Below are 57,671 nucleotides of genomic sequence, written 5' to 3'. Positions count from 1 at the left end.
GCTTTCGACGTCAAAGAAAAATTGGGTAATGGCGCGGTTCGCCCCGGCATCCACTTTACGTTTCAGGTTGAGCAGATCCGCCTGCGCGCTTTTCGCTTCCGGATGCACTTCCGGGTAAGCGGCGACGGAGATATCAAAGTCGGCCACCTCTTTCAGCAGGCTCACCAGGTCGGCAGCATACATATCGGGCTTACCGCTGCCTGCCGGCAAATCGCCGCGCAGCGCAACGATGTGGCGGATTCCGTTGTTCCAGTAGTCCTGTGCAATAGTACGCAGTTCATCGCGGGTCGCATCAATACAGGTCAGGTGCGGTGCGGCTTCCAGACCGGTGCGATCTTTAATCCCTTTGATGATGCTGTGCGTGCGATCGCGTTCGCCAGAGTTGGCGCCGTAGGTTACCGAAACAAACTTCGGCTTCAGGCTGCTCAGGCGATCAATGGAATTCCACAGGGTTTGCTCCATTTCACTGGTGCGCGGCGGGAAAAACTCGAACGAAACGTTAATCTGACCCTGGACTTCCGCCAGGCTCTGATTCAGGGCTTCCCGCTGGTTGGCGTGAAAAAAGCTCATACCTTACCTCATCAATCGCTTGTCATTATATGTTGTGTTGTGAACATCTATCCGTTTAGACGTCCAGATGTAAAAATGACGGAAAAGCACGATGACGTCAACTGAAAAATCATCGTTGATGGTGAGGAAAAGTCAGGGAAGATGAAAAAAATTCACGTTAGTGGGCTATACCAGCGGACAGCATCATGCTTTTCAGCCATTGTAAGCGGGCAGCGTTCTCCGGCAACATCGCCAGCCCCGCCTGAATGCTGAGTTCACCCTCGCTCAGTGGTCGAAAAACCACGCCCTGACGCTGAATAGCGGCAAAGGAAGCAGGGAATAAGCTCAGACCATCGCCATGGGCTATTCGCGCCAGCAGAACGTCATGCTCCAGCGGCTCTTCAAGACAGGCAGGAGCGTAACCCACACGCTGAAAGCGTGCCCGCGTAGCGTCAAAGAAGGCCGGATTTCGTTCCCGGCTAAACCAGAACAGCGGCCGGTGATTAAGTGCTTTCAGGGAGAGGGTGTCACTGCCAGCCTCTGACCAAATGGCAGGTAGCGCTGCGATGAGCGGCTCACGCCAGTCGAGCGGCGTGATGGTCAGTCCGGCGGTCTCCAGCGGCAACGCCACCACGGCAGCATCCAGTTTTCCGCGTCGCACCTGACGTATGAGATCGGGCGAGCCCTGGCGCACAAGACGCAGGGTATCAACCCGGGTATTCAGTTGCGTTTCCAGCGCGGCGAAAACGCCCTGCTCAAATGCCGTCGTCAGCCCCAGACGCAACGACTGCACGCCGTCTGGCGCAAGCTGATTCAGGGCCGCATAGGTTTTATCCTGCTGTTCCAGCAGCGGACGCACGATCTCCAGCACGCGCAGCCCCTCATTCGTCAGCGTCAACCCTTTGGTATGACGGACAAACAGCGTCACCCCCAGACGTTCTTCAAGCTGGCGTATATGGCGGCTAAGCGGCGGTTGCGACATAAACAGTCGCAGGGCTGCCCGGCTCATGTTGTTCTCTTCCGCCACCACGGCAAAGTAACGCAGCAGGCGAATATCCAGAGAGTGCAGAAGCGGTGTTGTCATACCGAAAAGGTATCACGGAAACGGTATTATCCAAATCATTCCACCCACCCTATCCTCACGTCATCACTAACAGATGAGGAAGACACTATGCATTCAGAACGCTTTATCACCGGTCAGAACATGCTACAGCAGGTTGATGGCAAAGGCGGCGATGCCGTCGTCGAGAGCCTGAAGGACATCGCTCCCGACTTCGCTCGCTATCTGATTGAGTTTCCTTTTGGCGACATTTATTCCCGCCCCGGACTGGATTTACGCAGTCGGGAAATCGCCACCGTCGCCGCCTTAACCGCACTGGGCAACGCCGCACCGCAGTTGAAGGTTCACATTGCTGCCGCGCTGCATGTCGGGTTAACGCAGGAGGAGATTATTGAGGTCATGATGCAGATGGCAGTGTATGCCGGTTTCCCGGCGGCGCTGAACGGTCTGTTCGCCGCAAAAGAGGTGTTTGCTGGTCGGTAACACGCCGGACAGGATGCTGAAGCATCTTATCCGGCCTGAATTACGCCCGAACCATCGGCCGGATAAGCGCACTGCGCCATCCGGCAAAAAACTACAGCAACTGCGCCAGACGGTTAATATCCGACTGAATCGCCCCGGCAGTGACGTCACGCCCGGCACCGGGCCCGCGGATCACTAACGGGTTATCGCGATACCAGCGGCTTTCGATAGCAAAGACGTTATCGCACGGCAGCAGCGCTGCCAGCGGATGCTCCGGGCGAACCGCTTCTACGCCAACACGCGCTTTGCCATTGGCATCGAAACGCGCCACATAGCGCAGTACCAGCCCCATTTCACGGGCCGCTTCCAGACGCTGCACCATCTGATCGTTCAGCTCATCGCCATTCTCAAAGAAGTGGTCGATTGAGCCTTCTTCACAATGCGCGGGAACCAGCGACTCAACGCGGACCTGATCCGGCTCGATGTCATAGCCTGCTTCGCGTGCCAGAATCACCAGCTTGCGCATCACATCTTTACCCGACAGGTCAACGCGCGGATCCGGCTCCGTCAGTCCCTGTTGCCAGGCCTGATCCACCAGATCGGTAAACGGCACAGAGCCATCAAACTGCAGGAACAGCCAGGACAGCGTGCCGGAGAAGATCCCGCTGATCGACAGGATGGTGTCGCCGCTGTCGATCAGATCGCGCACGGTGTGGTTGATCGGCAACCCCGCACCCACGGTCGCGTTATACAGCCAGTGGCGCCCGGTCTTATCAAACGCGTCGTGGATCTGGCGATACTTATTGCTGGTGCTTGCACCGGCCAGTTTGTTCGCACTAATCACGTGAAAACCGTGGCTGGCAAAGTCGAGATACTGATCGGCGAGCTGTTCGCTGGCGGTCACATCCAGCACCACCAGATCGTCATACGGGTGTGCGCGCATCCACAGGAACAGCGACTCTTCATCCTGTTCAATGGCTTCATCATTGAAGAACGCCAGCGCCCGGCTGGCGTCCAGCCCTTCGTAGTTCAGCAGGCTGCGACGGCTATCCACCACCCCGGCCAGCACAAATTCAAATCCGGTACGCGCCGAGAGCGTGCTCTGCTCGCGGGCAAACAGCTCCAGCCAGCGGGAGCCGATGTTGCCCTTGCCGAAAAGCACCAGGCCGATGCGTTTTTCAGCGCGGAAAATGGACTGATGCAGACCCTGAATCAGGCTCTCCGTTGGGCCGGTACGCAGTACGGCCACCAGGCTGATGCCCTCTTCCGACTGCCAGGTAAATTCTACCGGCTGTCCTTTCAACTGTTGCCAGAAACGATGGCAGTGCAGCGGGTTACGGGTGACGCCTGCGCCCACCATCGCCACCAGCGCCAGCCCCTGACGCAATCGCAGTTCACCCGGCAGACCGGCTTCATCGAGGATTCGCAGGGCACTGTCGGCCACTTCCGAGGTATAGCAGAACTGCAGCAGATGACGATCGGTATGGACGCCAACGGCCAGCGGACGCACCTGTGCCCGCTTGAGGACCTGATCGATATCTTTATGCGCCTGCTTAAAGTCCTGGCTGGCAGGCACCTGAAATTCAATCAGGCAGACGTCATCATGGCTGGTCACGATACGCGCACCGGTCCCGGAAGCTAATACACGCTCAATGCGCGTGGAGCCTTGATCTGGCGTATAACTACAGCGCAACTGAAGATCGATATCGCTGCCAGAAACCGGCTGCAGCGTACGGGCGTGCAGAACCGGTGCCGCCAGACGCGCCAGCTCGCTGGCTTCATCCAGACGCAGCAGCGGCAGCAGGCAGGCATCTTTGACTTTACGCGGGTCTGCGCTGTAAACCCCGGCCACATCACTCCAGATGGTGACGCGAGACACTCCTGCCAGCGCACCGATCTGCGTGGCGGAGTAGTCAGAACCATTACGGCCCAGCAGCACCGTTTCACCCGCATTACTACGACTGATAAAACCGGTCACGACCAGACGTTTCTGCGGATGCTGGATCAGCAGTTGCTGTAATAGCGGGTAAGAAAGCCCTTCATCCACCTGCGGTTGCGCAGCGCGCTCAGCGCGTAAGAATTCACGTGCATCCAGCCAGGCCGACTCCATGCCCTGCTGATTGAGCACAGCCGACATCAGACGCGCTGACCATACTTCACCGTGGCCCACGACTTCCGCATAAACGGCGTCATTCACGCCGCTGTCCAGCAGATTGGCCAGACGTTCCAGATCGTTGATAAACAGGCTGGTTAATGCCTCCGCCACGTCGGCGGGAAGCAAGCCGCTAATCAGTTCACACTGATAGCGTCGCAGGGTCTGTTGTACCTGATGCGCAGAGAGGCGATCGGTCTGACTTAATTTCAGCCAACTGATCAGTTGGTTGGTCGTACTGCCCGCAGCGGAAACCACCATCATGTCGTCAGGCTGTGAGTATTCCGCCATGATGCCCGCGACGCGCAGATAACACTTCACGTCAGCCAGACTACTACCACCAAATTTGTGCAGTTGACGACCCTTCGCCCCTGCCTGCGCAATCACACTCATGTTTACCCCTTGTTTGCAGCCCGGAAGCCATTTTCCAGGTCGGCAATTAAATCTTCGCCATCTTCAATACCCGTGGAGATACGCAGCAGCGTCTCGGAGATCCCGGCGGCCGCACGCGCTTCTGGCGCCATGCCAGCATGCGTCATCGTTGCGGCGTGAGAGATTAAGCTTTCCACTCCCCCTAAAGATTCCGCCAGCGTAAACAACGACAGCCCACTCAGGAAACGACGCAGCGTCTGCTCATCGCCATCCAGTTCAAAACTCAACATTGCGCCAAAGCCTTTCTGCTGCCGCGCGGCAATGTTATGCCCCTGATTTTCTGGCAGCGACGGATGATACAGCTTTTTCACCAGCGGCTGGGTTTGCAGGTAATCGACGATCGCCTGTGCATTACGCTGCGCCACTTCCATGCGCGGCGACAGCGTACGCAGCCCGCGCAGCAGCAGGTAGCTGTCAAACGCGCTGCCGGTCACGCCGATATTATTCGCCCACCAGGCCAGTTCGGTGACGATCTCCGGATCTTTGGCTATCACCACGCCCGCCACGACGTCAGAGTGACCATTCAGATATTTCGTGCATGAATGCAACACCAGATCGGCGCCCAATGCCAGCGGATTTTGCAGCGCCGGGCTTAAAAAAGTGTTATCGACAACGCTGACGGCCCCGGCTTCACGTGCCAGTTGACATATTTTCGCAATATCCACCACGCGTAACAGCGGATTACTCGGACTTTCTACCAGCACCAGTTTAGGTTTTTCTGCCAGCGCGGCCTGCAACGCCTGCTCATCTCCCTGATCGACAAAGCGCACGCGATAGCATCCGCGCTTCGCCAGGCTGTCAAACAGGCGGTAGCTACCGCCGTAGCAGTCATGTGGCGCAACCAGCAGATCTCCGGGCTTCAGGAACACGGTCGTCACCAGATGAATCGCCGACATGCCGGTATTGGTCAGTACCGCACCCGCACCGCCTTCCAGTTCGGCCAGCGCACGCTGAACCACATCGCGCGTCGGGTTACCGCGACGGGAGTAGTCATGGGCGCGCGGCTCATTAAAACCGGTAAAATTATAGGTACTGGAAAGGTGAATCGGCGGAACGACGCAACCGTACTGTTCGTCGTCATTTAACCCGCTACGCACTGCGATGGTGGCCTGTTTACGCGTCATGTTAGGGTGTTCCTGAGCTGAGTCGATGAAAAGTCAGGTCCCAGAGTAAACAGGTTCACAATAGACGTCAATACATCTGGACATCTAAACTTCTTTGCGTATAGATTGAGCAAACTGGAAATAGCCGTTAAAATTATCTGCATTAGCGCACAACTACAGGTGCTTAATCCGTGTCACGGTATCGCCTGTACGGTAAACTATGCGGAATTACGGTGAGTAACCATACGAGAAGTGCGGTCTTACCCCATATTAATGACGAAGAGGATTAAGGTATCTCATGGCTGAATGGAGCGGCGAATATATCAGCCCATACGCTGAGCACGGTAAGAAGAGTGAACAAGTAAAGAAAATTACGGTTTCCATTCCTCTGAAGGTGTTAAAAATCCTCACCGATGAACGCACGCGTCGTCAGGTGAACAACCTGCGTCACGCCACCAACAGCGAGCTGCTGTGTGAAGCGTTTCTGCATGCTTTTACCGGACAACCCCTGCCAAACGATGCAGACCTGCGCAAAGAGCGTAGCGATGAAATCCCGGAAGCGGCGAAAGAAATTATGCGCGAACTGGGCATCGACCCGGAGACGTGGGAATATTGATGCAGAAAAGAGCAGAAGCCACGCTTCTGCTTTTTTTCATGGTGATTATCGGTTTGGCTCTCTCGGATCAGGCTGGCTGATGGTACTGCGCCTTCTGCCGGTTTACATAACCAATCGTATTGTTTCCCCACAGCTGTTCGTACGGCATACCAGCCAGCATCTCCACGGTCTGGCGCGCCTGAGGTGTGATCGCGTCCGGGGTAACCCCTCCGGCCTGACGCATTTTCAGTGTCTCTTCGCGCAGTACTTTGTGCGTTTTCAGGTTTAATCGAAAACGCAGTGAAACCAGGAATCCCATGCAGAGCACCGCCACCGTACCGAAACTCAGAATCAGCATGATGGTATGGCTGACACCCGGCACCTGAGTGGCCTGTCCTGAGACAAAACCGGAATACTGCATCACAATGCCGACCAACATTACGGCACCGGCCTGAGAAGCTTTGCGAGTCAGGGTCATGATGCCCGCAAATATCCCCTCGCGACGCTGTCCGGTGATGACCTCATCCACATCCGCAATATAGGTATAAATGTTCCACGGGATATAATTGATGCCGCCGCGCCCCAGACCGGCCACCGCGGAAATCAGCAGCAACAGCGCCGAATTGTCGCTCATCCCGCTATAGTACAGTGCGGAGTATGACAGCGCGCCCAGACCAAACAGCAGCACCACCACACGATACGACGGCGCCGGGCCAAAACGGATACACAGCGGGATCATCGCCATCACGGCGATAAACTGCAGGATCGCCATCGTCCCCATGAGATTGGACGCCAGCGTTGGGCTTTGCATCAGCACGAACACCACGTAATAGGTAAACACAGCGTTAAAAACGTCCTGCGCAATATAGCCGCCGAGATACATCCCGAGATGCAGACGAAAAATTCGAATGCGAAACGTTGAGCTCAGCTCAATCACCAGGCGATGCAGACTCTGCACCAGAGTCAGCTTTTGCGCCTGCACCGCCAGCTCTTCCGCACTACGTTCACGTTCCCAGGTAAAGATCCAGACGAAAGTCAGCACCACGGCACACATAATGGCGAACACCAGGCTGGCGTAAAAGAAGGAGATGGCATTGTCCTTACCAAAATGGTTCAGCAAAATACCGGGTAAAAAAGCCGCCAGGATCGCTGACAGTTGCGCCATCGCGATACGCGCCCCGGAAAACTTCGTTTTCTGCCTGAAGTCGTCGGTCATTTCCGGAACCAGCGTTTCATAAGGCACCAAAATCATGGTGTAGACCACGTCGAACAACAGATAGGCGGCCAGATAATACCAGTAGCTCATTCCCTCCATCCACATCAGGCTATAGGAGAAAACGCAGGGAATACCCAGTAAAATAAAGAACTTCCGTCGACCAAATCGTTTTCCCAACCACGTATTGCCAAAGCTATCCGTCAGATATCCCATCAGCGGACTGACCACCGCATCCAAAATTCTCGCCATCGCAAAAATAAACGTCGCCTCTATTGGTGTTAATCCGCAAAAGGTGGTGAAAAAATATAATAACCATGCCGCAGTCAGCGCGGTTGTCCCTGCGCCAAGACAATCACCTGAGCCATAGGCGAGGTAATTCACAAGACCTATTTTTCGCTTATTCATCTGGATTCCCTGATTATTAAGCATGAAGTACGCGCGGCAAAAAAAAATACGCTTACCGCACAGGAATATGTCATAGAGAAGAATTTATTAATCAGAAAGTATAACCAATACCAATACGATAACGTGTCTGACGATCGTCGGTTGTCGCTGTATTATAGCCGGAAGAGACGTTACCCACTTCAGCAAAAGGAATCCAGGAACCTATTTTATAGGCAACGCGAAAGTTAAGTTCATAGTCTTCTTTTTTATTATTATATAAATCTTCACTGTCTGCGATTTTATAAATACCGTTCAGTTCAAACATCCAGTCATGAAGGTTATAGCCCAACCAGGCCTCCGGGCGATAAACCATTCGATCATCTCTGCCTTCTGAATTGCGACGAGTATACTCAAAACGATAGCGGAATGCCGTCCACCAGCTATCATTGATATTATATTGCACACGCAAGTACGGCTTATAGATTGCCTGACCTTCATCTGTTTCTATCGCCAGTCCCGGTTGCCAGACAAGGTCTTGCCAGGTGAACTGGTAACTGGCCGTGTACTCGTTACCGTTCGTCTCCATGTTATTAACCGGATGTTTTGGATCCGAATCATCAGAGCGCGAAATCGCTTCTACCGCAACGCCAAATCCACTGGCAAAACGATGGGACATATAAACACGGTCATAGTTACGTCCGTCGTCATAATATTCATGACGATAATCTACGTAGCCAGCATGAGCGGCTCCAGATAATATTGGAATAAGTAATAACGCATATCCACGCTTCATAGCAATCCCTCTCAATAGAATACATCAAAAACAATCTGACCTTATCAACATCACAACGATAAAAATGCAATGATGAAAACAAGGATAATTTTATATTACGAAGTGAAGTTTATTTAAGTGGGAAAGTTAAAACCTTTTAAATTTTGCCAGCAAATAAAAATCATGGCAAAAAAAGGAAGATAAGAGAGACAGACATCACCAACAGAAACAATTTATCGATAAATTAAAAACACTATTTCAATTTGCCGTGGCGTTATTTATTCAAGACATTAATGATATATATGGAACAGATAAATTTCAGAGACAAAAAAAGCGCCAGTCGGCGCTTTTTTTTGACAGCTGAAACTTATTTGCTGCCCGGGATGTTGAAACGCTTGTTGAAGCGGTCAACACGGCCACCGGTTGCAACGTCACGCTGTTTGCCAGTGTAGAACGGGTGGCATTTACCGCACACGTCCAGGTTCAGATCGTGACCAACGGTAGAGCGGATTTTCATGACGTTACCGCAAGAACAGGTAGCAGTAATTTCTTCGTATTTCGGGTGAATATCTTTTTTCATGGGAAACCTCAGTTTAAGGCCGCGTCGCTCTTCCAGCCCTAACGCCAGACACCACGCGATGTTGATAGTATAGTTTGACACAATCAATTTGCATCAAAGGCGGCGAATCATACAGAAATTAGCCCACTCATGCAAACTGATTCGCTCGTCACCCACGACTAATGTGTATACTAACCCGCCAGATTTCAAGTCAGGACGATTTATGCCCGTAGCGCGCGTTGCCTTACCCGTTCCGCTTCCCCGCACCTTTGACTATCTTCTGCCGGAAGGCATGAGCAGCGTCAAGGCAGGATGTCGCGTGCGCGTGCCGTTTGGCAAACAGCAAGAGCGCGTCGGGATCGTGGTTTCGGTCAGCGACAAAAGCGAGCTGCCGCTGAATGAACTGAAAGCGATCGTTGACGTGCTGGATGATGAACCGCTCTTTTCGACCTCTGTCTGGCGTCTGCTGATCTGGGCGGCGGATTATTATCATCATCCCATCGGCGATGTGCTGTTCCACGCTCTGCCCATCCTGTTGCGTCAGGGGAAACCTGCTACCAACGCGCCAATGTGGTACTGGTTTGCCACCGAAGAGGGTCAGGCCATTGATCTCAATAGCCTGAAGCGTTCCCCCAAACAGCAGCAGGCGCTGGCTGCGTTACGGCAGGGGAAAATCTGGCGCGATCAGGTGGCTGCTCTCGAATTCAACGATGGCGCGCTTCAGGCGCTGCGTAAAAAAGGCTTGTGCGAACTGGCGAGCGAAACGCCTGGTTTTAGCGACTGGCGCACAAATTACGCGGTCTGCGGCGAACGTCTGCGCCTGAACACCGAACAGGCCACCGCCGTTGGCGCCATTCACAGTGCGTCAGACAGTTTCTCCGCCTGGCTGCTGGCCGGGGTGACAGGCTCAGGTAAAACCGAAGTTTACCTGAGCGTACTGGAAAACGTCCTCGCGCAGGGTAAACAGGCGCTGGTAATGGTGCCGGAAATTGGCCTGACGCCGCAAACCATCGCCCGCTTTCGCGAACGTTTCAACGCGCCGGTGGAAGTGCTGCACTCCGCTCTCAACGACAGCGAACGCCTCTCTGCCTGGCTGAAGGCGAAAAACGGCGAAGCCGCGATCGTCATTGGCACCCGTTCCTCCTTATTTACACCGTTTAAAAATCTTGGCGTGATCGTGATCGATGAAGAACACGACAGTTCCTATAAACAGCAGGAAGGCTGGCGCTACCATGCCCGCGATCTGGCGGTCTGGCGCGCCCATAGTGAACGCATCCCGATTATCCTCGGTTCGGCAACGCCGGCGCTTGAGACGCTTTGCAATGTCAGGCAGAAAAAATACCGCATGCTGCGCCTGACGCGTCGTGCCGGAAACGCACGCCCCGCCACTCAGCATGTACTCGATTTAAAAGGTCAACAGGTACAGGCAGGCCTGGCACCGGCGTTAATCGCCCGTATGCGCCAGCATTTACAGGCCGATAACCAGGTAATTTTATTCCTCAACCGCCGGGGTTTTGCGCCTGCGTTGCTTTGCCACGACTGCGGCTGGATTGCAGAGTGTCCGCGTTGCGATCACTACTACACCCTGCACCAGGCGCAGCACCACTTGCGCTGCCACCACTGCGACAGTCAGCGCCCGGTGCCGCGTCAGTGCCCCTCCTGCGGCTCCACGCATATGGTGCCGGTCGGGTTAGGCACCGAGCAGCTTGAACAAGCCTTAGCCCCCTTCTTTCCCGGCGTGCCGATTTCCCGCATTGACCGCGACACCACCAGCCGAAAAGGATCGCTTGAGCAACATCTGGCGGAAGTCCATCGCGGCGGCGCAAGGATCCTGATCGGCACCCAGATGCTGGCAAAAGGTCACCACTTCCCTGATGTGACGCTGGTTGCGCTGCTGGATGTGGATGGCGCGTTGTTCTCCGCAGACTTCCGCTCGGCGGAGCGCTTTGCCCAACTTTATACTCAGGTGTCCGGACGCGCAGGACGCGCAGGCAAACAGGGGGAAGTGGTTTTGCAGACTCACCATCCGGAACATCCGCTGCTGCAAACTCTGTTGCATAAAGGCTATGACGCGTTTGCCGAACAGGCGCTGGCCGAACGCCAAACGATGCAACTGCCGCCGTGGACCAGCCACGTCATCGTGCGTGCTGAAGATCATAATAATCAGCAGGCTTCACTGTTTTTGCAGCAGCTGCGTAATCTGATCCAGGCCAGCCCGCTGGCAGATGACAAGCTCTGGGTGTTAGGCCCCGTTCCGGCGCTGGCGCCGAAGCGCGGCGGACGCTATCGCTGGCAGATTTTATTGCAACATCCATCACGAATTCGTTTGCAACATATCGTCAGCGGAACGCTCGCGCTCATCAATACCTTACCGGATTCACGCAAGGTGAAATGGGTGCTGGATGTCGATCCTATTGAGGGATAACCCCCTCACGATGCGAGGCGGATCGTAAAATTTAACACCCATCACACTTTTTATGAAAATTCTGTAACCGTTTCCATTCGCTATCTGATAAAAATGTTTCCGATGTGAATTTAAACAGGGATTGTGCTGCGCCGGATTTCCCAGGCGAGGAGAAAGAGTGAAACCGAATAAGCAGGTTGCTGCCGCTACAATGAAAGATGTTGCCATGAAGGCGAAAGTCTCAACGGCAACCGTGTCTCGCGCGCTAATGAACCCGGATAAAGTCTCTCAGTCCACCCGAAACCGGGTTGAACAGGCAGCTGTAGAGGTCGGGTATTTACCGCAGGCGGCGGGACGCAACGTTAAACGTAATGAATCGCGAACCATCCTGGTGATTGTTCCGGATATTTGCGATCCCTTCTTTAGCGAACTGATCCGTGGGATCGAGGTCACCGCCGCCAGTCATGGCTATCTGGTGCTGATCGGCGATTGTGCGCATCAGAACCAGCAGGAAAAAACCTTCGTCAATTTGATCATCACCAAGCAAATTGATGGCATGCTGCTGCTGGGCTCTCGTCTGCCGTTTGACGCCAGTATTGAAGAGCAGCGCAATCTGCCGCCGATGGTGATGGCGAACGAGTTTGCGCCGGAACTGGAACTGCCCACCGTCCATATCGATAACCTGACCGCCGCATTCAATGCCGTGAACTACCTGCATGAGCTGGGACATCAGCGCATTGGCTGTATTGCCGGGCCGGAAGAAATGCCGCTGTGTCATTACCGCTTGCAGGGCTACGTGCAGGCGCTGCGTCGTTGCGGTATTACCGTTGATCCGCACTATATCGCCCGTGGGGATTTTACCTACGAAGCTGGCGGCAATGCGCTTAAACAACTGTTCGACTTGCCGCAACCACCGACAGCGGTATTCTGTCATAGCGATGTTATGGCGCTTGGTGCCCTCTCATGGGCCAAACGTCAGGGCATCAACGTCCCGGATGACCTGTCGATTATTGGTTTCGACAACATCGCCCTGGCGGAGTTTTGCGATCCGCCGCTGACCACCGTTGCGCAACCGCGTTTCGAAATTGGTCGCGAAGCGATGCTGTTGCTGCTTGACCAAATTCAGGGGCAAAATGTCAACAGCGGCTCGCGTTTAATGGATTGTGAGTTAATCCTTCGGGGTACGACGCGCGCCTTAACGTAAACCTTTCAGACACCGCGTCTGGTCAAAGGCCCGCCGCTTAAGTAACATGGCGGGCTGACGAACGAATCAATACAGCGAAACGATAGTGGCACAACGAGATTATGTACGTCGCGGCCAACCGGCACCTTCGCGGCGCAAAAAGAGCACCTCACGGAAAAAGCAACGCAACACGTCTGCGGTATCGCCCGCAATGGTCGCCATTGCCGCCGCCGTGCTTGTGGCCTTTATCGGTGGTCTGTACTTCATTACGCATCATAAAAAAGAAGAATCCGAAACGTTGCAGGGTCAGAAAGTGACTGGCAACGGGCTGCCGCCAAAGCCGGAAGAGCGCTGGCGCTATATTAAAGAGCTGGAAAGCCGTCAGCCGGGCGTACGTGCGCCCACAGAACCGTCAGCCGGTGGTGAAGTCATGAAGCCGGATCAACTGACTGAAGAACAGCGCCAGTTACTTGCGCAAATGCAGGCCGACATGCGCCAGCAACCGACGCAGCTCAACGAAGTGCCGTGGAACGAGCAGACACCGGCACAACGTCAGCAAACGTTGCAGCGCCAGGCTCAGCAACGTCAGGTTGAGCAACAGCAGCAGTGGAACAGCACGCCGCCGGTTCAACAGCCGCGTACGCAGCCACAGACGCAAACGCGTACTGCGCAAACGGCGCCAGTGCAGCAGCCTTCGAAGCCTGCCACGCAGACGCAGAAACCCGCTGCGACGTCGCAACCGTACCAGGATCTGCTGCAGACCCCGGCACACACCACGGCATCGCAGCCAAAAACACAGCCAGCCGCACCGGTTGAGCGCGTGCCAGAGGCACCGAAGCCGACGACAGAGAAGAAAGACGAACGTCGCTGGATGGTACAATGTGGTTCGTTTAAAGTCGCAGAACAGGCAGAAACCGTGCGTGCACAGTTAGCTTTCGAAGGCTTTGACTCCAAAATCACCACCAATAATGGCTGGAACCGCGTGGTCATCGGGCCGGTGAAAGGCAAAGAGAATGCCGACAGCACCATTAGCCGTCTGAAGATGGCAGGTCACACAAACTGTATTCGACTCGCCTCCGGGGGTTGAAACCCCCAAAATCCCCCCCATCTATACTTGCATTATGCCCCGCACACCATGCGGGGCTTGTATTCTGCATTTGTAACCAAGGGGTCTGCTCGTGACAACAATAGTAAGCGTACGCCGTAACGGCCAGGTGGTTATCGCCGGTGATGGTCAGGCCACACTGGGTAACACCGTCATGAAAGGCAACGTGAAGAAAGTGCGTCGTCTGTACAACGACAAAGTCATTGCTGGCTTTGCGGGCGGTACGGCGGATGCGTTCACGCTGTTCGAACTGTTTGAGCGCAAGCTGGAAATGCATCAGGGACATCTGGTTAAAGCCGCCGTTGAGCTGGCGAAAGACTGGCGTACCGATCGCATGCTGCGCAAACTTGAAGCGCTGTTGGCGGTCGCGGATGAAACCGCCTCCCTCATCATCACCGGTAACGGTGACGTCGTGCAGCCGGAAAACGATCTGATTGCCATCGGCTCCGGCGGTCCCTACGCCCAGGCTGCGGCACGTGCTCTGCTGGAAAACACCGAGCTCGGCGCTCGCGACATTGCTGAAAAAGCGTTGGATATTGCAGGTGATATCTGCATTTACACCAACCATTTCCATACCATTGAAGAATTACCGTCTAAAGCGTAAGGATCTCCCATGTCTGAAATGACCCCACGCGAAATCGTCAGCGAACTGAACAAGCACATCATCGGCCAGGATAACGCCAAGCGTTCCGTGGCGATTGCACTGCGTAACCGCTGGCGCCGCATGCAGCTCGACGAAGAGCTGCGCCATGAAGTTACACCGAAAAACATTCTGATGATCGGCCCAACCGGTGTCGGTAAAACCGAAATCGCCCGTCGTCTGGCAAAGCTTGCCAACGCGCCGTTCATTAAAGTGGAAGCAACAAAATTCACCGAAGTGGGTTATGTCGGTAAAGAAGTCGACTCTATCATCCGCGATCTGACCGATGCCGCCATTAAAATGGTTCGCGTCCAGGCGATCGAAAAGAACCGCTATCGTGCGGAAGAGATGGCAGAAGAGCGCATTCTTGATGTGCTGATCCCACCGGCGAAAAATAACTGGGGCCAGGCGGAGCAACAGTCTGAACCGTCCGCTGCGCGTCAGGCGTTCCGTAAAAAACTGCGTGAAGGCCAGCTCGACGATAAAGAAATCGAGATCGATCTTGCCGCCGCACCGATGGGCGTGGAAATCATGGCGCCTCCGGGAATGGAAGAGATGACCAGCCAACTGCAGTCCATGTTCCAGAACCTGGGTGGACAGAAGCAGAAAGCGCGTAAGCTGAAAATCAAAGACGCGATGAAGCTGCTGATTGAAGAAGAAGCGGCCAAACTGGTGAACCCGGAAGAGCTGAAACAGGAAGCTATCGACGCCGTTGAGCAGCATGGGATCGTGTTTATCGACGAAATCGACAAAATCTGTAAGCGCGGCGAATCCTCGGGTCCGGACGTGTCCCGTGAAGGCGTACAGCGCGACCTGCTGCCGCTGGTTGAAGGCTGCACCGTCTCGACCAAACACGGTATGGTCAAAACCGACCACATTTTGTTTATCGCCTCTGGCGCATTCCAGGTGGCAAAACCGTCCGATCTGATCCCGGAACTGCAGGGTCGTCTGCCGATTCGCGTAGAGCTGCAGGCGCTGACTACCAGCGACTTCGAACGTATTCTGACGGAACCTAACGCTTCTGTTACCGTGCAGTACAAAGCGCTAATGGCGACCGAAGGCGTCAACATTGAGTTTACGGAATCCGGTATCAAGCGTATTGCTGAAGCAGCATGGCAGGTTAACGAGACCACCGAAAACATCGGTGCCCGTCGTCTGCACACCGTTCTGGAGCGTCTGATGGAAGATATTTCCTATGATGCGAGCGATTTGAACGGTCAAAGCATAACAATTGATGCGGATTATGTGAGCAAACATCTGGATGCGCTGGTCGCAGATGAAGATCTGAGCCGTTTTATCCTATAATCGCGTTCACTGCATTTTCATCATTGTTGATGGGGCTGAAAGGCCCCATTTTTATTGGCGCTAAATATGACTGAACAACAACAAATTAGCCGCTCCCAGGCCTGGCTGGAAAGTTTACGACCCAAGACTCTACCGCTCGCCTTCGCGGCGATCATCGTCGGTACTGCCCTGGCATGGTGGCAGGGATATTTTGATCCGCTGGTCGCCTTGCTGGCGCTCATTACGGCAGGGCTTCTGCAAATCCTGTCAAATCTCGCCAACGACTATGGTGATGCCGTTAAAGGCAGTGATAAGCCGGATCGCATTGGGCCGCTGCGTGGGATGCAAAAAGGGGTGATCACCCAACAGGAGATGAAGCGCGCGCTGATCATCACCGTGGTACTCATTTGCGTGTCCGGTCTGTCGCTGGTTGCGGTGGCGTGCCGCACACCAGCGGATTTTGTCGGCTTCCTGGTGCTTGGCGTACTGTCGATCATTGCCGCCATCACCTATACCGTGGGCAATCGTCCTTATGGCTACATCGGTCTGGGCGATATTTCCGTGCTGGTCTTCTTTGGCTGGCTGAGCGTGATGGGGAGTTGGTATCTGCAGGCGCATACCCTGATCCCGGCGTTAATCCTTCCGGCTACCGCCTGCGGTCTGCTGGCCACCGCCGTGCTTAACATCAATAACCTGCGCGATATCAACAGTGACCGGGAAAACGGCAAGAACACGCTGGTTGTCCGCCTCGGCGCCGTAAATGCCCGTCGTTACCACGCTTGCTTGCTGATAGGCACGCTGATCTGCCTGGCGCTGTTTAACCTGCTTTCGCTGCAAAGTCCGTGGGGTTGGTTGTTCCTGCTGGCCGCACCGGTACTGGTAAAACAGGCGCGTTACGTGATGCGCCAGATGGAACCAGCAGCGATGCGCCCAATGCTTGAACGTACGGTAAAAGCCGCGTTGCTGACTAACCTGCTGTTTGTTGTCGGGATTTTCTTAAGTCAGTGGGCAAGATAACTGACAAATATCAATTAACAATTGATGATTTTGCCAACAGTACGCATAGCGCGATATACTAAAAATTCTCGCAGCAACTGAACGTTAAGCCTATGAAATACGATACTTCCGAGCTTTGTGACATCTATCAAGAAGATGTCAACGTCGTGGAACCACTGTTCTCTAACTTTGGAGGACGGTCGTCGTTTGGCGGACAAATCGTCACGGTGAAATGTTTCGAGGACAACGGGTTGCTGTACGATCTGCTCGAACAAAATGGCCGTGGTCGCATTCTGCTGGTCGATGGCGGCGGTTCTGTCCGTCGTGCGCTGGTCGACGCCGAACTGGCGCGTCTGGCTGTACAAAATGAATGGGAAGGCCTGGTCATCTACGGCGCGGTGCGTCAGGTAGACGATCTGGAAGAGCTGGACATCGGCATTCAGGCGATTGCCGCGATTCCGGTAGGTGCAGCAGGCGAAGGGATTGGGGAAAGCGATGTCCGCGTCAATTTCGGCGGCGTGACCTTCTTCTCCGGCGACCATCTGTACGCCGATAACACCGGAATCATCCTCTCCGAAGACCCGCTCGATATCGAGTGATCGAAAAAGGCACCGTAAGGTGCCTTTTTTATTGGTTATCGCGGGCTACTGGATGGCGGCTTGCGCCTTATCCGGCCTACAAGCTACTTGCTCAGGAATCCTCTAAAGATTTCGCGTTAGGGCAAGGCGGCAAGCGAATGAATCCCCAGGAGCGTAGTAAACTACGTGACCGGGGTGAATACGCGCAGCCAACGCCGCCATAACGTGAAAGATGACGAGGATTAGACTTCTTCCATGCGGCCCAGCAATGCCTGCAAACGATCCTGCCAGCCATTCTGCTGTTCTTTCAGAGACTGATTTTCGCGCTCGAGCTCTTCACGGCTGTGCTGTGCAGATTGCACTTCCTGCGCCAGCGAGCTGTTCTTCTCTTTCAGCTCTTCAATTTCCATCTGCAACAAGGTGATGGTATCAATCGCCTGCTGTACTTTTGCTTCCAGTTTCTCAAACACTTCTAAAGACATGGTCATACTCTCCTGAATTGCAAGGCGACGCTTCACGTGAACGCGCACAATATATAGTGCCGATTGTATGAAGCCCCGCTCTCCCTGTCCAGCGGCATCCCGCGCTGATTGCGGTTTGCAACACTTTTCAGTCGACTCTTACAGACATCGTCGGCCTAACCCTTAAGTGTTAACGCTTTGGTTAATGAAATGATTCAGCTCACACTATTTTTGTATAACAAAACGCGCCTCATGGCGCGAAAACGCTCATTTTATTGACGGAGTACACACATTTTAAGTTCGATATTTCTCGTTTGTGCTCGTTAACGATAAATTAACAGTGTGCCTACAGGGCATCGCGGACGTCAGTGACCTCCTCGCATACAATAAACATTAAACTCTTCAGGATCCGATTATGAGTCAAACATCAACCTTAAAAGGCCAGTGCATTGCTGAATTCCTCGGTACCGGGTTGTTGATTTTCTTCGGTGTGGGGTGTGTCGCTGCGCTTAAAGTCGCGGGTGCGTCTTTTGGACAGTGGGAAATCAGCGTCATCTGGGGATTGGGGGTAGCCATGGCTATCTACCTGACCGCAGGGGTGTCTGGCGCACATCTCAACCCGGCAGTCACTATCGCGTTGTGGCTGTTTGCGTGTTTCGACAAGCGCAAAGTTGTTCCTTTTATCCTTTCTCAATTTGCCGGTGCCTTTTGCGCAGCGGCGTTAGTTTACGGGCTTTACTACAATCTTTTCGCCGACTTCGAACAAACGCACCACATTGTACGTGGCAGCATTGAGAGTGTTGATCTGGCCGGCACTTTCTCAACGTATCCCAACCCACATATCAATTTTGTGCAGGCCTTCGCGGTTGAAATGGTGATTACCGCTATCCTGATGGGGCTTATTCTGGCGCTGACTGATGACGGTAACGGTGTACCGCGTGGCCCGCTGGCTCCTTTGTTGATTGGTTTACTGATTGCGGTTATCGGCGCATCCATGGGCCCACTGACCGGGTTTGCGATGAACCCGGCACGTGACATCGGTCCGAAAGCGTTCGCCTGGCTTGCAGGCTGGGGTAATGTCGCCTTCACCGGTGGCAAAGATATTCCTTACTTCCTGGTGCCGCTGTTTGGCCCCATCGTTGGTGCTATTTTGGGCGCTTTCGCCTATCGCAAGCTGATCGGTCGCCATTTGCCGTGCGATATCTGTGCCGTGGAAGAGAAGGAAACCACGACCACTTCACAACAAAAAGCTTCGCTGTAATGTGACTACGGGACAAATAATTATGACTGAGAAAAAATATATCGTTGCGCTCGACCAGGGAACCACCAGCTCCCGCGCCGTCGTGATGGATCATGATGCCAATATCGTAAGCGTCTCACAGCGCGAATTTGAGCAGATCTACCCGAAAGCAGGCTGGGTAGAACACGACCCGATGGAAATCTGGGCAACGCAGAGCTCTACCCTGGTGGAAGTCCTGGCGAAAGCGGACATCAGTTCCGATCAGATTGCAGCTATCGGGATTACTAACCAGCGTGAAACGACCATCGTCTGGGAACGTGAGACCGGTAAACCTATCTATAACGCGATTGTCTGGCAGTGCCGTCGTACCGCGGATATCTGCGAACACCTGAAGCGCGATGGCATGGAAGAGTACATCCGCAATAACACGGGTCTGGTCATTGACCCGTATTTTTCCGGCACCAAAGTGAAGTGGATCCTCGACCACGTCGAAGGCTCTCGTGAGCGCGCACGTCGCGGCGAACTGCTGTTCGGTACCGTTGATACCTGGCTTATCTGGAAAATGACCCAGGGACGCGTACACGTAACGGATTACACCAACGCCTCGCGTACCATGCTGTTCAACATCCACACGCTGGACTGGGACGACAAGATGCTGGATGCGCTGGATATTCCACGCGCCATGCTGCCGGAAGTGCGCCGTTCTTCCGAGGTCTACGGTCAGACCAACATCGGCGGTAAAGGCGGCACGCGTATTCCGATCTCCGGTATCGCCGGTGACCAGCAGGCTGCACTGTTCGGCCAGCTGTGCGTGAAGGAAGGGATGGCGAAAAACACCTACGGCACCGGCTGCTTTATGCTGATGAACACCGGCGAAAAAGCGGTGAAATCCGAAAACGGCCTGTTGACCACCATCGCCTGCGGCCCGACCGGGGAAGTGAACTATGCGCTGGAAGGCGCTGTGTTTATGGCGGGCGCTTCTATTCAGTGGCTGCGTGATGAAATGAAGCTCATCAGCGACGCCTTCGATTCCGAGTATTTCGCGACCAAAGTGAAGGACACTAACGGCGTGTACGTCGTCCCCGCCTTCACCGGCCTGGGCGCGCCGTACTGGGACCCGTATGCGCGTGGCGCGATCTTCGGCTTGACCCGTGGTGTGAACGCCAACCACATCATCCGTGCAACGCTGGAATCTATTGCCTACCAGACCCGCGACGTACTGGAAGCGATGCAGGCAGACTCCGGCATTCGCCTGCACGCCCTGCGCGTGGACGGTGGCGCGGTCGCCAACAACTTCCTGATGCAGTTCCAGTCTGACATTCTTGGCACGCGCGTTGAGCGTCCGGAAGTGCGTGAAGTCACGGCGTTGGGTGCGGCCTACCTGGCCGGTCTGGCAGTCGGTTTCTGGCAGAACCTTGATGAACTGCAGGAAAAAGCGGTCATCGAACGTGAATTCCGCCCTGGCATCGAAACCACCGAGCGTAACTACCGTTACAGCGGCTGGAAGAAAGCGGTCAAACGCGCGCTGGCGTGGGAAGACCACGAAGAGTAATCGCGAATTGCCGGATAACGATGCGAAAGCGTCTTATCCGGCCTACGGATGAGATTACGGTGCGGGGACAACCCCGCACACTCACCCTCTGATATCAATAATTTCCCCCTCTCCCCTGTGCTACACTTCGCGCCATTCCTTTCTGCTACGAGTTTGCTATGAGACGAGAACTTGCCATCGAATTTTCCCGCGTAACCGAAGCGGCGGCGCTGGCTGGCTACAAATGGTTAGGACGCGGTGACAAAAACACCGCCGACGGCGCGGCCGTTAACGCCATGCGCATAATGCTAAACCAGGTCAACATTGACGGGACCATCGTGATCGGGGAAGGCGAGATCGACGAAGCGCCGATGCTCTACATCGGTGAGAAAGTCGGTACCGGTCGCGGCGACGCGGTGGATATTGCCGTCGACCCCATTGAAGGCACACGAATGACGGCGATGGGCCAGGCCAACGCGTTGGCCGTTCTGGCCGTGGGTGACAAGGGTTGCTTCCTGAACGCACCTGACATGTATATGGAAAAGCTGATTGTCGGACCGGGCGCAAAAGGCAGCATCGATCTCAATCTGCCGCTGGAAGAGAACCTGCGCAATGTCGCCAACGCGCTGGGCAAACCGCTGAGCGAACTGACGGTGACGATTCTGGCGAAACCGCGTCATGATGACGTGATCGCAGAGATGGCGAAGCTTGGCGTGCGCGTATTCGCGATTCCTGATGGCGATGTTGCCGCGTCCATTCTGACCTGCATGCCGGACAGCGAAGTGGATGTGCTGTACGGGATTGGCGGTGCACCGGAAGGCGTGGTGTCCGCCGCGGTGATCCGCGCACTGGATGGCGACATGCAGGGCCGTCTGCTGGCACGTCATGATGTCAAAGGCGACAGCGAAGAGAACCGTCGCATTGGCGAACAAGAGCTGGCACGCTGCCAGGCAATGGGCATCGAGGCGGGTAAAGCGCTGCGTCTGGATGAAATGGCGCGCAGCGATAATGTTATTTTCTCCGCAACCGGCATCACCAAAGGCGATCTGCTGGAAGGGATCAGCCGTAAAGGTAATATCGCGACCACCGAAACGCTGCTGATCCGCGGTAAGTCACGCACCATCCGCCGTATTCAGTCGATCCACTATCTCGACCGTAAAGACCCGGACGTGCAGGCGCACATCCTGTAACTGATTTGTTCGTTCGAGCCTTCCAGCCCCTCCGGGCTGGAAATCTTTCCGCCAACGAACGAAGATAAGGGAACGAGACCCGTACAGGAGAAAACCATGGCAGATTGGGTAACAGGCAAAGTCACAAAGGTACAGAACTGGACTGATGCTCTGTTTAGTCTGACCGTTCACGCCCCCGTTCATCCCTTCACCGCAGGTCAATTTACCAAACTCGGTCTTGAGATTGACGGCGAGCGCGTCCAGCGTGCCTACTCGTATGTGAATGCCCCTGACAATCCCGATCTGGAGTTTTACCTGGTCACCGTGCCTGACGGTAAGCTAAGCCCACGTCTGGCGGCACTCAAGCCCGGCGACGAAGTACAGGTAGTGAGCGAAGCCGCCGGTTTCTTTGTGCTTGACGAAGTACCGGACTGTGACACGTTATGGATGCTGGCAACGGGCACCGCCATTGGTCCCTATTTATCGATTCTGCAACTGGGTAACGATCTCGAACGTTTCAAAAATCTGGTACTGGTCCACGCCGCACGATACGCCGCCGATTTAAGCTACCTGCCGCTGATGCAGGCGCTGCAAAAGCGCTACGAAGGCAAACTGCGGATCCAGACGGTGGTGAGCCGGGAGACCGTCGCGGGTTCACTGACCGGCCGCATTCCGGCATTGATTGAAAGTGGCGAACTGGAAAAAGCGGTAGGCTTACCGATGGATAAAGAGACCAGCCATGTGATGCTGTGTGGAAATCCGCAAATGGTTCGCGACACACAGCAGTTGCTGAAAGAGACCCGGCAGATGACGAAACACCTTCGTCGCCGGCCAGGCCATATGACCGCCGAGCATTACTGGTAATACGGTTCAGGGCGCTGATTTAAACGCGACATCCTGCGTGTCTTTACCGTATTTATTTTCGCCCTGGGTGCCAACAAACGCCCCCAGGTCGATAAGAGTCATGATGAGGATAAGCGTCGGCGCAAACCGTCCGACCACCCATTGCCACATCCCCGGCAGAATAGCCCAGTTACCGGCTAACAGCATCCAGGCAAGAATAATCAATAACGCCCACAGCCCCGAACGCCCACGATCGTGCAGACGTTTCACCGTAACCGCTGCCGTCGGCCAGAGCAGACACACCAGGGCAAAGGGAGCAATCTGATCGGGAAGTAATTTTTGACTCTCGAGCGAAAACAGAACCACCATGCTGACAATCCACAGCGCAATCCAGATCCAGAAATCACGGCGTCCAATACGCCCTTTAAATGAGAATAACCACTGCTGTAGGGTCATGTCTGTTCCTTTAAAATGACTATCTTCGACAGTTTACCCTTTTGACAAGCCAGACGGTTATCGTTTTAATCGTGGACAGTCATAACGAAAGGTAAGATTGATGAAGCCAGGATGTTCACTGTTTTTATTATTGTTTTCTGCGATGCTCTCCAGCCCTCCGGCGCTGGCGGCTGAGCCATTGGCGGCCACCACCGCACCGTATTTACTCGCCGGTGCCCCCACGTTTGACCTTTCGATCAGCCAGTTTCGCGAAAACTTTAATACGCAAAATCCGAAGCTTACCTTAAATGAATTCCGCGCCATCGACAGTAGTCGCGACAAAGCCAACCTCACCCGTGCGGCCAGCAAAATAAATGAAAACCTGTACGCCTCGACCGCTCTTGAGCGCGGAACGCTGAAGATTAAGAGCATGCAGATAACCTGGCTGCCGATTCAGGGGCCGGAACAGAAAGCGGCGAAAGCTAAAGCGCAGGAATATATGGCGGCAGTGATCCGCACGGTCGCCCCCTTATTGACCAAAGAGCAGAGCCAGAAAAAGCTGCAAAAGCTGCTTACGTCGGGGAAAAATAAGCGCTATTACGCGGAGACCGAAGGCGCAATTCGCTATGTTGTCGCAGATAACGGCGAAAAGGGGCTGACCTTCGCGGTTGAACCGATTAAGCTGGCGTTATCTGAAAATCTGGACGGGCCCAATTGATGATAAAAAGCAAAGCCTTTCCGGGGAGTGATCTCTATACTGTTTCACAGACCATGCTGCCCTGCGGGGCGGCCATCTTCCTTAATTCGCTGACAAAGCGTGGAGAATAGAAATGCGACATCCTTTAGTGATGGGTAACTGGAAACTGAACGGCAGCCGCCACATGGTAAACGAACTGATTGCTAACCTGCGTAAAGAGCTGGCTGGCGTCGCTGGCTGTGCGGTAGCGATCGCACCGCCAGAAATGTATATCGATCTGGCAAAACATGCTGCGGCCGGTAGCCACATCCTCCTGGGCGCACAGAACGTTGACCTGAACCTGTCCGGCGCATTTACCGGTGAAACAAGTGCTGAAATGCTGAAAGACATCGGCGCACAGTACATCATCATCGGCCACTCTGAGCGTCGTACTTACCACAAAGAGTCTGACGAACTGATCGCGAAAAAATTCGCTGTGCTGAAAGAGCAGGGTCTGACTCCCGTTCTGTGCATCGGTGAAACCGAAGCTGAAAACGAAGCGGGCAAAACAGAAGAAGTGTGCGCACGTCAGATCGACGCCGTTCTGAAAACACAGGGTGCTGCGGCATTCGAAGGTGTAGTTATCGCTTACGAACCGGTTTGGGCAATCGGCACCGGCAAATCCGCAACGCCAGCGCAGGCACAGGCTGTTCACAAATTTATCCGTGATCATATTGCCAAAGCGGACGCGAAAATTGCTGAGCAGGTCATCATCCAGTACGGCGGTTCCGTAAACGCAGCTAACGCGGCAGAACTGTTCACTCAGCCGGATATCGACGGCGCGCTGGTTGGCGGTGCTTCTCTGAAAGCTGACGCTTTCGCCGTGATCGTAAAAGCAGCTGAAGCAGCAAAACAAGCTTAAGTTGTGTAGTCGGGGGGACCTCTCCCCCGACTTATCCCCGTATTACCAGTATCCCAGCCAGTGCCACCAGAAAGCCCCTGTCACCGCCCAGATAGTCAGGTTTACCACACTCATCACTAGCCCCGTCTTCCACCATTCCGCCAGAGTGGCATAGCCAGAGCCAAAAATAATCGGCGCAGTGCCCGTACCGTAGTGGGTGAGCGACATCATCAGCGAAGAAGAGAAACCGAGCATCAGCCCCAGCAGGGCCGGTGGCGCGCCCAGACCTAACCCCGCGATGAAGAAGGCGGAGAACATGGCCGTGATATGCGCCGTGGTGCTGGCGAAAAAGTAATGAGAGTAGACGTAAAGCAGGATCAACAGCAGTGTCGCAATACTCCAGTGGACGCCAAGGTGATTGATTGCCGTCCCCACACTGGTCGCAAGCCAGCCGACCAGTCCCAGTTTGCTGAGGAAATCCGCCATCATCACCAGCGCGGCAAACCAGACAATGGTATCCCAGGCACCGCGGCACTTAAGGATGTCCTCCCAGTGTAATACCCCCGTCAGCAACAGAATCGATAAACCGATCAGCGCCGCACTGGTGGGGTTAACGGTCCAGCCGCTGCCCATGATCATCGCGGGAGCGCCAGCCCACAGGCAGAGCAGCAAAATGAACACCGCCAGCGTGATTTTTTCCGCCAGCGACAGTGGGCCGAGAAGATCCAGCTTTTGCCGGGCGAACTGCGGCGCATTGGGTGTGCGGGTAATGGCGGGTGGATAGAGCCACCAGATGACGATGGGCATCACAATCAGCGAAACGACCGCCGGAAGAAGCGCCGCAATGGCCCACATCCCCCAGGTCATATTCAGTACCCCATCCGTTCCCTGGGACAAAAAGGTGACAATGAGGGGGTTAGGGGCGGTTGCGGTGATGAACATCGCTGAACTGATCGGGTTAATGTTGTAATTCACCAGCGCCAGATAGCGCCCCGTTGAGCCATTTTCGCTATTGCCGGGCTGCGATCCAAGGCTGTCGGCAATGGCGCGCATCACCGGGTGAATAATGCCGCCGCCGCGTGCCGTGTTACTTGGGGTGACGGGGGCAATCAGCGTTTCCGCGAGGGTTAATGCCCACGCGATACCTAAGGTTCGCTTACCAAACAACGCAATAAATCCGTAGCCGATACGCGCCCCAAGTCCTGTTTTCAGCAAGCTTTGCGACAGCATGATCGATAAACCGATCAGCCAAATCAGTTGGTTGGAAAAGCCACTCAGCGCATCGTTAAGCGCTGCCGCAGGCTTACCGGGATTCGTCACACCGGTCATCGCCACCAGCATGATCGCCACAACAGCAATCGCCCCGATGGGCATCGCTTTGCCGATAATGGCCGCAATCGTACCGATAAACAGCGCCAGCAGATGCCATGCCTGTGGCGTCACGTCAGCAGGACAAGGGATGATAAACCAGATGGTCAGTGTGATAACCATCGAGATGATGGCGGGCCAACCGCGAATGGGGGTCAATCTATCCATGGTTCAATCCTTGAGTATCCTGCGCATAAGTATGCGTTTCAGTATTAACTGTCATTCGTGCAGGTAAAACTCACCACCCTCTCACAAAACTAAAATAATCAGGCAATTAACACTACAATTTTCCTAATAGATTAAACCATGCATAGTCCAGTGGCAGCAGGATCAGATAAGTCGTCAGCGCCAGCACCAGACACAGGAGCAGCCCGGCTCTCGCTGGCACCCTGCCTAACGCCATCGCCACCACAATAGGTGATGCCTGATACGGCAGAAGCGGCGTTGAATAGCCCAGCACCTGAATCATAATCACCGACAGCAGCGGGAATTGCGTTGCCTCAGAAAAGCTCTGCGCCAGGGTGGTATACAGCGCCGGAACGCCGTTAGCGGTCATAATGAAGTTAAGCGCAGTGGTGATGCCGGTCAGGGCGAGAAAACTGGTGAACGGTTTCTCCGGATCCAGCGGCATCACGTGCAGCAGCGCTTCACCGACCGCATCGCCAATACCGGTTTGCGTCACTACACTCGCCAGTCCAAGAATACCGGCAACATAAATGCAGGTACGGATGTTAACCCCCGTGGAAAACTCCTCTCCATTGATGAACCCGACACGCGGTAACAGGGTGATGACCGCTGCCGCCAGCCCGGTCCACGCCGGGCCAATGCCATGCCAGCTTTCGCTGACCCACATCACCAGCACGACTGCCAGCATCCAGGCCAGTCTTTTTTCGTCGCGGCTCATTGGCTCCGGTGGTGAGAATTCACGTGGCGCATGGGGTTTTCCGGGAAACAGCCAGCAGATCAGCGCAATCAACAGTCCACCTTTCAGCCAGCCTAATACCGGCGTATGCAGCAGCAGATAAGGCAGATAGTTCAGGTGGATACCGTACGATCCTTCCGCCGCCCCGCTCATCACGAGATTCGGCACGTTAGCAGGCAAAATGGTGGCGGAAAGCTGAAAAGTGCCGAAACCCACAGCAAGCGCCAGGCCATACCACGCACGGGTGCCATCGAGGATCCCGGCACGCTTCGCCATCGCTGCAACAACGGGCATCAGCAGCGCGATACGTCCCATATTGGAGGGCATGACAAACGCCAGCGCATAGCTCAGCAGCACCACGCTTGAGACCATCAGCGGCCAGGATTCCGTCAGCCGTGATGACAACGCTCTTGCCGCCCTGTCCGCCAGTCCGGTTTTGCGGATCGCCACGCCTAGCACAAAGCCGCTGAATACCAGCCAGAACGCCGAGGAGGCAAAGCCGCCAAAGATGACGTCCGGTGGGGCGATTTTTGCCACCATCGCCACCGTGAAGAACAGCAGCGCGGTGATAAATTCCGGCAATAGCGAGGTTGCCCAGAGCAGGATGGTGACAATCACCACCAACGAGGGCAGAAACAGAGGATGTGAAAACCAGAGCGACATGCCTGTCTCCTGTTGTTTTTTTCAACAAGAATACGGGGGCATCCCCCTTCTGTAAACGCGCGTCTCCCCCTAAAAAAGCAGAGGGTCAGTGATAATGGATTTCGCCGAAGTAGTCAGACAGCACATAGTAGCGGCAATACTCAAAGGGATGCGCTTCCCCCGCCATAAACGTCTGGCGCGCCACGGAAAGGAGTGGTTTGTTCTCAGCAATCTGCAGCTTCTCGCATAAATCAGGACTGGGCAGAATGGCATCGACCTTTTCGATCGCTGAGTCGCTTTTCACATTCAACAGGTGATAAAGCGAGGTATGGGCCAGTTCATCCGCTGTCAGGGTTAATCCCGGAAAGAAGGAGAGATCGAGATAAATTTTCTCGTGGTTAAACGGGCGATCGTTCAGGTATCGCACCCGAGAAATATAGAGATAGTGATGATGGGCCGGCAGGCTTAAACCATCTTCCTGCGCGTCGCGCGCCCGGCGTGTGGCGATTTCCAGAATGCGGTTCTCAACCGCCACGCTGGCATCACGCAGGTCGCTGGTGATCCCGCGAAAGGTATGACCATAGCTGACGCCTTCCGGCACCGCGCTCACCACGGAACCACTTCCGCGTTGAGAGGTGATCACACCGGCGTTGATCAACTCACTCCACGCCTGCTTCACGACGATCAGCGACACATTATAGGTTTGGGCGATCGCTTTTTGCGTTGGCAACTGACTCCCCAGCGGCAGGGTGCCGTTCTGGATCTGCTGGCAGATGATATAAAACAACTGCTTATACAGCGGAGTGAAACTCGTTTTATCAACCTGCAAGCCATTTACCTCGAAAGTCTGCCAGTCGGGGACGGTTGTCGCCGCCCCCGCAGGGCAGCGCACTACCCTTTAATCTGTCTGGCGAGTTCAGCCAAATCGAAATGATTCATACGATTAACGGTAGTTAAATAGTCGGCAGGAAAAGCATCAGCACCGTGCCAGGCGCCGGAGAGTGCCCCAACCATGGTGGCGACGGTATCGGTGTCATTGCCGATATTAACGGCGGAAATAATAGCATCAACGGCCGAATCCGGACAACACGCGAACAGACCAAACGCGGCCGGAACCGCCTCGCTGACGTGCAACCCGGACCCGATGATATCGGCAATCTCAACAATCGCCGTCTCCCAATGGGCGTGCCGCTTACCGATCGCTACCGCCAGTTCAATACGACGCGCCACCGACGGCCCGGCAACCATCATCGCGCCCTGTTCTGCCGCCAGCGCATAACCCCTGTCAGCGCCGTAAATCCCGGCCGCAATGATGCTTTCCGCACTCACCACGGACTGTAACGCCTCGCTGGTTGCTGCCGCCATCGCCGCTGCGCCAGACATCGCCAGTACGTTATTATGGGTAAAGCGGCAGATTTCCAGCGCAGTCTGAATCGCTTTTTCTATGTCGCCAGGATGCAGTACGGCGGCAGGCCAAATCTTCATTGCCGCGCCGTTGGTGGCTTCCGCATTCCCCTTATTGATAATCTGTACCGACTGTTTCTCACCTTCCAGTTCCCCCTGCAGGGACACGCGATTATCGTTAAATATGGCTTTCATCGCGGCTCGGGTGGTTGGCCCGGTAAAATTGGCGTAGTACGGATAGGCCAGCCAGCGCTGGAAGGCTTCACGCATTGCTTCATCGCTCACCTGACGATGGTGCTGTAGCAGGGCGTCCATGATGTACTTCGCCTGAATAAAGTCATCGGTACACATTCCGGCTTCGTTACAGCGACCAAACGTATCGGCGGGCGGTTTCTCAAAACCGGTCACCCAGCCACCAAAGTATTCGCGAATTTGTTGCTGAGTACGCACTTCGGTCGCTGCGCCCATCGCGTCCGCCGCAGCGGCACCAATCAGGCAGCCCAGTATTTTGTTAATTTCAACGTGCATGAATGACTCCTTAACGGTTTAGCATATTTTTTCCAATGGATGACTGGCGCGAAAAGCCGCGAGCTGTTCAGGATAAGGCAGCGCGGTCATCGCCCCTTTTGCCGTGACCACCATCGCGCCGCAGGCATTGGCTGTACCGATCGCCTGTGCAAGCAAGTGACTGTCCCAGGAAGCGGCCTGTGAAAGGGTATAAAGCAGCCCGCCGACAAAGGCATCGCCCGCTCCGGTGGTGTCCACCACGGAAATTTTCGCGGCCGGGAACGCGCATTCGCCCTCTGGCGTCACCAGGTACGCCCCTGCATCGCCCAATGAGATAACGGTGGTTTCACAGCCAAGTTCACGCATCAGATAGCGTGCGTCCTGCCAGCGTTCGACCTTACCCAGCCAACACAGCTCATCCGCAGAGACCTTGCAGATGGAGGCCAGCGCAATAGATTGTGCGAGTAAGGGGACGATTTCCTGGATATCCCGCCACATGCTGACGCGCAGGTTAACGTCGAACATGACGTGCCCTCCCGCCGTCTTCATGCGTCTGGCGCCTTCCAGACACGCCTCACGCGCCGGACTGTCTGTCAGGCCAATCGAGCTGAAGTAAAACCACTCGTTGGCGCTGAAAGTCGGTAAATCCTGCACCGAGACAAAAGTGTCCGCGCCGGGATGTACCAGATAGGTAAAACTGCGCTCGCCTTCTGGCGTCAGATTGACGATCAGTACCGCGCTGGTTTGCTGTGGGTCGAGGCGCAATGACCCCACACCTACCCCGTTTTCTGCCAGCGTCTGGCGGAGAAAACGTCCGGCGTCATCCTCCCCAAGACAGCCGATAAATTCACAGTCGCCACCCAGTCGCGCGATGCAAACGGCGACGTTAGCCGATGCACCCCCCGGACATTTCAGGTAGGTGTCCGCGCCTTCCGGCACCAGATCCACGGACGCGTCGCCAATCACCCAGACTTTTTTGAGATGACTCATCTGCTCCTCCTCACGCCTGACGCTGCGCCAGTTCACTCTGGATATCGCGGTAATAATCGTTGTTGATCAGATACTTTTTCATCACCACGCCAACCACCAGATGGAAGACGGCAGGGATGAGCGTCATCATCAGCGCAATCCCGGTCAGCGAGCTTGCACTCTGCTGGACATCCGCCTGGTAGCCGAAGTGGCTCAGCAGGAAGCCAAGGACGCCGCCGGCAATCCCCATCCCGAATTTCTGAAAGAACAGAATGCCGCCGAAAGCCAGTCCGGAAACGCGCAGCCCGGTTTTCTTCTCGCCGTAATCGACGGCCTCCGCGATGGAAGACCAGAACACCGGCATTTGCATGTCGCAGAAGAAGTTGATGAGAAAGTAAAAGACAAAGGCGAGGATCAGGTTCTGCTGCCCGACGCAAAGATACATGCCGATACTCAGCGCGAAGGTCATCAGTTGGGTGTAGCGGAACATTTTTATTTTGTCCCAGAACTTAGTCACCCACGTGGTCGCAATCATCGCCAGAATAGACGCCACCACGCCGACGGTCAGGAACGGTGAAATCAGGCTGTCACCGCCATTCAGATAATATTTGGCGTAATAGGCCGCGACCGAACCGCGGATCACGTAGCCGCACATCAGCAACATAATCACCACGCCCAGAATCAGCCACTGGTCGTTACGCAGTAAATTCGCAAACTGCTGTTTGACGGACAGTGACGGCAATTCAGGCTCGCTGCGTTCGCGGGTGGTCATAAAGCAGAAGATAAACAGCACGGCGCCCATCGCCCCCATCAGGCCCATAGAGAGCTGATAACCCAGCGCTTTATTGCCCTGTCCCAGCCAGACCGCCAGCATGGGAACCACAATCGTCACCAGAAACGCGGCGATTTTGGTCATCACAAAACGATACCCGTTGGCGCTCAGACGCTCGCCCGGATCGTCCGTGATGACACCAATCAGAGAGATATAAGGGATAGTGATCGCCGTATAGACCAGCGTCATCAGAATGTAAGTGAAATAGGCCCATGCCAGCTTCGCCATATACGCCATATCCGGCGTGATAAACATCAGATAGACGGCAAAGCCAAATGGAATGGCAAACCATAACAACCATGGACGATAGCGTCCCCAGCGGGTCGACACTTTGTCGGTCAGCATTCCCATTGCCGGATCGATAATGGCATCGATCATCCGCACCACCACCAGCAGCACACCCACATCCGCTGCCCGTAAACCGTAAATATCCGTGTAGAAATATGCCAGCAGTAGCTGCATGGCAATAATCACTACGTTGATCGCCATATCCCCGGCGCCGAAACCTATTTTTTCCACGATAGACAATTTCATATCGGTATTCCTTTTGCGCCGTTCAGCGCAAGAATGTCGAAAAAAGGATGACGTAACTACGTGAAATAAAAGCTTTTATGATTAACGCATGACCCAGAAAACCAGGATCAGGCGTTATGAGGGAGTGTAATGGAACCACAAAAGATATAAAGGTATACCTTTATATCTTTTGATCGAATTCACATTATTTTAACCAACGATACATCTTCGCTGGCCTGAAGTGGGAGATTGTGCAAAAAAACGCCGACAACCGTCGGCGTGGCGATCAGGGCTGAGTCAGGAGCTTACAGTCGTGATCCTGAATTTCTTCTGCCGACGCCCGGTTAAACGCCAGCATGTTGCGCTGCGTGGCCAACAGAACAAAAGCGTCATCACTTTGACGCGCCAGCGCCAGCGCATAGCTGCCCATTCGCTCACGCGCTTCCGGCACCTCTTCGGCCAGCATCATAAACGGACTGCGCTGCGCCAGTTCGCTTTCTGTCACGCGACGGGCGAGATACTCATGCCCGCGCAGTCCGCCCGGCAGCGGTAACCAGCGGGTGCTGATTTTGGTCTGGTTAGCGTCCAGTTGCGCTCTGACATCAGGACGAAGGCAGGAAATATGGATGTGGAAATGGTTTTGCGTCCGTCCGCTGCGCGAATTGATTGCCAGCGACACGACGCTGTCCGGAATATCCTTGCCATACTTTTGGCTCATGAAATCGCGCGCCTGCCAGGCCAGCCAGAAGAAATTCGGCGTGTATTGTTCCACCAGCAACGGACTCTCGGTGCCATTAATGCGATAAGTCGGCATCAGCAGATATTGCAGCGGACCATTGCGATCTTTAAAGACCACATATCCAGCATCGGGCTTCACTTCGACACATGGCGCAGGGTTTTGATGCTGCAACTGGTTGGGCAGGCATTGCTCAAGCACAATCTTACGCAACGCATCCGGGTTTCCGGCCAGCTTCCAGTAGCCAAAACCTGCCGCAGCGGCAATAACGACAACGGCCAGTAGTCCATAGCCTGTTTTTTTCATAACGCGTTCCCTGTATCTCAACGGCCTGCAAGAGTAACGCAAAATGATGACAAATAAAAAAGCCCGGCGGCAAATACCCCGGGCTTCTTCTCCTACCAGCTCTTAACGCTTGCTGATTTGATCGAACGTTCCGCCATTCGAGAAGTGTTCTTTCTGCGCTTTCGTCCAGCCGCCGAACGTTTCATCAATGGTAAAGAGTTTCAGCTTCGGAAACGTATTTTCGTATTTCTTCGCCACCTCTGCATCACGCGGACGGTAGTAGTTTTTCGCCGCAATCTCCTGACCTTCCGGTGAGTAGAGATACTTTAGATAGGCTTCCGCCACGGCCTGAGTGCCTTTCTTCTCGGTCACTTTATCCACAACGGAGACTGTCGGTTCAGCCAGAATGGATTCGCTCGGCGTCACGATTTCAAATTTATCTTTGCCCAGCTCATTGGTCGCCAGCAGCGCTTCGTTCTCCCAGGCGATCAGCACGTCGCCGATGCCGCGTTCGACAAAGGTATTGGTCGCACCGCGTGCGCCAGAGTCCAGCACTTCGACATTCTTAAACAGCGCCTTCACAAAGTCCTGCGCTTTTGCCTGATCGTTGTTGTTGTGGTGCAGCGCATAACCCCAGGCAGCCAGATAGTTCCAGCGTGCGCCGCCGGAGCTTTTCGGGTTAGGCGTGATCACCGAAACGCCAGGCTTAACCAGATCGTTCCAGTCATGAATTTGCTTCGGGTTGCCTTTACGCACCAGGAACACAATGGTGGAGGTGTAAGGCGCAGAGTTGTCCGGCAGGCGTTTGATCCAGTTTTTATCAATACGACCACGCTCGGCAATCGCATCCACATCATAGGCCAGCGCCAGCGTCACCACATCCGCCTCAATGCCGTTAATCACCGAGGTCGCCTGTTTGCCTGACCCGCCGTGTGACTGACGAATCACCACGTTATCGCCCGTTTCTTGCTTCCAGTGTGCGCTAAACGCTTTGTTGTACTGCTCGTACAGCTCACGCGTTGGATCGTAAGACACGTTCAGTAATTGAATATCCTTTGCCAGAACGCCGCTGGATGCCAGCAGCAAAGTTAACCCCACGCCCCATTTGTTCATCGCCCAACTCTCTTATGTTGTGTTGTGATGAGCAAAGCGTGCCAGAAAGGCATCCAAACATTAAAGAATAAAAAAAGATTGGCTATAACGTGAGGGAATATATGGAGGGCTTATGCCGGATGGCGGCTGACGCCTTATCCGGCCTACAAGTCTTGCGATCTGTAGGCCGGGTAAGCGTAGCGCCATCAGGCGCAGAGAAGAATCAGTACAGTTTCTTCGCGCAATCCAGCCAGTCACCTTTGAACGGACGCTTCATGTTTTCGATAGCATCGATGATGTCATGGTGAACCAGTTTTTCGTTCTGAATACCGACGCAACGACCACCGTGACCTTCCAGCAGCAGTTCAATGGCGTAAGAACCCATACGGGAAGCCAGGATGCGGTCATAAGGCACTGGAGAACCGCCGCGCTGGATGTGACCCAGTACGGTCGAGCGGGTTTCACGGCCCGTCTCTTTCTCAATGTAATGCGCCAGTTCGTCGACATCGCACATGTGCTCAGTGATTGCCACGATAGCGTGTTTCTTACCCTTCGCAATACCCGCTTTGATTTCAGCAACCAGATCGTCACGGCTGAATTCCACTTCCGGTACCACAACGAACTCACAGCCACCGGCAATCGCTGCCGCCAGCGTCAGGTCGCCACAGTAACGCCCCATCACTTCAACGATAGAGATACGCTGGTGAGAAGACGAGGTGTCGCGCAGACGGTCAATCGCTTCAACCACGGTGCCCAGCGCCGTAAAGTAACCGATGGTGTAGTCAGTGCCTTTGATATCGTTATCGATAGTGCCAGGCAAGCCGATGCACGGGAAGCCCATTTCAGTCAGGCGTTTCGCACCCATGTAAGAACCGTCACCGCCGATCACCACCAGCGCGTCGATTCCACGTTTTTTCAGGTTTTCGATAGCCACGGCGCGGACGTTTTCGTCACGGAACTCCGGGAAACGAGCGGAACCCAGGAAGGTACCACCGCGGTTAATCATGTCGGACACGCTATAACGGTCAAGCTGCACCATGCGGTCTTCGTACAGACCCAGGTAGCCATCATAAATCCCCATGACTTCCAGTCCTTCCGTCAGTGCTGCGCGCACCACACCACGGATTGCTGCGTTCATGCCCGGCGCATCACCGCCGCTTGTCAACACACCGATTTTCTTAATCATGACTACCTCTGAACTTTGGAATGCAAAATGAAGTCTGTTGCCGGAAGTCGATCCTGCATAGCGAGACGATCCAACGAATATGCAAATAGTATAACAATCACGTCCTGCTGAATTGATTCAGGTCAGGCCAAATGGCGGTAATTTATACACAAAATGCGGGCCTGGCTCTCTTTTTTACGCTCACTTACGAAAGCTCAAACCTTTTGCCTTCCCTGGGAACGACGGAACACGGGTCCTGATGGATAATGACATCGGAGCCCGGAAAACGCCGTAAAATCGCCTGCTCTACCTGTTCAGCCACAACATGCGCCTGAACGAGCGGCAGATTATCTTCCATTTCCAAATGAATCTGAATAAAGCGGGTCGGCCCTGACTGCCGCGTACGGAGATCGTGAGCACCACTGACGCCCGGCCATGATGTCACGATGTCAAAAATTTCCTGACGTTCTTCATCGGGTAATGCGCGATCCAGTAACGACTGCACGGCATCATAACCCATGCGTAACGCGCTATATAAAATATAGATGCCAATCCCCAAAGCAAACAACGCGTCTGCACGATGCCAGCCGTACCAGGCCAGACCGAGCGCCACGAGAATCGCACCGTTCATCATAACATCAGACTGATAATGAAGCATATCCGCCCGTACTGCCTGGCTTTGCGTCCGCTTCACCACCCAGCGCTGAAACGAGACCAGCACCACAGTACATATCAGGGCGATAATGGTAACCACAACCCCCACGCCGGGTTCGTTCATCGGCGTGGGGGTAATCAGATGCTGGATACCCGTTAAAAATAAAAACAACGCCGAACCGGAAATAAACATGCTTTGTGCCAGCGCAGCCAGTGATTCCGCTTTGCCATGACCAAAGGTATGTTCATCATCCGCGGGCTGCAGCGAATAGCGCACCACTAACAGGTTAGTGAGCGACGCGGCAATATCCACCAGCGAGTCGACCAGGGCCGCCAGAATACTCACCGACCCGGTGTACCACCACGCAAAAATTTTGATCAAAAGTAACAGCGATGCCATCACTGTCGCGGCAATGGCCGCCCGACTGACTAACCGCCCATAGGATTGATTCATAAACACTCCTGCCATTTCATGCCGGTAGTATAACGGATGGTGTAAGACAATCAGTGATTATGACGATGACAATTTGCAGGCAAAAAAAACCCCCACATCATGTGGGGGAAGACAGGGATGGTGTCTATGGCAAGGAAAACAGGGTTTACTACTGGGAACGTGAGTTGCTACTACTCAATAACTTCAACGAAGAACTTTTTTGCCAGTGCGTCACGTCACGCAACTGCTCCATTCTTTGTTGGTGCTTCTCGTTTAAAACCGCTTGCTGCTCGGGGGTAAGCAGGCGATACATCTGGTTGCGAACGCGGGCCATTTCGACCTGTCTGGCAACCTGTGCCTGCGCCATTTTTTCTGCCTGAGCGCGCACAGCGGTTTCATCAAAATTTTCTGCAGTAATAAGACGATGCATCGTCTCCATTTCGCTAACATTAACAGGCGGCTGCTCATGGCGGGCCTGTTGCATCAGATCTCTCATCTGTTGACGTTGATGTTCGGTTAAACTTATGCCGTCAAACATATGGCTCTGTACAGTGCGCGGCGCAGAGGATTCTCCCGGGTGCCAGTTATCGCCTGTAACGACTTCAGCTGCATGGCTAACCGTACTGAGTGCCAGCGTTGAGGCCATGACGGCAGCGGTAACTTTGCGCATCATTTGCTCCCAAAATCTTTTCTGTCGCGATTCAACGAGAGACAGTTTACGATTCGGGCTGCAAACATGCGTCAGGGGGTGTAAAACAACGTAAAGTCATGGATTAGCGACGCCTGATGACGTAATTTCTGCCTCGGAGGTACTTAAACAATGAATAAAATCCTGTTAGTTGATGATGACCGAGAGCTGACTTCCCTGTTAAAGGAGCTGCTCGAAATGGAAGGCTTCAATGTGCTGGTTGCCCATGACGGGGAGCAGGCGCTTGAGCTTCTGGACGACAGCATTGATTTACTTTTGCTTGATGTGATGATGCCGAAGAAAAACGGTATCGATACGTTGAAAGCGCTTCGCCAGACACACCAGACGCCCGTAATTATGCTGACCGCCCGCGGCAGCGAACTGGATCGTGTACTCGGCCTTGAGCTGGGTGCAGATGACTATTTGCCGAAACCGTTTAACGATCGTGAACTGGTCGCCCGTATCCGCGCGATCCTGCGTCGTTCGCACTGGAGCGAGCAGCAGCAGAGCAGCGATAACGGCTCGCCGACGCTGGAAGTGGATGCCCTTAGCCTTAACCCGGGCCGCCAGGAAGCCAGCTTTGATGGTCAGACGCTGGAGTTAACTGGTACCGAATTCACCCTGCTCTATCTGCTGGCGCAGCATCTCGGCCAGGTGGTATCGCGTGAACATTTGAGCCAGGAAGTGCTGGGTAAACGCCTGACGCCTTTCGACCGTGCCATCGACATGCATATCTCCAACCTGCGGCGCAAACTGCCGGAGCGGAAAGACGGGCATCCGTGGTTTAAAACTCTGCGTGGTCGCGGCTATCTGATGGTTTCCGCTTCATGATAGGGAGCTTAACCGCGCGCATCTTTGCCATCTTCTGGTTGACGCTGGCACTGGTGTTGATGTTGGTACTGATGTTACCCAAGCTCGACTCACGCCAGATGACCGAGCTACTGGACAGCGAACAGCGCCAGGGGTTAATGATTGAGCAACACGTAGAAGCTGAACTCGCGAACGATCCACCCAATGATTTGATGTGGTGGCGTCGCCTGTTCCGTGCGATTGACAAGTGGGCGCCGCCAGGACAGCGGTTATTGCTAGTGACCACAGAAGGACGCGTGATCGGCGCTGAACGCAGCGAAATGCAGATCATTCGTAACTTTATTGGTCAGGCGGATAACGCCGATCATCCGCAGAAGAAAAAGTACGGTCGCGTTGAAATGGTGGGGCCCTTCTCCGTCAGAGACGGGGAAGATAACTACCAGCTTTACCTGATTCGACCAGCCAGCAGTTCCCAATCCGATTTTATCAACCTGCTGTTTGACCGCCCGCTGTTGTTGCTGATTGTCACGATGTTAGTCAGTTCTCCGCTGTTGTTATGGCTGGCGTGGAGCCTGGCAAAACCGGCGCGTAAGTTGAAAAACGCGGCGGATGAGGTGGCTCAGGGTAACCTGCGTCAGCATCCGGAACTGGAAGCCGGTCCGCAGGAATTTCTTGCCGCAGGCGCCAGTTTTAACCAGATGGTGACCGCGCTGGAGCGGATGATGACCACGCAACAGCGTCTGTTGTCTGATATCTCACACGAACTGAGAACCCCGCTCACCCGTTTGCAACTGGGGACCGCGCTGTTGCGTCGTCGCAGCGGCGAAAGTAAGGAGCTGGAGCGTATTGAGACGGAAGCGCAGCGTCTGGACAGCATGATCAACGATCTGCTGGTCATGTCGCGCAATCAGCAGAAAAATGCGCTGGTCAGCGAAACGATGAAAGCCAATCATCTGTGGGGTGAGGTGCTGGATAATGCCGCCTTTGAAGCCGAACAGATGGGCAAATCGCTTACGGTGAATTTCCCGCCGGGACCGTGGCCGCTGTACGGAAACCCGAACGCGCTGGAAAGTGCGCTGGAAAACATCGTCCGTAATGCCCTGCGCTATTCACACTCGAAGATTGAAGTCGGCTTCGCAGTGGATAAAGACGGAATTACGATCACGGTGGATGATGATGGTCCTGGCGTCAGCCCGGAAGACCGTGAGCAGATTTTCCGCCCGTTCTATCGCACCGATGAAGCACGCGATCGCGAATCCGGCGGCACCGGTCTGGGTCTGGCAATTGTAGAAACCGCCATTCAGCAGCATCGCGGCTGGGTGAAAGCCGAAGACAGCCCGCTGGGCGGTTTACGGCTGGTGATTTGGTTGCCGTTGTATAAACGTTCGTAACGGTATTGTGCCGGATAGTGGCGTAAACGCCTTATCCGGCCGACAAATCTCCACGAACGGTAGGTCGGATAAGCGTTGCGCCATCAGGCATTTTTTCCGTTGCCGGATAGCAGCGCTTATTTGCCCCACAAACGCCGGGATTGATCTTCGATTTTGCCGCTTAAACGGCGCTTTTGCATCGTTCGCGTCCAGCTCTTCGACAGCCCCGCCGCTGACAGTAAACGATGGTACTGTTCATCATCAAAAGGCATATGCCAGGCTATGGCGATCGCCTCCTGTACGCTGACGTCGCTAACGCGGGAAACCAGCTCCAGTGGCGCATCGGCTGACACCATGCCTGGCGCAATCACACTACACAGCCAGCCCGTTTTGCCGCAGTTCTGCATCAGGCTCGCCATATCGCTAATACCAAAGTGGAAATTAAGCTTAAAGCACGGTGAGCGCGGCTGTGTGACCTGAATCAGCGCTTCGCCCCAACGGAAAATATCGCCAATATAGACATTGTGTTCCGTCAGGCCATCGGTAGAGAGGTTCTCACCAAACGCCGGGGCCACGAATTGATCCGCCTGATCGGGGAACTCCCGCGCCCAGTACAGATAATGTTCGCGCGGATAATGGCACAGCGCACGATCGGGCCCGCCGTGGATTTTCGTTTCTGCCTGTTCATCACCTTCCAGACCCAGTTCCGTCAGCATCAGTTCGCCATCGACCTGAATTTTGCCAATTGCACTGGGGCGGCTTCCCGCGTAGTCCTGAATCTTGCCGCTGAACACGTCTACTGGATATCGCATCTGGCCCTCTCCCTGATCAATTTGCCTTATTTAACCACAATTATTTTACCTCAACCGCGCAAAATGAGAGCAAGGTTCACACGACGCGCAAATATCCATGCTATCAATGGATAGTGATTTTGAAACGGCATTTCATAATAAGGAGTCAACAACGTGACAGGTCAAACGCAGTTTGCTGGCGTCTGGTGCCCCTCCATTACGCCAATGGATCAGGATGGTAATATCGATCTCAACGGTCTGAGCCAACACCTTCAACGCCTCACTGACGCAAAAATCGACGTGATTTTGCTGATGGGCAGTATCGGAGAGTTCGCTTCCTTCACCCTTGACGAACGCCTGCTGTTGATTCGCGAGGCGCGCGGCATGAGCCCATTGAAGATGGTAGCTAACGTCTCCTCCACCTGCATCCACGATGTCTTGCGGATGGCGCAGGAAGCGTATCGCACAGGCTACGATGCAGTGATGGTTCTGCCACCCTATTACTACGGTCAAACGCCGAAGCAACTGCTGAGCTACTTCCGCCAGTTGGGGCAAAAGCTCAGCGGGAAATGGTTTGCCTACAACTTCCCGCCGCGCACCGGCAGCGACTTAACGCCGGATCTGGTTGCCCAGCTTGCCAGCGAGTTCCCGAACTTTGCCGGGATCAAAGATACTGTTGACTGTCAGTCGCATACCCGCAGAATGATCGAGGCAACGCAGGCCGTGCGTAACGACTTTGCCGTCCTTTCAGGCTATGACGAGTACTTCATTCCCAATCTGCTGGCTGGCGGCGCGGGGATTATCTCTGGGCTGAACAATGTGATGCCGGAGCTGTTTGTCAGCGCGCGTGAGGCGTTCAAGGCCGGTGACCTGGCGGCCCTTCGCGACATTCAGCAGAAAATTGGCGTATACATGTCGATTTATGCCATCGGCGAAGATTTCGTCACCACCATCAAGACGGTGGTATCGCGCAAGTTTGGCTATTGCACAGGGGTTTCACGCAATGCGGGCGGCGAGTTGAACGAACACGATTGCCGGACGATTGATGAGGTGTTTGGTCGTTAATAGACAAGGCCCGGTGAGATTCACCAGGCCTTTTTATGACGCAAAAACAAGCCGGATAAGCGTAGCGCCATCCGGCATTATTGTATTATTTCACTGCATTCTGGATGTCGACTGCCGCCACTTTTGCTTTGACCTTCTTCGACCAGATGGAGGTGATAATCGGCACCAGGATTGATGTCACAATCACCGAGGTGGCGACCAGCGAAGTTGCAGCCGGTGCCATCGGTTTAAACGCGGGCACCATTTCTGCAATCAGTACCGGCGTCGCCACTGCAGCTCCTGCTGAGCTGGACGCCGCAATCCCTGCTGTACCGTCGCCGCCGCCAATCAGTTTATCGGCAATTATCAGCGGAATACCGGTGACGATAATCACCGCCACACCCAACAGAATACCCAACAGACCGGTCTGTGCTATCACGCTCAGATCGATGGTGTTACCCAGCGCAAAGGCGAAGAAAGGGATCAGCGTCTGGACGGCTTTACTGAAGAATTCACGCAGTTCCGGGTCAAGGTTACCCAGCGTAAAGCCCACCAGGAAAGGCAGCACTGCGCCGACAAACACATGCGGTTCAAACGACGCAATCCCGGCCGTACCGAGGATGATCATCGTCATCAGCGGTCCTGACTCCAGCGACATCAGAACAAATGCCCCGGCCTCTTCTTTGGTGCCGTACTGTTGCATAATGGACGCATACAGCCCGCCGTTGGTCATGTCCATTGCCGCAACCAGCGCCAGTGTCGACAGCCCGGCAAAGAATCCTGCCTCCACGCCATGTTCAGGAATAATCCGCGAGGCAATCGCTGCCACTACCCACGCCACGGCAATTTTTGTCACCACCAGCGTCCCGGACTTACGCAGGACGGTACCCGTCGCGCTTAGCTTGATGGAGGCCCCCATGCAGAAGAACCACACGGCCAGAATAGGCACCGTGCCAGTGATCATCCCGTTGGTGAATGAGCCAAAATATTTCCCCGCGTCAGGAGAGAACGTGTGACACAACGCGCCCAGGAACAGAGGGACGAGCATCATGCCACCAGGGATTTTTTCTATCGTGCGTTTAATCTGCATTTCCATCACCTTCCGATGTAAAGATGTGTCAACGATAGACATTCAGCACAATAATAAAAGTGATCCCAACCACACAATAAAACAATGTTTCAATTTTTGTGGATCACTGTTTTTCACTCGATTTTGATCACAAAAAAACCCCACCGGCCACGCCGACGGGGTCATATAAACGCGATGTCTTGTTAAATAAGACTTATTTTTTTGCAGCGAAACGCGCAGCCGCTTCGTCCCAGTTCACCACGTTCCAGAACTCTTTGATGTAGTCCGGACGACGGTTCTGGAATTTCAGGTAGTAAGCGTGTTCCCACACGTCCAGGCCCACAATCGGGAAGCCAGACGCACCAGAAATCGCTTCACCCATCAGCGGGGAATCCTGGTTTGCGGTTGAAACGACCGCCAGCTTGTCGCCTTTCAGCACCAGCCAGGCCCAGCCGGAACCGAAACGGGTGGCGGCAGCTTTTTCGAATTCTGCTTTGAAGTTATCAACAGAGCCGAAATCACGTTCGATAGCCGCTTTCAGATCGCCCTGCAGGGTAGTGCCCTTTTTCAGGCCTTTCCAGAACAGGCTGTGGTTAGCGTGACCGCCCGCATTATTACGCAGAACGGTTTTCTTGTCGGCCGGTACCTGATCCAGTTTAGCGATCAGCTCTTCAGCAGACAGGTTAGCGAATTCAGGCAGACTTTCCAGCGCCGCGTTGGCGTTGTTTACATAGGTCTGGTGGTGTTTGGTATGGTGGATTTCCATCGTCTGCTTATCGAAGTGCGGTTCCAGCGCATCATAAGCGTACGGCAGGGATGGCAGTGTATAACTCATAATCATCTCCATTATTGTCGAGCGGCCGGGTGTTAACGCCGCGTAAGCAGTTGGTTCATTATAGTTAATTAAATGATATTGAAAATGATTATCAATGCCGTACTTTTACTAAGGTTATTACATTAACGTCTATTGCTGATTATGTGAGCCATATCACCCACTTAACCGGGTCTTTGCCAGAAAGGGAAAATCGCGGCAATCGGCAAAAGGTTATACATCTGCGCAATTTTTAAACTCATGACGTCGGAAGGCTAGAAACGACGATAAAAACAATGAGGATGATGTGATGAGTAACGCGATTACGATGGGTATTTTTTGGCATTTGATAGGTGCGGCCAGTGCAGCCTGTTTCTATGCCCCGTTCAAACAAGTGAAACAGTGGTCATGGGAAACCATGTGGTCGGTCGGTGGGATTGTCTCGTGGCTGATCCTCCCGTGGACCATCAGCGCCATGCTGCTGCCTGACTTCTGGGCCTACTACAGTTCATTCAGCCTTTCCACTCTACTGCCGGTGTTTCTGTTCGGCGCCATGTGGGGCATCGGCAATATCAACTACGGTCTGACCATGCGCTACCTCGGCATGTCGATGGGGATTGGCATTGCCATCGGCATTACGCTGATTGTCGGTACGCTGATGACCCCTATCATCAACGGCAATTTTGATGTGTTGATTAACACCGAAGGCGGGCGTATGACGCTGCTCGGGGTGCTGGTTGCGCTGATTGGCGTCGGGATCGTCACCCGCGCGGGCCAGCTCAAAGAGCGTAAAATGGGCATCAAAGCCGAAGAATTCAACCTGAAAAAAGGGCTGTTGCTGGCGGTAATGTGCGGCATTTTCTCCGCAGGCATGTCGTTTGCGATGAACGCGGCGAAGCCGATGCATGAAGCCGCCGCGGCGCTGGGTGTAGACCCGCTGTATGTCGCACTGCCAAGCTATGTAGTGATCATGGGCGGCGGCGCGTTGGTCAACCTGGGTTTCTGTTTTATTCGTCTGGCAAAAGTGAAAAACCTGTCGGTAAAAGCCGACTTTTCGCTGGCAAAATCGCTTATCATCACCAACGTGCTGCTGTCCGCGCTGGGTGGCCTGATGTGGTATTTGCAGTTCTTTTTCTACGCCTGGGGCCACGCGCGCATTCCGGCGCAATATGACTACATCAGTTGGATGCTGCACATGAGTTTCTACGTGCTGTGCGGTGGTATTGTCGGTCTGGTACTGAAAGAGTGGAACAACGCCGGGCGTCGTCCTGTCAGCGTCCTGAGTCTGGGATGTGTGGTGATCATCATCGCCGCCAACATTGTCGGTCTGGGTATGGCAAGCTAATCCGTTGAATTACTGAGATGACGCCACTGACTGGGCGTCATCCCGGTTTCCCGCGTAAACACCACAGAAAAGTAATTACTGTCTTCAAAGCCACACTTCATCGAAATCTCACCGATCATCAGACGGCTGTGCTGAAGTAAATATTGCGCATGACAGACGCGAACCTGGCGCTGATACTGGTTAATCGTCATTCCGGTCTGGCTACGAAACTGCTGGCGCAGCACGCGTTCACTGCACGCTTCCCGATCGCAGAAGACATCCAGCGCAAACGGACGCTCCAGACTGGCGGCCAGCGCGGTAATCAGTTTATCCAGCAGCGTTTCGCTGGAGGTCGCTGGCAGCGTGTCGGTCGCATAGCGATGACGCTTCAACGTCATCACCAGTTGGCCAAAGAGCAGCTCCGCCATGTCGTTGGCGATCGGATCGTGCTGGTTACTTTCATGCTCAAGCTGGCTTATCACCTGGCGCGCCTGCGTCATACCCACACTGCCCAGTCGCCAGTGCGGCTGTCGCGGTGTGCCGTTAAAACCCGGGATCGCGCTCTCCCAGCCCAGATTCAGCTTTAACCGCTCCGGGCAATAGATGATGTTTTGTAACACGAGATCGTTAACGGAGGTGTAAGAGTGCTTGTCTTCGGCGCGAATATAAAACAGATCGCCACGGGTGATGCGATAGGGACGGTCATTGAGCACATGCAGACCATTGCCGCGCCAGACGATCACCAGCTCACAAAAATCATGCGTATGTTCGGCAAACACATCCTGCGGATAGCGATCGGCGACAGCGACGGCCTGTCCGGCATTCGCAAAGAAGTCATCTTTTAGAAGAATCAGTTGATTCGCCACCTGAATATTCCTTGCCGGATGATGGCTTCGCCTTATCCGACCCGCAAATTACGTCAACACCCAGGCCGGATAAGATTTCCGGCATCACAGATCGATGATTATTAACATTCTGGCGGCGAAAAACGTTGATAGCATTCGCGTTACTGAAGTAACGCATCCCGTCCCTGGCGAATGTCGCGCGGCGACCAGTCAAATTCACGGCGAAACAGGGTCGAAAAGTGGTTACTGTCGCCAAAACCACAGCGATAGGCGATTTCTGTGACGCTTTCATCGCTATGACGCAACAGATGGCGGGCTTTGATTAAGCGCAGACGGTTAAGATAGCGCTGCGGCGTCAGCCCGGTCTGTTGTTTCAACTGGCGGTGCAGCGTGCGCAGGGAAAGCGAGAAGCGATCGGCCAACGCCTCCCAGCAGACCTCCTCCGCAAAATGATCTTCCAGCCAGGCCATCAACTGGTTCAGGCGCGCATCGTTATTGTCCGCCCCTTCCATCAGGCTACTTTTGCGCAACAGCACCAGCAGTTGCATAAACAGAATTTCACGATTGGCGACGCCGGGGAGATCGCTCTCATCGCCGTCCTGTTCCATTTTTGCCACCAGTTGGCGCACCTGTTGTAGCGCGCTCTGATTCACCCGCCAGTGAGAGGGATACACGCCATCCTGTTCCTGCGGCAGTAACTGATCTAACCCTGCCAGAAAGCGGAACGCATCGGGCGAACGGTAGAGCACATTGGTCAGGCAAAGATTGTCCGTATGCTCATACAAGTGCCGGTCATGGTCGCGGACAAAGCAAACCGTACCGCCGCTGATGGTATAGGGCTGTCCATTGAATACATGAATACCGGTGCCATGTTCCACAATCACAATCTCATGAAAATCATGATGATGCTCTGGAAAAGCGGACTGAGGTAAGCGGGGCTCAATGGCCACAGGCGCTTTACCTGATGGAAAAAAATCCACGCAGTGCAGTACGGTCATGATGGCATCCAGGTCAAATGAACATGTCAGAAATAGTAATTAAGGGTTAGCCACCTCACCTTAAATTTTTGACATAAAACCGAGCAAACAAGGTCAATTTTTCAAGAAAAGACGGGAAAGATCCGGAAATGCGGACGGCGTCACATCAGGGGAAATCGCGCCTATTACCGGAAACTGTGAACGTTATCACGTTCACCTTTGCTTTCTTGCCAACGGCCAATTTTGCCTGTCAGTAACAAGAAGGTGAGCCATGACGAGGTTTTTTAGACTGGGCTTAATGAAACTCAGAAGGACCTCACTATGACTTTTCGCCATTGTGTCGCTGTCGATCTTGGTGCCTCCAGCGGACGCGTAATGCTGGCGCGCTATGACAGTGAACATCGCACCCTGACGCTGCGTGAAATCCATCGCTTCGCGAACTGCCTGCAAAAGCAGGACGGTTTCGACACCTGGGATCTCGACAGTCTCGAAGACGCCATTCGCCTGGGGCTGGAAAAAGTCTGCGATGAAGGCATCCGCATTGACAGTATCGGTATTGATACCTGGGGCGTGGACTATGTCCTGATCGATAAACAAGGCCAACGCGTCGGGCTACCGGTTTCTTATCGTGACAGCCGCACCACAGGCGTAATGCAACGCGCACAGGAACAGCTCGGTAAAACCACTATTTATCAACGCAGCGGGATCCAGTTTCTGCCGTTCAACACGCTCTACCAGCTGCGTGCGCTGGTTGAACAGCAGCCGGAGTGGGTTTCGCAGGTCGCACATGCCTTGCTGATCCCCGACTACTTCAGCTTTCGTCTGACCGGGGAGTTGAACTGGGAATACACCAACGCTACCACCACGCAACTGGTAAACATCAACAGCGATGACTGGGATGAGACGCTGCTGGCATGGACGGGGGCAGACAACGCCTGGTTTGGTCACCCGACGCATCCGGGCAACGTGATTGGTTACTGGATTTGCCCGCAGAAGAATCAGATCCCCGTGGTGGCCGTCGCCAGTCACGACACCGCCAGCGCGGTGATCGCCTCGCCGCTGGCTGATAAACACAGTGCGTATCTCTCCTCCGGCACCTGGTCGTTAATGGGCTTTGAAAGCCGAACGCCTTACACCAACGACGCCGCGCTGGCGGCGAACATCACCAATGAAGGCGGCGCGGAAGGGCGTTATCGGGTACTGAAAAATATCATGGGTCTGTGGCTGCTGCAGCGCGTGCTGAAAGAGCGCCAGGTGGACGACCTGTCCGCGCTGATTGCCGCCACGCACGCATTGCCCGCCTGCCGTTTTCTGATCAACCCGAATGACGATCGCTTTATCAACCCCGGCAACATGAGCGCTGAAATTCAGGCCGCCTGTCGCGAGTCCGGACTGCCGGTGCCTGATAGCGATGCAGAACTGGCGCGCTGTATTTTCGACAGTCTGGCGCTGCTGTACGCCGATGTGTTGCAAGAACTGGCGACGCTGCGCGGCGAGACCTTCAGCCAGTTGCACATTGTCGGCGGTGGCTGCCAGAACGCCCTGCTGAACCAACTGTGCGCCGATGCCTGCGGTATTCGCGTCATGGCTGGGCCTGTTGAAGCCTCTACGCTCGGCAACATCGGTATCCAGTTGATGACGCTGGATGAACTCAACAACGTCGATGACTTCCGTCAGGTGGTCACCGCTAATTACAACCTGACGACGTTTACCCCCAATCCTGACAGTGAGATTGCCCGCTATGTGACGCAATTTCATTCAAAACGACAGACAAAGGAGCTTTGCGCATGACCACTCAACTGGAACAAGCCTGGGAACTGGCGAAACAACGCTTCGCCGCAGTAGGTATTGATGTCGAGGAGGCGCTGCGCCAGCTCGATCGTCTGCCGGTCTCAATGCACTGCTGGCAGGGCGATGATGTAGCCGGTTTCGAAAACCCGGAAGGATCGCTCACCGGCGGTATTCAGGCCACCGGTAACTACCCGGGTAAAGCGCGTAATGCCCATGAGCTACGCGCCGATCTGGAGCAGGCGCTCAGCCTGATCCCTGGGCCTAAACGCCTGAACCTGCATGCCATCTATCTGGAATCCGATACCCCGGTCGCCCGTGACAAAATCAAACCGGAACACTTTAAAAACTGGGTAGAGTGGGCAAAAGCGCATCAACTTGGTCTGGATTTCAACCCGTCCTGCTTCTCGCATCCGCTGAGCGCTGACGGCTTCACGCTGGCGCATGCCGACGACACAATCCGCCAGTTCTGGATCGACCACTGCAAGGCCAGCCGCCGCGTATCCGCCTACTTTGGCGAGCAACTGGGCACGCCGTCGGTGATGAATATCTGGATCCCGGACGGCATGAAAGATGTCACCGTAGACCGCCTGGCCCCGCGTCAGCGTCTGATGGACGCGCTGGACGAAGTCATCAGTGAAAAACTGAACCCGGCGCACCATATCGACGCTGTTGAAAGCAAACTCTTTGGCATCGGCGCAGAAAGCTACACCGTCGGCTCCAACGAGTTCTACATGGGATATGCCACCAGCCGCCAGACCGCGCTGTGCCTTGATGCGGGCCACTTCCATCCGACAGAAGTGATCTCCGACAAAATCTCCGCCGCCATGCTGTATGTGCCGCATCTGCTGCTGCACGTGAGCCGCCCGGTGCGTTGGGACAGTGACCACGTGGTACTGCTGGATGATGAAACCCAGGCGATTGCCAGCGAGATCGTACGCCACAACCTGTTCGACCGCGTCCACATCGGTCTCGACTTCTTCGACGCCTCCATCAACCGCATCGCGGCATGGGTCATCGGTACCCGCAATATGAAAAAAGCGCTGCTGCGCGCCCTGCTGGAACCCACCGAACATCTGCGCCAACTGGAAGCCAGTGGCGATTACACCGCACGCCTGGCATTGCTGGAAGAGCAAAAATCGCTGCCGTGGCAGGCGGTATGGGAAATGTATTGCCAGCGTCATGACACACCCGCTGGCAGCCAGTGGCTCGAGAGCGTTCGCGCCTATGAGAAAGAGATTTTGAGCAAACGCGGTTAACACATTATTGCCGGATGGCGCTGCGCTTATCCGGCCTACTGACACATTCAACATCGCAGGCCCGATAGGCGCAGTGCCATCGGGCATTGACTAAAACAGGTAGACCTTTTATGCAAAATATTCTCGACGCCTGGTTTGTCCAGGGGATGATTAAAGCCACCTCCGACGCCTGGCTGAAAGGCTGGGACGAGCGCAATGGCGGCAACCTGACGCTGCGTCTCGATGACGCGGATATTGCCCCTTTCAGCGCCGATTTCCATCCTGCGCCACGCTACATTGCCCTGAGCCAGCCAATGCCGCTGTTGGCGAACACGCCGTTTATCGTGACCGGCTCTGGTAAATTCTTCCGCAACGTACAACTCGATCCCGCCGCCAATTTGGGCATCGTGAAAGTGGACAGCGACGGAGCGGGCTACCACATTCTATGGGGGCTGACGAACGAGGCGGTGCCCACCTCTGAGTTGCCGGCACACTTCCTGTCGCACTGCGAACGTATCCAGACCACGCAAGGTAAAGATCGCGTGATCATGCACTGCCACGCCACCAACCTGATCGCCCTGACCTACGTGCTGGAAAACAGCACCGCGCTTTTTACCCGCAAACTGTGGGAAGGCAGTACTGAGTGTCTGGTGGTCTTCCCGGATGGCGTGGGCATTCTGCCATGGATGGTGCCGGGCACCGATGAAATCGGCCAGGCCACCGCGCAGGAAATGCAGAAACATTCGCTGGTGTTGTGGCCGTTCCACGGCGTATTCGGCAGCGGCTCGACGCTGGATGAAACGTTTGGACTGATCGATACCGCCGAGAAGTCCGCCGAAGTGTTAGTCAAAGTGCTGTCGATGGGCGGTATGAAGCAAACCATCAGCCGCGAAGAACTGATCGCGCTGGGTAAACGCTTTGGCGTCACCCCGCTCGCCAGTGCATTAGAACTGTATTGATAACAACATCGCGCCCCGCTCACTGAGACGGGGCGAACTCTGTCACCTGCAAATCCAAACCATTCCCCATGGGAATCAACATGATGTGGAGTAAAAGCAATGAATATAAAGACAAGCTTGATCCTCACCGTTGCCGCTCTGGCGTTGTCCGGTTCCGCTTTAGCTGAAGTAAAAATCGCCCTGGTGGCGAAATCGTTAGGTAATGGATTTTTCGAAGCGGCAAACGTCGGCGCTCAGGAAGCCGCCAAAGAGATCGGTGATGTCAAAGTAATCTACACCGGTCCCACCACGACTACCGCTGAAGCGCAGATCGAAGTATTGAATGGGCTGATCGCCCAGGGTGTTGATGCGATCGCCATCTCTGCCAACGATCCCGATGCCGTTGTACCCGTCCTGAAGAAAGCGATGCAGCGTGGTATCAAAGTCGTGTCATGGGATTCCGGCGTCGCGCCTGCGGGGCGGCAGATCCACCTTAACCCGTCAAATAATGCCCTGATCGGCGAAACCAACGTCAAACTCGCCGCCGATGCGCTGAAGGCGTTGAACGTGGAGAAAGGCGATGTGGCGATCCTGAGCGCCACGCCAACGTCGACCAACCAGAATATCTGGATTGCGGAGATGAAAAAGGTGCTTCCGCAGTATCCGTCTATCAACCTGGTGACCGTGGCTTATGGCGACGATCTCTCAGACAAGAGCTACCGCGAAGCAGTAGGGCTGCTCAAATCTTACCCGGATCTGAAAGTGATCGTCTCCCCGTCTTCCGTCGGCATTGTCGCCGCGGCGCAGGCAGTGAAGGATCAGGGCAAAATTGGCAAAGTGTATGTGACGGGTCTCGGCTTGCCATCCGAAATGGCGGGCGCGGTGAAGTCAGGCGCGTCGAAAAGTTTTGCGATCTGGAATCCTATCGATCTGGGCTATGCGGCGACGTATCTGGCGGACGATCTGGTTAAAGGCACCGCCAGCAAAACCGAAGCCAATATGGGGAAACTGGGTAAAGTGCAACTGGATGCCGACGGCAATGGGGCGATGGCTAAGCCATTCGTCTACGATGCCAGCAACATTGATAAGTTCTCAAAAATCTTCTGATCCCTGGGTCACGCCGCCGGGTGACGTTGTGCTTATCCGGCCTGCGGGTACCGATACGTTTTGTAGGCCGGATAAGCGTTAGCGCCATCCGGCAACACTACATGAAGAGGAGAACCGACATGTCCACCCCTTTATTGCAACTTCATGGGATCACCAAGATATTCCCCGGCGTGCGCGCCCTTGAGAACGTGCAGCTCGATCTCTGGCCAGGCAAAGTGACCGCGCTGGTGGGCGAAAACGGCGCGGGGAAGTCCACGCTGGTCAAAGTCATGACCGGCATCTATCAGCCTGATGAGGGGGAAATCCTCTACAAAGCTATTCCTGTTCAGCTCCCGACGCCGGAAGCGGCGCATAAAGTCGGCATCACCGCGATTCATCAGGAAACGGTGCTGTTCGATGAGCTGTCGGTGACTGAGAATATTTTTGTCGGCCAATACCTGTATAAAGGCTTTTTCAAAAAGCTCGACTGGCCAGAAATGCACCGTCGGGCGCAGGCGATCCTCACCCGCCTTGAGGTGCAGATCGATCCGCGCGCCACGCTGAAAACCCTGAGCATCGCCCAGCGCCATATGGTGGCCATTGCCCGTGCGCTTTCCTTTGAGGCCCAGGTGGTGATTCTCGATGAACCGACCGCCGCACTGTCGCAACACGAAATTCTGGAGTTCTATCAAATCGTTGAGCGCCTGAAGCAGGAAGGCAAAGCGATTCTGTTTATCTCCCACAAGTTCGATGAAATCTTTGAGCTGGCGGATCACTACACCATTCTACGCGACGGCGTATTCGTCAGTTCCGGCGACATCCATGAGATTAGCGAAGAGCGGATGGTCGCCATGATGGTAGGACGCGCGATTACCCAGACTTTCCCGAAAGTGGCCTGCGAGAAAGGCGAGACGGTACTGGAGGTGAAAGATCTCTGCCATCCCACTGAATTTGCCCACATTGATTTCACTCTGAGAAAAGGGGAGATCCTCGGTTTCTACGGGCTGGTGGGGGCAGGACGGACCGAATTGATGCAGGCGCTGTCCGGTGTATCCCGGCCTTCTCACGGTGAAATCCGTCTCAACGGACGGGCCATTCATTTTCATCAGCCTGCCGATGCGATTCGCGCTGGTATTGTCTACGTGCCGGAAGAACGACAAAAACAGGGGGCAATCATTGAAATGAGTATCGCCGAGAACATCAGCCTGCCGCAGTTGAGTAAGCTGAATCCGCGTGGCGTGCTCAATGCGGCGCGAGAGTGGCAACTGGCGGACAGCTATGCTAAACGCCTGCAGGTCAAAGCGTTTAGCTGGCGTCAGGCGGTCGAAACGCTTTCCGGCGGCAATCAGCAAAAGGTGGTGATCGGTAAATGGCTCGCCACCCATCCTGAAGTGATTATTCTCGACGAACCGACCAAAGGCATCGATATCGGCTCAAAAGCGGCGGTGCACCAGTTTATGTCCGAACTGGTGGCGCAAGGGCTGGCGGTGATCATGGTCTCCTCTGAACTCCCGGAAGTGATGGGCATGGCAGACAGAATTATCGTCATGCACGAAGGGCTGATGGTCGCGCAATACCGCGCCGGTGAAGCCACAGCGGAGGCCATTGTCAGCGCCGCCAGCGGCATCAATAAGGAGGCAGCATAATGATTCAGCGCCTGCTCAAACACCGCGAAGCCCTGCTGGCAGCGGTTATTCTCCTGATGATCGCCGCCATCGGCAGTCGCGTCCCGTCGTTTGTCTCTCCTGGCAATCTGGCCGAAATCTTCAATGACACCTCGATTCTGCTCATCCTCGCGCTCGGGCAAATGATGGTACTACTGACCAAAGGTATCGATCTGTCGATGGCCGCCAATCTGGCGCTCACCGGGATGATCGTCGCCCTGCTCAACTTCCAGCATCCTGAGATCCCCGTCTGGGCGTTGATATTACTGGCAACCGCCTGCGGTCTGGTGATGGGAATGATCAACGGTCTGCTGGTCTGGAAATTAGGTATCCCGGCGATAGTGGTCACGCTCGGTACCATGAGCATTTATCGCGGCATTATCTTTTTGCTGTCGAACGGCGGCTGGATTAACTCGCATCAGATGAGCGACAGCTTCCTCGCCCTTCCTCGTTTTGCTCTGCTTGGCCTGCCGGTACTGAGCTGGTGCGCCATCGCCGCCGTTATCGTAGTCAGCTACTTCCTGCGCTACAGCCGCACAGGACGAGCGCTGTACACCGCAGGCGGGAATGCCACTGCGGCGTATTACACCGGGATCAATGCCGGGAAAATGCAGTTCATCAGCTTCTGCCTGTCGGGTGCCCTCGCCGGTTTCTGCGGCTACCTGTGGATTTCCCGATTCGCTGTTGCCTATGTCGATGTAGCTAACGGTTTTGAGTTACAGGTTGTGGCAGCCTGTGTGATTGGGGGTATCAGTACAATGGGAGGAATCGGTCGCGTTCTCGGTTGCCTGTGTGGCGCATTGTTCCTTGGCGTGATCAATAACGCATTGCCCGTCATTGGCATCTCACCCTTCTGGCAGATGGCTATTTCCGGCGCGGTGATCGTGATTGCCGTTCTGCTCAACGAACGCAGCAATAAACACAAAGGCCGGTTAATTCTGCGCAACGCAGCGCTGGCACGGCAAAAACAGGCGGTGAACTCATGAATAAAGTGATGACGTCTGAAGCGATCGAACGCGCCCCCGATACGCGCGCGGTCTGGCAACGCCTGTTGTGCTGGGAGGGTTTTCTGTTCGCCGTCACCCTGGCGGTATTTATCGTCAACGCGCTGGCCTCGCCGTACTTCCTTAATATCTGGAATCTCTCCGACGCAACGTTCAACTTCACCGAAAAAGCGATCATCGTGCTGCCCATGGCGATGCTGATTATCGCCCGGGAAATTGATCTCTCGGTGGCGTCAACTCTGGCGCTGAGTTCGACGGCCATGGGGTTCTGCGCGGCAGCGGGAATGGATACGCCCCTGCTGGTCTGCGTCGGGCTGGGAACCGGACTCTTGTGCGGGCTGCTGAACGGCATCCTGGTGACGCGGTTTAATCTCTCATCCATCGTGATCACCATCGGCACCATGAGTTTGTATCGAGGCATAACCTACATTTTACTCGGCGATCAGGCGCTGAATGCTTACCCGGAAAGCTTTACGTGGTTTGGTCAGGGCTACGTCTGGGGCGCGCTGTCGTTCGAGTTTGCTCTGTTTATCGTACTGGCGATCGTGTTCACCTTCCTGCTGCACAAAACGAACTTTGGTCGCCGCACCTACGCCATCGGTAATAACCCGGTGGGCGCGTGGTACTCCGGCATTAACGTGAAACGTCACAACCTGATTTTATTCGCTCTGGTCGGACTCATGGCGGGACTGGCCGCCGTGTTGCTCACCTCCAGACTCGGCAGTACGCGTCCCACCATCGCGATGGGCTGGGAGCTGGCCGTGGTAACAATGGCGGTGCTGGGTGGCGTCAATATTCTCGGCGGCTCCGGCAGCATGACTGGCGTCATCATCGCAGCGTTCCTGATGGGGCTGGTGACCTTCGGCCTGAGCCTGCTCAACGTGCCGGGCATCGTGATGTCGATCATTATCGGCGCGATGCTGATCGTGGTGATCTCGCTGCCGATTCTTACCCGCCGAATGATGCAACGACGACGAATCTGAATCCCTCCGGCGACATGGAGTTTTGCCGCCGGAAATATCATCACTTTAAGGAGAAACAACATGAGCTTTATGCTGGCACTTCCGAAAATCAGTCTGCACGGCGCGGGCGCGATTGGCGATATGGTGAACCTCGTAGCGAATAAGCAATGGGGAAAAGCGCTGATCGTCACCGACGGTCAACTGGTTAAGCTGGGCCTGCTCGACAGTCTGTTTGTGGCGCTGGATGAGCACAAAATGTCGTACCACCTGTTCGATGAGGTGTTCCCGAACCCGACCGAAGCGCTGGTGCAAAAAGGCTACGCGGCTTATCAGGACGCGAACTGTGATTACCTCATCGCCTTTGGCGGCGGCAGCCCGATCGATACCGCTAAAGCCGTGAAAATCCTCACCGCGAACCCGGGGCCTTCCACCGCTTACTCCGGCGTGGGGAAAGTGAAAAACCCAGGCGTACCGCTGGTTGCCATTAACACCACTGCCGGAACCGCTGCCGAGATGACCAGCAACGCCGTGATCATCGACTCCGGACGCCAGGTGAAAGAGGTTATCATCGATCCGAACATTATCCCGGATATCGCCGTGGACGATGCCAGCGTGATGCTGGAAATCCCGGCCTCCGTGACGGCAGCAACCGGTATGGACGCGCTGACCCACGCGGTGGAAGCATATGTTTCTGTTGGTGCACACCCGCTGACTGACGCCAATGCGCTGGAAGCGATTCGCCTGATCAACCTGTGGCTGCCAAAAGCGGTCGATGATGGCCACAACCTGGAAGCGCGCGAGCAAATGGCGTTTGGTCAGTATCTGGCGGGGATGGCGTTCAACAGCGCCGGCCTGGGGCTGGTTCACGCCCTGGCGCACCAGCCGGGCGCCACGCATAACCTGCCGCACGGCGTTTGTAACGCCATCCTGCTGCCGATTATCGAAAACTTTAACCGCCCGAACGCAGTGGCGCGTTTTGCCCACATCGCGCAGGCGATGGGTGTCGATACCCGTGGTATGAGCGATGAAGCAGCAAGTATGGAAGCGATCAACGCCATCCGCGCATTAAGCAAACGTGTCGGTATTCCGGCTGGTTTCAGCCAGCTTGGCGTCACTAAAGAGGATATCGAAGGCTGGCTGGACAAAGCGCTGGCGGATCCTTGTGCGCCGTGTAACCCGCGGACTGCAAGCCGTGACGAAGTACGCGAGCTGTATCTGGAGGCATTATGATCCGCAAAGCGTTCGTGATGCAGGTGAATGCCGACGCACATGAGGAGTACCAGCGTCGGCATAATCCCATCTGGCCGGAGCTGGAAGCTGTGCTGAAAGCGCACGGGGCGCATCATTACGCGATCTATCTCGATGCGCCGCGTAATTTGCTGTTTGCGACCGTAGAGATTGAGTCCGAAGAACGCTGGAACGCCGTTGCCAACACTGACGTTTGTCAGCGCTGGTGGAAGCATATGCGCGACGTCATGCCCGCAAATCCGGATAACAGCCCGGTGAGCGCAGAGCTGAAAAACGTGTTTTATCTGGAGTAATCGATGAGCCCGGTAGACCTCGTGGACTGACCCCATAAATCTGGACAGTTTATATTAAGCGGCCTTCAGAGCCTGGGCCCGGTACTCTACCGGACTCAGGCCTTTTAGTTTCAGGCTTATCCGCTCGTTGTTGTAGTAACGGATATAATCCTCTATCGCCTTCCTCAGTTCGCTGATATTGCTGAACTGACTCAGGTAAAAACACTCCGATTTCAGCGTCCCGAAGAAGTTTTCCATCACGGCATTATCCAGACAGTTTCCTTTTCGGGACATACTTTGCGTCATGCCCTGCGCCTTTAACTTTGCCTGATAGCCTGCCATCCGATATTGCCAGCCCTGATCTGTGTGCAGCAAGGGGGCGTCGTCTGGTCCGAGCTTTAAGAACGCATCCCGCAGCATGGTATTAACCATCTCCATCACCGGCCTTTCCGACAGGCTGTAGGAGATTATTTCCCGGTTAAAAAGATCGAGTACCGGCGACAGGTACAGCTTTTTACCCTGCAGCGAGAACTCTGTAACATCCGTAACCCATTTTTCATTGGCTTTTGATGCACTGAAGTTCCTGCTCAGGATATTGGGGGCTGCCTTGCCTGTTTCCCCCTTCCATGAGCGGTATTTCTTCGCCCTTATCAGAGACCGGAGCGACAGCTCTGTCATCAGCCGCTGCACGGTTTTATGGTTCACCAGCAGACCCTGCTTTCTCAGCGAAAGCGTGATCCTGCGGTAGCCATAACGGCCTTTGTGCCAGGCGTATATCTCACGGATTTTATCTTTCAGCCCGGCATGCCTGTCCACCTGCTTCAGGGCATTCATATTGTAATACCATGTACTGCGGGACATGCCTGCCGCGCGCAGGAGGTCTCGCAGAGCGTGCTTATGCCTCAGTTCACTGATTATCAGGGCTTGCTGCCGTTTTTTTCGCTCTGAACCAAGGCCTTCAACTTTTTTAGATAGGCATTCTCTGCCCGCAGGTAACGGAGTTCAGCCCGGAGTTCTTCGGGGGAGAGTTTTTCCAGTTCTTTATCTGTAGGGGATGGGGGGATTTTTTGTTTTGTCATTTTTCCAGGCCGTCCGCGTTGAATGTTTAGCAGTCCTTCCGCTCCGGCATCGTTGTACACGCAGACCCAGTGTCGGACAAGCGTTTCTGCAGAGAGATTAAACCGGGCAGCTGCTTCACGCATCGTCAGGTGGTCACGGATAACCGCCCGGACGACGACGAGTTTAAATTCAGCTGAATGATGTTTATTTTTCCCTGACAGCCCTTCCATACCGTGGAGTTGCCACGCCCTGACCCAGCGACGGACGGAAGTTCTTTCAACACCAAAACGGTCGGCTGTACGCTCTTCTCCGTCTTTTCCGGACAAATAATGATTAACCACAGCCAGTTTTGTTTCAGGGGAATATTTTGGCTTTGCCATAAAAAACTGCACCTTACTCAGTTGAGTGTCCAACTTTTGGGGTGCAGTCCA

At 54.6% G+C, this 57,671-nt stretch carries 54 protein-coding genes (1 of these 54 running past the window's edge); 28 read left to right on the top strand and 26 right to left on the bottom strand.

Features of this window, described 5'->3' with window-relative positions:
- Positions 1 to 570, bottom strand: the 5' portion of a protein-coding gene (gene metF / locus AOY24_RS16195; RefSeq protein ID WP_042998936.1) for a methylenetetrahydrofolate reductase. The gene continues 321 nt to the left of window position 1, outside the view; 570 of the gene's 891 nt are visible here — the first part of the coding sequence; it begins with the start codon at positions 568 to 570; its stop codon lies beyond the left edge, outside the window.
- Positions 571 to 727: 157 nt separating this feature from the next.
- On the bottom strand, positions 728 to 1,633 hold the full coding sequence (locus AOY24_RS16190) for a LysR family transcriptional regulator (RefSeq protein WP_042998935.1): 906 nt from the start codon (positions 1,631 to 1,633) through the stop codon (positions 728 to 730).
- An 87-nt stretch (positions 1,634 to 1,720) separates the two neighbouring features.
- On the opposite strand from AOY24_RS16190, the gene AOY24_RS16185 reads away from it, so the two are divergent.
- Positions 1,721 to 2,092, top strand: a complete 372-nt coding sequence (locus AOY24_RS16185) for a carboxymuconolactone decarboxylase family protein (RefSeq protein WP_042998934.1) — start codon at positions 1,721 to 1,723, stop codon at positions 2,090 to 2,092.
- Positions 2,093 to 2,183: 91 nt separating this feature from the next.
- Here the strand turns inward: AOY24_RS16185 and metL are convergent, their stop codons facing one another.
- The gene (gene metL / locus AOY24_RS16180) at positions 2,184 to 4,616 is read right to left on the bottom strand and encodes a bifunctional aspartate kinase/homoserine dehydrogenase II (RefSeq protein WP_054176973.1); all 2,433 of its coding nucleotides are present in this window, start codon (positions 4,614 to 4,616) and stop codon (positions 2,184 to 2,186) included.
- A 2-nt stretch (positions 4,617 to 4,618) separates the two neighbouring features.
- Entirely contained in the window at positions 4,619 to 5,779 is a 1,161-nt protein-coding gene (gene metB, locus AOY24_RS16175; protein WP_054176972.1) for a cystathionine gamma-synthase, read from the bottom strand.
- Positions 5,780 to 6,056: 277 nt separating this feature from the next.
- Between metB and metJ the strand changes: the two genes are divergently transcribed.
- Positions 6,057 to 6,374 (top strand): met regulon transcriptional regulator MetJ, encoded by a 318-nt coding sequence (metJ, locus tag AOY24_RS16170; RefSeq protein ID WP_042325599.1) that lies wholly within the window; start codon positions 6,057 to 6,059, stop codon positions 6,372 to 6,374.
- Positions 6,375 to 6,441: 67 nt separating this feature from the next.
- On the opposite strand, the gene AOY24_RS16165 is transcribed toward metJ, so the two are convergent.
- From AOY24_RS16165 to rpmE, 3 genes are all read right to left on the bottom strand, one after another.
- The gene (locus AOY24_RS16165) at positions 6,442 to 7,974 is read right to left on the bottom strand and encodes an MFS transporter (protein ID WP_054176971.1); all 1,533 of its coding nucleotides are present in this window, start codon (positions 7,972 to 7,974) and stop codon (positions 6,442 to 6,444) included.
- A 91-nt stretch (positions 7,975 to 8,065) separates the two neighbouring features.
- Positions 8,066 to 8,746, bottom strand: a complete 681-nt coding sequence (locus tag AOY24_RS16160; RefSeq protein ID WP_042998930.1) for an oligogalacturonate-specific porin KdgM family protein — start codon at positions 8,744 to 8,746, stop codon at positions 8,066 to 8,068.
- Between the two features lie 346 nt (positions 8,747 to 9,092).
- Entirely contained in the window at positions 9,093 to 9,305 is a 213-nt protein-coding gene (gene rpmE / locus AOY24_RS16155) for a 50S ribosomal protein L31 (RefSeq protein ID WP_042325590.1), read from the bottom strand.
- Between the two features lie 202 nt (positions 9,306 to 9,507).
- Between rpmE and priA the strand changes: the two genes are divergently transcribed.
- The 7 genes from priA (at position 9,508) to rraA (ending at position 17,495) form a co-directional block, all read left to right on the top strand.
- Positions 9,508 to 11,709, top strand: a complete 2,202-nt coding sequence (gene priA, locus AOY24_RS16150) for a primosomal protein N' (RefSeq protein WP_054176970.1) — start codon at positions 9,508 to 9,510, stop codon at positions 11,707 to 11,709.
- Between the two features lie 157 nt (positions 11,710 to 11,866).
- A complete protein-coding gene (gene cytR / locus AOY24_RS16145) occupies positions 11,867 to 12,892 on the top strand; it encodes a DNA-binding transcriptional regulator CytR (protein ID WP_044257471.1) in 1,026 nt (341 codons plus the stop codon).
- 85 nt (positions 12,893 to 12,977) lie between these two features.
- Positions 12,978 to 13,958: a cell division protein FtsN gene (ftsN, locus tag AOY24_RS16140; protein WP_054176969.1), complete on the top strand. Its 981-nt coding sequence runs from the start codon at positions 12,978 to 12,980 to the stop codon at positions 13,956 to 13,958.
- Positions 13,959 to 14,049: 91 nt separating this feature from the next.
- Entirely contained in the window at positions 14,050 to 14,580 is a 531-nt protein-coding gene (hslV, locus tag AOY24_RS16135; RefSeq protein ID WP_044257469.1) for an ATP-dependent protease subunit HslV, read from the top strand.
- Positions 14,581 to 14,589: 9 nt separating this feature from the next.
- Positions 14,590 to 15,921: an HslU--HslV peptidase ATPase subunit gene (gene hslU, locus AOY24_RS16130; protein ID WP_044257468.1), complete on the top strand. Its 1,332-nt coding sequence runs from the start codon at positions 14,590 to 14,592 to the stop codon at positions 15,919 to 15,921.
- A gap of 66 nt (positions 15,922 to 15,987) precedes the next feature.
- On the top strand, positions 15,988 to 16,917 hold the full coding sequence (gene menA, locus AOY24_RS16125) for a 1,4-dihydroxy-2-naphthoate polyprenyltransferase (protein ID WP_042998925.1): 930 nt from the start codon (positions 15,988 to 15,990) through the stop codon (positions 16,915 to 16,917).
- Positions 16,918 to 17,009: 92 nt separating this feature from the next.
- The gene (gene rraA / locus AOY24_RS16120) at positions 17,010 to 17,495 is read left to right on the top strand and encodes a ribonuclease E activity regulator RraA (protein ID WP_042998924.1); all 486 of its coding nucleotides are present in this window, start codon (positions 17,010 to 17,012) and stop codon (positions 17,493 to 17,495) included.
- Between the two features lie 221 nt (positions 17,496 to 17,716).
- Here the strand turns inward: rraA and zapB are convergent, their stop codons facing one another.
- Positions 17,717 to 17,962, bottom strand: a complete 246-nt coding sequence (gene zapB / locus AOY24_RS16115; RefSeq protein ID WP_090050665.1) for a septal ring assembly protein ZapB — start codon at positions 17,960 to 17,962, stop codon at positions 17,717 to 17,719.
- 388 nt (positions 17,963 to 18,350) lie between these two features.
- Here zapB and glpF point away from each other — a divergent pair, with 388 nt between their 5' ends.
- The 4 genes from glpF (at position 18,351) to fpr (ending at position 22,739) form a co-directional block, all read left to right on the top strand.
- Positions 18,351 to 19,196: a glycerol uptake facilitator protein GlpF gene (gene glpF / locus AOY24_RS16110; RefSeq protein ID WP_042998923.1), complete on the top strand. Its 846-nt coding sequence runs from the start codon at positions 18,351 to 18,353 to the stop codon at positions 19,194 to 19,196.
- Between the two features lie 22 nt (positions 19,197 to 19,218).
- Positions 19,219 to 20,727 (top strand): glycerol kinase GlpK, encoded by a 1,509-nt coding sequence (glpK, locus tag AOY24_RS16105; protein ID WP_044257467.1) that lies wholly within the window; start codon positions 19,219 to 19,221, stop codon positions 20,725 to 20,727.
- A gap of 158 nt (positions 20,728 to 20,885) precedes the next feature.
- Positions 20,886 to 21,896: a class II fructose-bisphosphatase gene (gene glpX, locus AOY24_RS16100; protein WP_042998921.1), complete on the top strand. Its 1,011-nt coding sequence runs from the start codon at positions 20,886 to 20,888 to the stop codon at positions 21,894 to 21,896.
- Between the two features lie 96 nt (positions 21,897 to 21,992).
- Entirely contained in the window at positions 21,993 to 22,739 is a 747-nt protein-coding gene (gene fpr / locus AOY24_RS16095) for a ferredoxin--NADP(+) reductase (protein ID WP_044257466.1), read from the top strand.
- 6 nt (positions 22,740 to 22,745) lie between these two features.
- Here fpr and AOY24_RS16090 read toward each other — a convergent pair whose 3' ends face one another.
- A complete protein-coding gene (locus AOY24_RS16090; RefSeq protein WP_042998919.1) occupies positions 22,746 to 23,174 on the bottom strand; it encodes a DUF805 domain-containing protein in 429 nt (142 codons plus the stop codon).
- Positions 23,175 to 23,274: 100 nt separating this feature from the next.
- Here AOY24_RS16090 and AOY24_RS16085 point away from each other — a divergent pair, with 100 nt between their 5' ends.
- Together AOY24_RS16085 and tpiA are read left to right on the top strand one after the other, a co-directional pair.
- On the top strand, positions 23,275 to 23,871 hold the full coding sequence (locus AOY24_RS16085) for a YiiQ family protein (RefSeq protein WP_044257465.1): 597 nt from the start codon (positions 23,275 to 23,277) through the stop codon (positions 23,869 to 23,871).
- Between the two features lie 112 nt (positions 23,872 to 23,983).
- The gene (tpiA, locus tag AOY24_RS16080; RefSeq protein ID WP_042325562.1) at positions 23,984 to 24,751 is read left to right on the top strand and encodes a triose-phosphate isomerase; all 768 of its coding nucleotides are present in this window, start codon (positions 23,984 to 23,986) and stop codon (positions 24,749 to 24,751) included.
- Positions 24,752 to 24,793: 42 nt separating this feature from the next.
- Here the strand turns inward: tpiA and AOY24_RS16075 are convergent, their stop codons facing one another.
- The 11 genes from AOY24_RS16075 to cpxP all read right to left on the bottom strand — a co-directional run bounded on the left by AOY24_RS16075 (position 24,794) and on the right by cpxP (position 36,922).
- Positions 24,794 to 26,266 carry a DASS family sodium-coupled anion symporter gene (locus AOY24_RS16075; protein ID WP_044257464.1) on the bottom strand — a complete coding sequence of 491 codons (1,473 nt, stop codon included), beginning with the start codon at positions 26,264 to 26,266 and terminating at the stop codon, positions 24,794 to 24,796.
- A gap of 112 nt (positions 26,267 to 26,378) precedes the next feature.
- Positions 26,379 to 27,683: an SLC13 family permease gene (locus tag AOY24_RS16070; protein ID WP_042998914.1), complete on the bottom strand. Its 1,305-nt coding sequence runs from the start codon at positions 27,681 to 27,683 to the stop codon at positions 26,379 to 26,381.
- 85 nt (positions 27,684 to 27,768) lie between these two features.
- Positions 27,769 to 28,491, bottom strand: a complete 723-nt coding sequence (locus AOY24_RS16065; protein ID WP_043001793.1) for a GntR family transcriptional regulator — start codon at positions 28,489 to 28,491, stop codon at positions 27,769 to 27,771.
- A 62-nt stretch (positions 28,492 to 28,553) separates the two neighbouring features.
- On the bottom strand, positions 28,554 to 29,594 hold the full coding sequence (locus tag AOY24_RS16060; protein ID WP_054176968.1) for an ADP-ribosylglycohydrolase family protein: 1,041 nt from the start codon (positions 29,592 to 29,594) through the stop codon (positions 28,554 to 28,556).
- Positions 29,595 to 29,612: 18 nt separating this feature from the next.
- On the bottom strand, positions 29,613 to 30,563 hold the full coding sequence (locus tag AOY24_RS16055; RefSeq protein ID WP_044265202.1) for an aminoimidazole riboside kinase: 951 nt from the start codon (positions 30,561 to 30,563) through the stop codon (positions 29,613 to 29,615).
- A 10-nt stretch (positions 30,564 to 30,573) separates the two neighbouring features.
- Positions 30,574 to 31,908 carry an MFS transporter gene (locus tag AOY24_RS16050; protein ID WP_042998911.1) on the bottom strand — a complete coding sequence of 445 codons (1,335 nt, stop codon included), beginning with the start codon at positions 31,906 to 31,908 and terminating at the stop codon, positions 30,574 to 30,576.
- 265 nt (positions 31,909 to 32,173) lie between these two features.
- The gene (locus AOY24_RS16045; protein ID WP_042998910.1) at positions 32,174 to 32,929 is read right to left on the bottom strand and encodes a CDP-diacylglycerol diphosphatase; all 756 of its coding nucleotides are present in this window, start codon (positions 32,927 to 32,929) and stop codon (positions 32,174 to 32,176) included.
- A 102-nt stretch (positions 32,930 to 33,031) separates the two neighbouring features.
- Positions 33,032 to 34,021 carry a sulfate/thiosulfate ABC transporter substrate-binding protein Sbp gene (sbp, locus tag AOY24_RS16040; RefSeq protein ID WP_054176967.1) on the bottom strand — a complete coding sequence of 330 codons (990 nt, stop codon included), beginning with the start codon at positions 34,019 to 34,021 and terminating at the stop codon, positions 33,032 to 33,034.
- Positions 34,022 to 34,223: 202 nt separating this feature from the next.
- A complete protein-coding gene (pfkA, locus tag AOY24_RS16035; protein ID WP_042998908.1) occupies positions 34,224 to 35,186 on the bottom strand; it encodes a 6-phosphofructokinase in 963 nt (320 codons plus the stop codon).
- A 184-nt stretch (positions 35,187 to 35,370) separates the two neighbouring features.
- Complete coding sequence (gene fieF / locus AOY24_RS16030; RefSeq protein WP_042998907.1) at positions 35,371 to 36,273, bottom strand: CDF family cation-efflux transporter FieF; 903 nt, start codon at positions 36,271 to 36,273, stop codon at positions 35,371 to 35,373.
- A 148-nt stretch (positions 36,274 to 36,421) separates the two neighbouring features.
- Positions 36,422 to 36,922, bottom strand: coding sequence for a cell-envelope stress modulator CpxP (gene cpxP / locus AOY24_RS16025; protein WP_043001792.1), 501 nt, complete (start codon positions 36,920 to 36,922; stop codon positions 36,422 to 36,424).
- A 150-nt stretch (positions 36,923 to 37,072) separates the two neighbouring features.
- Between cpxP and cpxR the strand changes: the two genes are divergently transcribed.
- Positions 37,073 to 37,771 (top strand): envelope stress response regulator transcription factor CpxR, encoded by a 699-nt coding sequence (gene cpxR, locus AOY24_RS16020; RefSeq protein ID WP_001033731.1) that lies wholly within the window; start codon positions 37,073 to 37,075, stop codon positions 37,769 to 37,771.
- Positions 37,768 to 39,141, top strand: a complete 1,374-nt coding sequence (gene cpxA, locus AOY24_RS16015) for an envelope stress sensor histidine kinase CpxA (RefSeq protein ID WP_044257455.1) — start codon at positions 37,768 to 37,770, stop codon at positions 39,139 to 39,141. Before cpxR ends, cpxA begins: the two co-directional genes overlap by 4 nt.
- 116 nt (positions 39,142 to 39,257) lie before the next feature.
- Here the strand turns inward: cpxA and yiiM are convergent, their stop codons facing one another.
- Positions 39,258 to 39,932, bottom strand: a complete 675-nt coding sequence (gene yiiM, locus AOY24_RS16010; protein WP_042998904.1) for a 6-hydroxyaminopurine reductase — start codon at positions 39,930 to 39,932, stop codon at positions 39,258 to 39,260.
- 153 nt (positions 39,933 to 40,085) lie between these two features.
- Between yiiM and AOY24_RS16005 the strand changes: the two genes are divergently transcribed.
- Complete coding sequence (locus AOY24_RS16005; RefSeq protein WP_044257454.1) at positions 40,086 to 40,976, top strand: dihydrodipicolinate synthase family protein; 891 nt, start codon at positions 40,086 to 40,088, stop codon at positions 40,974 to 40,976.
- A gap of 85 nt (positions 40,977 to 41,061) precedes the next feature.
- On the opposite strand, the gene kdgT is transcribed toward AOY24_RS16005, so the two are convergent.
- Together kdgT and sodA are read right to left on the bottom strand one after the other, a co-directional pair.
- A complete protein-coding gene (gene kdgT, locus AOY24_RS16000; RefSeq protein ID WP_042998902.1) occupies positions 41,062 to 42,045 on the bottom strand; it encodes a 2-keto-3-deoxygluconate transporter in 984 nt (327 codons plus the stop codon).
- A 193-nt stretch (positions 42,046 to 42,238) separates the two neighbouring features.
- A complete protein-coding gene (gene sodA / locus AOY24_RS15995; protein ID WP_044257452.1) occupies positions 42,239 to 42,859 on the bottom strand; it encodes a superoxide dismutase [Mn] in 621 nt (206 codons plus the stop codon).
- Positions 42,860 to 43,145: 286 nt separating this feature from the next.
- On the opposite strand from sodA, the gene rhaT reads away from it, so the two are divergent.
- Positions 43,146 to 44,180 (top strand): L-rhamnose/proton symporter RhaT, encoded by a 1,035-nt coding sequence (gene rhaT, locus AOY24_RS15990; RefSeq protein ID WP_044328280.1) that lies wholly within the window; start codon positions 43,146 to 43,148, stop codon positions 44,178 to 44,180.
- Here rhaT and rhaR read toward each other — a convergent pair.
- Together rhaR and rhaS (AOY24_RS15980) are read right to left on the bottom strand one after the other, a co-directional pair.
- Positions 44,177 to 45,025: an HTH-type transcriptional activator RhaR gene (gene rhaR, locus AOY24_RS15985; protein ID WP_042998899.1), complete on the bottom strand. Its 849-nt coding sequence runs from the start codon at positions 45,023 to 45,025 to the stop codon at positions 44,177 to 44,179. The genes rhaT and rhaR overlap by 4 nt on opposite strands.
- A 140-nt stretch (positions 45,026 to 45,165) precedes the next feature.
- On the bottom strand, positions 45,166 to 46,002 hold the full coding sequence (gene rhaS, locus AOY24_RS15980) for an HTH-type transcriptional activator RhaS (RefSeq protein ID WP_042998898.1): 837 nt from the start codon (positions 46,000 to 46,002) through the stop codon (positions 45,166 to 45,168).
- Between the two features lie 300 nt (positions 46,003 to 46,302).
- Between rhaS (AOY24_RS15980) and rhaB the strand changes: the two genes are divergently transcribed.
- The 9 genes from rhaB to rhaM all read left to right on the top strand — a co-directional run bounded on the left by rhaB (position 46,303) and on the right by rhaM (position 56,202).
- On the top strand, positions 46,303 to 47,772 hold the full coding sequence (gene rhaB / locus AOY24_RS15975; RefSeq protein ID WP_054176966.1) for a rhamnulokinase: 1,470 nt from the start codon (positions 46,303 to 46,305) through the stop codon (positions 47,770 to 47,772).
- Positions 47,769 to 49,028, top strand: a complete 1,260-nt coding sequence (gene rhaA, locus AOY24_RS15970; protein WP_044257446.1) for an L-rhamnose isomerase — start codon at positions 47,769 to 47,771, stop codon at positions 49,026 to 49,028. Before rhaB ends, rhaA begins: the two co-directional genes overlap by 4 nt.
- 110 nt (positions 49,029 to 49,138) lie before the next feature.
- On the top strand, positions 49,139 to 49,966 hold the full coding sequence (rhaD, locus tag AOY24_RS15965) for a rhamnulose-1-phosphate aldolase (protein WP_054176965.1): 828 nt from the start codon (positions 49,139 to 49,141) through the stop codon (positions 49,964 to 49,966).
- Positions 49,967 to 50,065: 99 nt separating this feature from the next.
- Positions 50,066 to 51,052 carry a rhamnose ABC transporter substrate-binding protein gene (gene rhaS, locus AOY24_RS15960; RefSeq protein ID WP_042998894.1) on the top strand — a complete coding sequence of 329 codons (987 nt, stop codon included), beginning with the start codon at positions 50,066 to 50,068 and terminating at the stop codon, positions 51,050 to 51,052.
- 119 nt (positions 51,053 to 51,171) lie between these two features.
- Positions 51,172 to 52,677 carry a sugar ABC transporter ATP-binding protein gene (locus tag AOY24_RS15955; protein WP_054176964.1) on the top strand — a complete coding sequence of 502 codons (1,506 nt, stop codon included), beginning with the start codon at positions 51,172 to 51,174 and terminating at the stop codon, positions 52,675 to 52,677.
- Complete coding sequence (locus AOY24_RS15950) at positions 52,677 to 53,681, top strand: ABC transporter permease (RefSeq protein ID WP_054176963.1); 1,005 nt, start codon at positions 52,677 to 52,679, stop codon at positions 53,679 to 53,681. The genes AOY24_RS15955 and AOY24_RS15950 overlap by 1 nt, the downstream gene beginning before the upstream one ends.
- Positions 53,678 to 54,682: an ABC transporter permease gene (locus AOY24_RS15945; RefSeq protein ID WP_042998891.1), complete on the top strand. Its 1,005-nt coding sequence runs from the start codon at positions 53,678 to 53,680 to the stop codon at positions 54,680 to 54,682. The genes AOY24_RS15950 and AOY24_RS15945 overlap by 4 nt, the downstream gene beginning before the upstream one ends.
- Before the next feature lie 60 nt (positions 54,683 to 54,742).
- On the top strand, positions 54,743 to 55,891 hold the full coding sequence (gene fucO / locus AOY24_RS15940; protein WP_054176962.1) for a lactaldehyde reductase: 1,149 nt from the start codon (positions 54,743 to 54,745) through the stop codon (positions 55,889 to 55,891).
- The gene (gene rhaM / locus AOY24_RS15935) at positions 55,888 to 56,202 is read left to right on the top strand and encodes an L-rhamnose mutarotase (RefSeq protein ID WP_042998889.1); all 315 of its coding nucleotides are present in this window, start codon (positions 55,888 to 55,890) and stop codon (positions 56,200 to 56,202) included. Before fucO ends, rhaM begins: the two co-directional genes overlap by 4 nt.
- 54 nt (positions 56,203 to 56,256) lie before the next feature.
- On the opposite strand, the gene AOY24_RS25010 is transcribed toward rhaM, so the two are convergent.
- Positions 56,257 to 57,620, bottom strand: a protein-coding gene (locus AOY24_RS25010) for an IS3 family transposase (RefSeq protein ID WP_099433379.1) whose coding sequence is annotated in 2 segments (ribosomal slippage) — positions 56,257 to 57,152 and positions 57,152 to 57,620 — 1,365 coding nt in all. Because the reading frame shifts where the segments join, the coding sequence is not laid out codon by codon here.
- Positions 57,621 to 57,671: the final 51 nt, after the last annotated feature.

Origin of the sequence: Citrobacter sp. CtB7.12 (genome assembly GCF_001297795.1) — a bacterium.
Classification (GTDB): domain Bacteria; phylum Pseudomonadota; class Gammaproteobacteria; order Enterobacterales; family Enterobacteriaceae; genus Citrobacter_A; species Citrobacter_A amalonaticus.
Note: the sequence above shows the minus strand (reverse complement) of the source record. Positions and strands in the feature narration are given on the sequence as shown.

Coding starts and splice junctions, on each gene's coding strand:
- rraA (WP_042998924.1), top strand. CDS start 17,010: ATGAAATACGATACTTCCGAGCTTTGTGACATCTATCAAGAAGATGTC.
- AOY24_RS16085 (WP_044257465.1), top strand. CDS start 23,275: ATGAAGCCAGGATGTTCACTGTTTTTATTATTGTTTTCTGCGATGCTC.
- AOY24_RS16190 (WP_042998935.1), bottom strand. CDS start 1,633: ATGACAACACCGCTTCTGCACTCTCTGGATATTCGCCTGCTGCGTTAC.
- AOY24_RS15945 (WP_042998891.1), top strand. CDS start 53,678: ATGAATAAAGTGATGACGTCTGAAGCGATCGAACGCGCCCCCGATACG.
- AOY24_RS16075 (WP_044257464.1), bottom strand. CDS start 26,266: ATGGATAGATTGACCCCCATTCGCGGTTGGCCCGCCATCATCTCGATG.
- AOY24_RS15950 (WP_054176963.1), top strand. CDS start 52,677: ATGATTCAGCGCCTGCTCAAACACCGCGAAGCCCTGCTGGCAGCGGTT.
- kdgT (WP_042998902.1), bottom strand. CDS start 42,045: ATGCAGATTAAACGCACGATAGAAAAAATCCCTGGTGGCATGATGCTC.
- rhaM (WP_042998889.1), top strand. CDS start 55,888: ATGATCCGCAAAGCGTTCGTGATGCAGGTGAATGCCGACGCACATGAG.
- priA (WP_054176970.1), top strand. CDS start 9,508: ATGCCCGTAGCGCGCGTTGCCTTACCCGTTCCGCTTCCCCGCACCTTT.
- cpxA (WP_044257455.1), top strand. CDS start 37,768: ATGATAGGGAGCTTAACCGCGCGCATCTTTGCCATCTTCTGGTTGACG.
- AOY24_RS16045 (WP_042998910.1), bottom strand. CDS start 32,929: ATGAAAAAAACAGGCTATGGACTACTGGCCGTTGTCGTTATTGCCGCT.
- glpX (WP_042998921.1), top strand. CDS start 20,886: ATGAGACGAGAACTTGCCATCGAATTTTCCCGCGTAACCGAAGCGGCG.
- sodA (WP_044257452.1), bottom strand. CDS start 42,859: ATGAGTTATACACTGCCATCCCTGCCGTACGCTTATGATGCGCTGGAA.
- pfkA (WP_042998908.1), bottom strand. CDS start 35,186: ATGATTAAGAAAATCGGTGTGTTGACAAGCGGCGGTGATGCGCCGGGC.
- metB (WP_054176972.1), bottom strand. CDS start 5,779: ATGACGCGTAAACAGGCCACCATCGCAGTGCGTAGCGGGTTAAATGAC.
- AOY24_RS15955 (WP_054176964.1), top strand. CDS start 51,172: ATGTCCACCCCTTTATTGCAACTTCATGGGATCACCAAGATATTCCCC.
- AOY24_RS16185 (WP_042998934.1), top strand. CDS start 1,721: ATGCATTCAGAACGCTTTATCACCGGTCAGAACATGCTACAGCAGGTT.
- AOY24_RS16070 (WP_042998914.1), bottom strand. CDS start 27,683: ATGTCGCTCTGGTTTTCACATCCTCTGTTTCTGCCCTCGTTGGTGGTG.
- AOY24_RS16050 (WP_042998911.1), bottom strand. CDS start 31,908: ATGAAATTGTCTATCGTGGAAAAAATAGGTTTCGGCGCCGGGGATATG.
- tpiA (WP_042325562.1), top strand. CDS start 23,984: ATGCGACATCCTTTAGTGATGGGTAACTGGAAACTGAACGGCAGCCGC.
- AOY24_RS16055 (WP_044265202.1), bottom strand. CDS start 30,563: ATGAGTCATCTCAAAAAAGTCTGGGTGATTGGCGACGCGTCCGTGGAT.
- AOY24_RS16165 (WP_054176971.1), bottom strand. CDS start 7,974: ATGAATAAGCGAAAAATAGGTCTTGTGAATTACCTCGCCTATGGCTCA.
- rhaS (WP_042998894.1), top strand. CDS start 50,066: ATGAATATAAAGACAAGCTTGATCCTCACCGTTGCCGCTCTGGCGTTG.
- rhaB (WP_054176966.1), top strand. CDS start 46,303: ATGACTTTTCGCCATTGTGTCGCTGTCGATCTTGGTGCCTCCAGCGGA.
- cpxR (WP_001033731.1), top strand. CDS start 37,073: ATGAATAAAATCCTGTTAGTTGATGATGACCGAGAGCTGACTTCCCTG.
- AOY24_RS16160 (WP_042998930.1), bottom strand. CDS start 8,746: ATGAAGCGTGGATATGCGTTATTACTTATTCCAATATTATCTGGAGCC.
- fpr (WP_044257466.1), top strand. CDS start 21,993: ATGGCAGATTGGGTAACAGGCAAAGTCACAAAGGTACAGAACTGGACT.
- rhaT (WP_044328280.1), top strand. CDS start 43,146: ATGAGTAACGCGATTACGATGGGTATTTTTTGGCATTTGATAGGTGCG.
- hslU (WP_044257468.1), top strand. CDS start 14,590: ATGTCTGAAATGACCCCACGCGAAATCGTCAGCGAACTGAACAAGCAC.
- AOY24_RS16060 (WP_054176968.1), bottom strand. CDS start 29,594: ATGCACGTTGAAATTAACAAAATACTGGGCTGCCTGATTGGTGCCGCT.
- yiiM (WP_042998904.1), bottom strand. CDS start 39,932: ATGCGATATCCAGTAGACGTGTTCAGCGGCAAGATTCAGGACTACGCG.
- cpxP (WP_043001792.1), bottom strand. CDS start 36,922: ATGCGCAAAGTTACCGCTGCCGTCATGGCCTCAACGCTGGCACTCAGT.
- metJ (WP_042325599.1), top strand. CDS start 6,057: ATGGCTGAATGGAGCGGCGAATATATCAGCCCATACGCTGAGCACGGT.
- glpF (WP_042998923.1), top strand. CDS start 18,351: ATGAGTCAAACATCAACCTTAAAAGGCCAGTGCATTGCTGAATTCCTC.
- fieF (WP_042998907.1), bottom strand. CDS start 36,273: ATGAATCAATCCTATGGGCGGTTAGTCAGTCGGGCGGCCATTGCCGCG.
- menA (WP_042998925.1), top strand. CDS start 15,988: ATGACTGAACAACAACAAATTAGCCGCTCCCAGGCCTGGCTGGAAAGT.
- fucO (WP_054176962.1), top strand. CDS start 54,743: ATGAGCTTTATGCTGGCACTTCCGAAAATCAGTCTGCACGGCGCGGGC.
- rpmE (WP_042325590.1), bottom strand. CDS start 9,305: ATGAAAAAAGATATTCACCCGAAATACGAAGAAATTACTGCTACCTGT.
- rhaA (WP_044257446.1), top strand. CDS start 47,769: ATGACCACTCAACTGGAACAAGCCTGGGAACTGGCGAAACAACGCTTC.
- sbp (WP_054176967.1), bottom strand. CDS start 34,021: ATGAACAAATGGGGCGTGGGGTTAACTTTGCTGCTGGCATCCAGCGGC.
- rhaS (WP_042998898.1), bottom strand. CDS start 46,002: ATGACCGTACTGCACTGCGTGGATTTTTTTCCATCAGGTAAAGCGCCT.
- metL (WP_054176973.1), bottom strand. CDS start 4,616: ATGAGTGTGATTGCGCAGGCAGGGGCGAAGGGTCGTCAACTGCACAAA.
- AOY24_RS16090 (WP_042998919.1), bottom strand. CDS start 23,174: ATGACCCTACAGCAGTGGTTATTCTCATTTAAAGGGCGTATTGGACGC.
- glpK (WP_044257467.1), top strand. CDS start 19,219: ATGACTGAGAAAAAATATATCGTTGCGCTCGACCAGGGAACCACCAGC.
- rhaD (WP_054176965.1), top strand. CDS start 49,139: ATGCAAAATATTCTCGACGCCTGGTTTGTCCAGGGGATGATTAAAGCC.
- zapB (WP_090050665.1), bottom strand. CDS start 17,962: ATGACCATGTCTTTAGAAGTGTTTGAGAAACTGGAAGCAAAAGTACAG.